A 56,330-nucleotide genomic window follows, 5' to 3' on the forward strand; every position below is an offset into this window, starting at 1 on the left:
GTTCAGGCCCAGCCCGGCCGCCATCGCGAACGGCACCTTGCCGATGATGCCCATGAGGATCGTCAGGATGCCTGCCACGAAAGCCGTACCGGCCGCGACGAGGGCCACGTTGGGCGTCGTGCCGTCGCCGATGACCTGGCCGGTCACGTCCGTGCCGGTGCCGATGATGATCGGGTTCAGCACCACGATGTAGGCCATGGTGAAGAACGTGGCCAGGCCGCCTCGTACCTCACGGGAGAAAGTTGAACCTCGTGCGGTGATTGCGAAGAAACGGTCTATTGAGTTGCGTATGTCGCTCACGACGCGAAGAGTGACAGTCGTCGTGAGCTGCGAAAAGTGCCAGTGATGAGATCGAGACCCTATTGGAAGCTAGGCTGGACACGTGAAGAAGCAGTGGCACCCCGACCCGGAGCCGATCAAGACCAATGACCTGGCCGCCGTCGGCGTGGGCACCGCACTGTGGGCCGTCGCGCTGGTCGTCCTGCTGATCTTCCGCCCCGCTCCCGAGAACACGTGGTGGATCTGGACCTGCGTGACCGGGGTCGGCTTCGGCCTGTTGGGCATGTGGATGGTCCGCCGGCCCAGAGGCAACTGACATTAGTCATCTCCAGGGCTTCCCCGAAGTCATCGGTAAGTGGTGTTTCCCCCCACTACGTCGGCACATGTCGTAGCGACCATGCTTGTTTGCATGAAGCAGACCATCGTGACATTCCTCCTGGGCGCGGCGGTCCTCGCCGGCTGCGGCACCACCGGCGAGCCGGCCGCCACGCCGGCGGCGAGCGCCGCCAAGGGGTCGGACGCGGTCTCGTGGGCCAAGTGCACCGGCCTGACCGGCCCTGACGGCAAGCCTGCCACCCCAGGCCCCGGAGTCGAGTGCGGTGCCATCAAGGTCCCCCTCGACCACGCCAAGCCCGACAGCGAGCAGATCGACCTGGCCCTGATCCGCGTCAAGGCCACCGGCGACCGCCTCGGCTCGCTGGTGTTCAACTTCGGCGGCCCCGGCGGGTCGGGCGTGGACACGCTGGCCATGGCCGCGCAGGCGTTCGGCAAACTGGGTGGCCGCTACGACCTGGTCAGCTTCGACCCGCGCGGCGTCGAGCGCAGCGCCGGCGTCAAGTGCGGAGGCCAGGTCGAGAAGCTGCTGGAGGCGGAGAGCGCGGCCGACGGCGACAGGCTGGCCAAGGAGTTCGCGGCGGCGTGCGAGCGGGACTCGGGCAAGATCCTGCCGTACGTCGGCACCGTCAATGCCGCCAAGGACCTCGACCTGATCAGGGCCGCGGTCGGCGACAAGCAGCTCAACTACTTCGGCCTGTCGTACGGGACCCACCTCGGCGCCGTCTACGCCACCCACTTCCCCAAGAACGTCGGCCGCTTCGTCCTGGACGCGGCCTTCGACCCGACGGTCACGTTCAAGGAGCGGGCGGTCGCCCAGGCGAGCGGGTTCGACCGGGCGTTCGAGGCGTTCGCCAAGGACTGCGTGGCGCAGAGCTGCGAGCTGGGCGCCGACCCGCCCGCCGTCGAGAATGCGGTGGAGAGGCTGCTGGAAGGGCTGAAGGACAAGCCGCTCAAGGTGGGCGACCGCGAGCTCACGTACGGGCTGGGCCAGCTCGCTGTGATCACCCCGCTGTACGCCAAGGTCAGTTGGCCGATGCTGGAGCAGGCCGCCGCGGCGGCGATCAAGGGGAACGGCGCCGCACTGCTCTCCCTGGCCGACACCTACACCGGCCGCAAGGCCGACGGGACGTACTCGACGGCGATGACGAGTCTGCAGGCGATCAACTGCGCTGACAACGCCGAGCGGCCGACCGCCGCCGAGACCGCCGAGATCAACGAGCAGATCGAGAAGATCTTTCCGATTTTGGCGACGGAGGCGTCGGGCGGCGTATGCGCGCACTGGCCGGTGAAGGGGGATGACGCGGCCAAGCGCATCGACGCCACGGGTTCGGCGCCCATCGTGGTGATCGGCGGCAAGGGGGACCCCGCCACGCCCTACCAGTGGGCCACGACGTTCACGGAGCAGCTGAAGACCGGCGTCCTGGTCACCTACGAGGGCGAGGGCCATGGCGCTTATCTGAGCGGTAACGGGTGCGTGATGGAGACGGTGGACGCGTACCTGCTGGAAGGCAAGGTCCCCGCCGCCGGCACCACCTGCGCGGCCTGACCCCGCCCCGGTTCGCCTCTGCCCCGGCCGGATCATCCACCCGGCCGGGGCGCCGGTTCAGAAGCCCGGCAGCGCCAGGTTGCCGGCGTGGGCCCGGTACGTGTAGTCGTCCAGCTTGCGGATGCGGCCGGTGTTGACGTCGATCGCGTACGTCGTCTCGCCCAGCGTCGGCACGCCGTCCTTCCAGCGGTACGTCGGATCGCCGTCGACCCTGCCGGTGATCACGACCTCGGTCGTGTTGAGCCAGCCGCCCATCCGCGAGGCGCGGAAGCCCTTCGGCACGTCCGTGAACTTCACCCTGGACCGGATGTCGCCGGTGGTGACGTCGACCGTGACGATCGTGTCGTCGTCGCGGACCCCTATGTGGTCTTTGAACACGGCGCCGTTGAAGTAGGCCAGGGTACGCCCGTCCGAGGACGGCTCGCTGAACGTCCGGACAGCGTCGTCCACCGGGGTGAGCGGGACCACCCGTCCGCCGTCCAGCACCCCGAGCCGGTTCTTGCCGTTCTCGACGATGATCGGCTTGCCGCCGTTGCCCACGCGCTGCACCCACCAGTTCGCCGGGATCTCGGTGACCTGCCCCGTCTCGATGTCCACGACGGCGTCCGGCTGACCGTGGCCGTTCAGGCTGAGGAAGCGCCCGTCGGGCGACAGCCGGAGCAGGCCGTCGCTCTTCACCATCGTCTCTCGCGTGATGGTCTGGGGCGTCAGCCAGATCCGGCCGTCGGCCAGGTCGCGGACCGCGAACTTCTGGTCCTTCTCGCTGTAGTACGCGACCCTCCGCCCGTCGGAGGAGATCACCAGGGGGCCGCCGGTGTTCATGTATTCGTCGGGAGACTGCTCGGTGTACACGCTGAGCGCTTGCGGCATCCTGAAGCTCTGGCCGCCTTGGGTCACCAGCCGCCACTGCGCGCATTCCCGGCCGGCGAAGGTATGGGTGTTCTTCCTGGGGTCCCATTGCCTGCCGCAGAAGTCGTAGTAGGCGTAGGCGGCCGGGTCCACGCCGGAGGCGGGCAACACGTCGGTGATCTCGGTGGTGGTCGCGGCGCCGCCGCCACCCGAGCCGCCCGTCAGGACGGCCGCGGTGAGCGCCAGCGCGATCAGCGACGCCGCCACGGAGCCGAACGCCGTCGCCTTCCACCTGCGGGCCCCGCGCACGGCGCGCTCGGCCAGATCGACGTCAGGCGCCTGGTCGGCGAGCAGTCGGAGCTCGTCACGGAACCTGGTCATCGGGGAACCTCCTCGGGATCGACGTCGCGGAGCAGGTCGGCCAGTTCGGGGGCGAGGACGCGCAGCCGGCCGAGCGCGTGATTGGTCTGGCTCTTGACCGTGCCCGGCGAGCAGCCGAGCAGGTCGGCGGTCTCGTCGATGCTGCGGTCCTCGTAGTAGCGCAGCACGAGCACCGCCCGCTGACGGCGGGTCAGGCGCATGAGCGCTCCCTGTAACGCCATGCGGTGCAGGCTCTCGTCTCCGGGGTCGGGACCAGACGGGGTTTCCGGCGGCCACGCGGTGGGCGTCTCCGGCCGGCCGCGCCGCCGCCAGGAAATGTGCTCGTTGATCAGTGCCCTCCGCACGTAGGCGTCGGGGTTGCCGCCGTCGGCCAGCCTCCCCCAATGCCTGGCCGTCCGCATGAGCACGGTCTGCAGCAAGTCTTCAGCCTGCGGGGCGTCGCCGGTGAGCAGGTACGCGGTCCGCATCAGCGCACGCTGGCGGCCTCGTACGAACTCCCGGAAGCCCTCATATGGGTCCATGCTTCTCCTTCCACCCGCTAACAACGTGGACGGGAGCGGCGGCGTTGGAAGGCGATGGGGTGGGGCATGATGACGGCGTGGGGGATGTGGTGGCCCGGGCACCGGGCGTCATGGGAAATGTCATGGTCAGGGCGGTCGCCGTCGCGGCGGCGGCCTTTTTGCTGCCCGCCGTCCCGGCTCATGCGGCAGCGGAGGACGAGGGCATGGAAAAGCTCTTCACCTTCAAGGATCCCAAGATCACGGAGTCCAGCGGCCTGGCCGTGTCGCCGACGCACGGCGACGTCTACTACACGCACAACGACAGCGCGGCCGCCCCGACCTTCTACGCCGTCGACGGGAGCGGGCGCACCAAGGCCACCTTCCAGGTGCGGGGCGCCCAGGCCAGGGACTGGGAGGCCATGGCCGCGACCAAGGACGCGGCGACGGGGCGAGGGGTCCTCTGGTTCGCCGACATCGGCGACAACCTGGACGGGGCCTGGCCGGACATCTCCATCTACAAGGTGATGGAGTCGCAGACTGTCAGTGACGCCACGCTGCCCGCGACCCGCTATCGCTTCCGTTACGCGGACGGCGGCCGCAACGCCGAGGGCATCATGATCAATCCGAAGACGGGCCGCCTCTACGTGGTCTCCAAGGAGTTCGCGGCCTCGGTCTACGCGGCACCGAAGAAACTCCGCACCGACCGCACCAACATCCTGCGCAAGGTCGCCGGCGCCCCCCTCATGGCCACGGACGCGGCCTACGCACCCGACGGCTCCTCGTACATCATCCGCACCTACTTCTCCGCCACCCTCTACAAGCCCTCCGGCGAGACGATCGCCAAGGTGACGATGCCGGAGCTGAGACAGGCCGAGTCGATCACCTACACGCCGGACGGCAAGGCCCTCCTGACGGGAACGGAGGGCCCGAAGAGCCCGGTATACCGGGTCCCCCTCCCGGCCGCCGCCCAGCCCGCGGCGACCCCCAGTCCGGCCAAGGCCGCGAACACGACCCAGCCGACCACGGAGCCGCAGGCCGGCGCGGACACCGGCACGGGCGGGTTAACGTTCAAGGACATCCTGATCTGGCTCGCGGCGGCGGTGACGGCGGTAGGCGTGATCACGTTCATAGCCCGCCGCACCCGGTAGAACCTCAGGGCTGAAGCGCAACAAGCTCACCCATGAGCACAAAGATCAAAGATCTTTTCTATGCCGAGGTCAAGGCCCGCGACGGTGTCCCCGACCGAGAGCGGAAACTACGCGAGGAGATCAAGGAACTTGAAAGAAGGGCTCGTCCATCAGGCCGCTCAGTCCCTCTAGCTGATCAAGCTCCCTGCTCGGAGATGACCATGTCGTACGTCATCGAAAGTTGCGCATGGTCGCCGTGAACATGTCACCGCGCAAGGCTTGCTCGACGACGGCGATGGAGCGGGCCAGGCGGACCAGGCGAGGACCCTCCTCGCGATAGACATCGAGCACCGCCTCGACAGCATGAGGAGGGAGATGGCCCTTGAGATCCACAGCTGCGCTTCGGTATCCCGCTCTTGCTGCTTCGACAGATGCATTCACGTGGTGGATAGCCATCCTCGCCAGGGCGATCGGATGGCGTTTCAAAACCTCGTAGGCCCTGTAGTCGGGGGGCACGGCGTCGAGCAACCAGGTCACGGCCGTGGTCTCCCAGTCGGGGACGCTGGGTGGGCGGACCTCGGGCGGCCACTCCGGCGGGAGATACATACGTCAATCGTACTTAGGTTCGATTAATTACGGGAGGGCGCTCCCGGCCAACGCGCCTGCCCGGCCGGTCCGTTTACGATCACCAGAAGCCGCAACCAAATGCTGCGATATATGCCCGAGCCGGTCGTGGAGGCCACCCTCGGTGCCCTCGGCGCACCATCCGCGGCCGAGCAGCGCGTCAGCCCAGATGTCGAGCGGCTCCTCGTCCGCCCGCCCCGCACCTTCGCCCAGTGGGCGGAGCGCAACATCGCGGCCTTCAAATAACGCGCCCGGGTGAAGGCGAAGTACTCGCACTGTCGGCCGCGAACACAACACGATGTCGGCCGGCCTGCAACACCTACTGGAGCAACATCACGATCGTCTTCGATCGTCGCTCCCGGCGGTCCTTGGCAGGCGCTCAGTGCGCGAGGCCACCCCCATGACGATCACGGGAGCGGCCTCGTGACTTGCCTGCCGGAGCAGGTTCAGCCAGGGATGTCGCTCAGACGACGCAGGCTGAACGGGGAGGCCATCGTACTCATGTTCGATTCGTCCAGATATGGCGGGGACGGCTGGTTAGTCGGAAAATCATCGTGTGACAGAAAAGATCGGCGTCGTCGGAGCGGGGATCGTCGGGCTGGCGGTGGCGCGCGAGCTGGCCGCCACCAGGGGCGCTGAGGTGACCGTGCTGGAGAAGGAGGGCCACGTCGGCGCCCACCAGACCGGGCACAACAGCGGCGTCGTGCACGCGGGCATCTACTACCCGCCGGGCTCGCTCAAGGCCAGGCTGTGCCGGGAGGGCGTGGCGCTGCTCAAGGAATACTGCGCCGCGTACGCGCTGCCGTACGACGAGGTCGGCAAGCTCGTCGTGGCGAGCACCGGCGCCGAGCGGCCGCGGCTCGGCGCGCTGGCCGAGCGGGCGCGGGCCAACGGGGTGCCGGGCATCGCCGAGCTGGACGGGCTGGCGCTGCGCGAGATCGAGCCGCACGCGGTCGGCGTCGGCGCGATCCACTCACCGCACACCGCGATCTGCGACTTCGCCGCCGTCGCGCGCCGGCTCGCGCTGGACGTGGCGGAGCTCGGCGGGTCCGTACGCCTCTCGCAACCGGTCCGGGCGATCAGGGAGCGTTCGGGAGGCGTGCAGGTGCTGGCGGGACGGCGGAGGTTGACCTTCGACCGGCTGGTGGTGTGCGGCGGGCTGGGGACGGACGCGGTGGCCAGGATGGCGGGGCATCCGGGTGATGTCAGGATCGTCCCGTTCCGCGGGGAGTTCTATGCGCTGCGGGGCGCGGCCAAGGGGCTCGTTCGCGGGCTGATCTATCCGGTGCCCGATCCGCGGTACCCGTTCCTGGGTGTCCACCTGACCCGGCAGACCGATGGCGGGGTGCTGGTGGGGCCGAATGCGGTACTGGCCCTGGCCTACGAAGGGTATAGGTGGCGAAATATTGGGAATTTTCGGGAAATTCTCGGCTGGCCGGGCACTTTGCGCATGGCCCGGCAGCATTGGCGTACCGGGCTCAAGGAGATCTACGGGTCCCTCGTCAAAGGCGCGTTCCTCAGGGGCGCCCAGCGTTACGTGCCCGAGCTCACCGCCGCCGACCTCGTACGCGCTCCCGGCGGCGTCCGCGCCCAGGCCGTGGCCAGGGACGGCCGGCTGCTCGACGACTTCGTGGTGGACGTCCACGGAAAGGTCGTCCTGGTACGCAACGCGCCCTCCCCGGCCGCCACGTCCAGCCTCGCCATTGCCAGGCACATTGCCGGAATTGTCCCAGCACTCGTCCAATGAGTGCATCCTTGGATGTGATGGAATCACGCCTGCTCATAGTCGAGGACGATCCGAACATCCTCGAACTCCTCGCCGCGAGCCTCAGGTTCGCGGGTTTCGACGTGACCACGGCCAAGAGCGGCCTCGACGCCGTCACCGCCGTGCAACGACACCGCCCTGACCTCGTCGTGCTCGACGTCATGCTGCCCGACCTGGACGGTTTCGAGATCGTCAAGAGGTTGCGCGGCGGCGGATTGCACACGCCGGTGGTGTTCCTGACCGCCCGTGACGAGACCGAGGACAAGATCCGCGGGCTCACGATCGGCGGCGACGACTACGTGACCAAGCCGTTCAGCCTGGAGGAGGTCGTTGCCAGGATCCACGCGGTGCTCCGCCGTACCAACGGGGAGGCGCAGGCGGCGCCGCCACGGCTGACGTTCGCCGACATCGAGCTGGACGAGGAGAGCCACGAAGTGTGGCGCGGGGGCAACGCGGTGGCGCTGTCGCCGACCGAGTTCAAGCTGCTGCGCTACTTCATGACGAACGCGGGGCGGGTCCTGTCCAAGCCGCAGATCCTCGACCACGTGTGGGACTACGACTTCAGGGGCGAGGTGGGCATCGTGGAGTCGTACGTCTCCGTACTGCGCCGCAAGATCGACAACCGCAGCCCGCGGCTCATCCACACCCTGCGGGGTGTCGGGTACGTCCTCCGCCTGCCACCGAGTCCCTAATGAGCCGCCTGCCGTTGCGGATCAAGCTCATCGCATCGATGCTGGCGCTGCTGGGCTTCGGCATGACCTTCATCGGCGTGATGAGCGTCTCGGTGCTGCACGGCTACCTCGTCGCCCGGGTGGACGGCCAGCTCAGTCTCCTCAGCGTGCGCATGCACAACAAGGTCGTGAACGACTGGAAGAAGGACAGGGAAACCTCCGACCGGCCCATCCTCATCGAGTCCGACGCCATCGTGCTGGTCAAGGAGCCGGGCGGCGAGTACGAGCCCATGCTGTCCGACCGCGACGTCGACATGAAGCCGAAACCGGTCCTGTCGCCCTCGCCGGGAACCGACCCCTACACCACGTCCGCGCTCAAAGGCCACGGCGAATGGCGGGTCCTGGAGAGCCAGGTCCGGCGGCGCACGGTCGTGGTCGCGGTGGACCTGGAGGAGGTCGACGCGATCACCCGGCGGCTGGTGCTCATCGAACTCCTGGGCGGCGGCGGCATCCTGCTCATTCTGGGCGTCGGAGGCGTCACGATCGTGCGGCGCAGTATGCGGCCGCTGGGCGAGATCGAGCGCACGGCCGAGGCCATCGCGGGCGGCGAGCTGGGCCGGCGGGTGCCGGACGGCGACCCCCGTACCGAAGTGGGCCGCCTCGCCAGGTCGCTGAACGGCATGCTGGCCCAGATCGAGGCCGCGTTCACGGCCAGGTCGGCGTCAGAGGCCGCGGCCCGCCGCTCCGAGGACCGCATGCGCGAATTCGTCGGCGACGCCTCGCACGAGCTGCGTACCCCGCTGACCTCCATCCGGGGCTTCGCCGAGTACGCCAGGCAGAACCCCGGCGCCGACCCCGCCGAGCTGATGCAGCGCGTGGAGAAGGCCGCCGGGCGGATGAGCCTGCTGGTGGACGACCTGTTGCTGCTGGCCAGGGTGGACCAGCAGCGGCCGCTGCAGATGCGGCCCGTGGACATGCTGGCGCTGGCCGCGGAGGCCGTACAGGATGCCAGGATCCTCGCGCCCGAACGGGTGATCAAGCTGGACGTGGTCGGCGGCGCCGCGCTGATCGTCTCCGGCGACGAGGTACGCCTGCGCCAGGTCATCAGCAACCTCGTCACCAACGCGATCGTCCACACGGAGCCGGGCTCGCCGATCATCGTGCGGGTCGGGGCCGGCATGGAAACGCTCTTCCTCGAAGTCATCGACAACGGCCCCGGACTCACTCCCCAGCAGGTCGAGCGGGTCTTCGAGCGCTTCTACCGCGCCGACTCCGCCAGGTCCCGCCGCCGCTCGGCCGAGGACCGGGGCAGCGGGCTCGGCCTGGCCATCGTGCGGGCGCTCGTGGAGGCCCACGGCGGCGCGGTGACGGTCGACAGTTCGCCGGAAGCCGGCTCCACGTTCCGGGTGGAGCTCCCGCTCGCCTTGGACTGACGGTCCCCGCCGAACTCCCACTCGCCTTGGAGTGAGCCTTCAGCTAACCCTCAGGTGCCTGAGTCACTCTAAGTAGGTGACGACACCCGAGGCGCTGATCATGGTGGTGGACGACGAGCCCAGCATCAGGGACCTGCTCTCCGCCAGCCTGCGCTTTTCCGGGTTCGAGGTGCTGACCGCCGCCGACGGCCAGGAGGCCGTGGAGGTGGCCAAGAGGGCCTCGCCCGACCTGGTCGTGCTCGATGTGATGCTGCCCGACCTGGACGGGTTCGAGGTGGCCAAGCAGATCGACGCACCCGTACTGTTCCTGACCGCCCGCGACGCCACCGAGGACAAGATCACTGGGTTGCGCGTGGGCGACGACTACGTGACCAAGCCGTTCAGCCTGGAGGAGGTCCAGGCCAGGATCCGGGCCGTGCTGCGGCGCACCCGCGGGGAGGGCGCGCCCGCCAGCAAGCTGAAGGTCGCCGACCTGGAGCTGGACGAGGACGCCCGCGAGGTGTGGCGGGGCGGGCGGCAGATACGCCTGTCACCGACCGAGTTCAAGCTGCTGCACTATTTCATGGTCAACGCCGGGCGCGTGCTGTCGAAGGCGCAGATCCTCGACCACGTGTGGAACTACGACTTCGGCGGCGACGCGGGCGTCGTCGAGTCCTACATCTCCTACCTCAGACGCAAGGTGGACGACGTCGAGCCGCGGCTCATCCACACCCTTCGCAGCGTCGGTTACGTGCTGAGGGAGCCGCACGGCGGATAGGCGCGAAATCCGCAGCCTGCGGTGGACCGGCTGAACGCGGCCCAACGGTAGCGTGGGCATATGGACCTCCTGGGCGCGCTCGAGGCGGTGCGCTGGCCGTTGGATCGCGAGCTGTTCCCGCTCGCGGTCGGCGAGGCGGCGGCCGACCGGCGTGCGCTGCGGGAGCTGACCGGGCAGCTCGACGACTACCTCCTCCCCAGGCTGCGCGCCCTCGACGCACCGCTGCTCGCAGTCGTCGGCGGGTCGACGGGGGCGGGCAAGTCCACGCTGGTCAACTCGCTGGTAGGGGCCGATGTGGCCGAGCCGGGCGTGCTGCGGCCCACCACGCTCGTGCCCACGCTCGTGGTCAGCCCGGCCGACCGCACCTGGTTCATGGGCCAGAACGTGCTGCCTGGCCTGTCCCGCGCCACCGGCGACGGCCCCGGCCGGCTACGCCTGGTGACCTCGCCCGCTCTGGGCGCCGGTCTCGCGCTGCTCGACGCGCCCGACATCGACTCGGTGGTGACCGCCAACCGGGAGCTCGCCGCTCAACTGCTGGCCGCCGCCGATCTGTGGTTGTTCGTCACGACCGCCTCCCGGTACGCCGACGAGGTGCCGTGGAGCTTCCTGCGCTCGGCCCGTGAACGCAGCACCGCGCTGGCCGTCGTACTCGATCGGGTGCCGCCGGAGGCCGTCGAACCGGTCTCCCGCGACCTCGCCCGCCTTCTCACCGAGAACGGCCTCGAAGGCACCCGCCTGTTCACCGTCACCGAAGCGGCGCTCCCCTCGGAGAAGGCCCGCCTGCCTCATGAACTGGTGCAGCCCATCACCTCCTGGCTCACGGGGCTCGCCGCCGACGCCGCGGAAAGATCCCGTGTCGTACGCCAGACGCTGTCGGGAGCGCTCGACAGCCTCGCCACCCGGGTGCCCGCGCTGGCCGGCGCCGTCTCGCGCCAGCAGGCCGCCTTCGACGGGCTGCGCTCCATCGTCTCGGCCGCGTACGCGGGCGGGCTGGCCGACTTCGACGCGGGCATGCGCGACGGGTCGCTGCTGCGGGGCGAAGTGCTGGCGCGCTGGCAGGACTTCATCGGCACCGGCGACCTCATGCGCTCCCTGGAGAGCCGGGTGGGCTGGCTGCGCGACCGGGTCGTCGGCTTCTTCACCGGGCGGGCACCAGAGGTCCAGCTCAAGCAGGCCCTGGAGAGCGGCGTCGAGACCCTGATCAAGGGAGCCGCCGACGCGGCCGCCGAGCGCGCGCTGGAGGGCTGGTCGGCGGCGCCCGGCGGGCCGGGACTCCTCGAACGGCTCGGCGCCATCGAGTCCGCCCGGCTCGGCCGCGCCTCACCCGAGCTCGGCAAACGGGCCGAGGCGGCGGTGCGGGGATGGCAGGAATACGTCCTGGACCTGGTACGGGACGAGGGGGCTGAGAAGCGGACGGCCGCCCGGGTGGCGTCGTTCGGCGTGAACGGGGCCGGACTGCTGCTCATGCTGGCCGTGTTCGCGTCCACCGGCGGGCTGACCGGGATCGAGGTGGGGATCGCGGGCGGGACGAGCGTGTTGTCGCAGAAGCTGCTGGAGGCGGTGTTCGGGGATCAGGCGGTGCGGACGCTGACGGTGCGGGCGCGGGAAGATCTGCGTGAGCGGGTGCGCGGGTTGCTGGAGGAGGAGGCCGCCCGGTTCACCGCCCGGCTCGAAGCCGTCGAGCCGCCCAAGGGGACGGCGGAGGTGCTGGTGGCGGCGGCGCGGGCAGTCCAGGAGCATCGGTCGGAGCTTCCGGCGGCGGCCCTTCCACCCCACCCGGCCACGGACCGCGATGCCGCGCGTGGTGATGGCACCCGTGGCGACGGCGCGCGAAGTGATGCCGCGCCCGGTGATGGCCTCCCGGGCGACGGCACGCGAAGTGATGCCGCGCCCGGTGATGGCTCGCGGGAGGGGGAGGGGCCGTGAAGCTGCTGCGTCGCAAGGAAGGGCCGTCACTCGACTCCCGGCTGGCAGCTCTGCGAGAGGCGGCCGCACTGGGTGAAGGGCGGCTGTCCGAGCAGGCGGTGTCCGGCGCGCGGGCGGTCGCCGAGCGAGCCGGCGCACGGCGTACGCTCTCCATCGACCACACCGTGGCGGCGCTGGCCGGGGCGACGGGCAGCGGCAAGTCATCCCTCTACAACGCGCTGGCAGGCGATGAGCTGGCGGCCGTCGGCGTCACCAGGCCCACGACCTCGACCGCCCAGGCGGCACTCTGGGACGGCGCCGGCGCGGGCCCGTTGCTGGACTGGCTGGAGATCCCGCAACGCCACACCACCACCCCAACCCCTGACTTCTCCGGACTTGTCCTCCTCGACCTCCCGGACCACGACTCCATCCGGCTCTCCCACCGCCTGGAGGTCGACCGCCTGGTCGAGCTGGTCGATCTGCTGGTGTGGGTGGTGGATCCGCAGAAGTACGCCGACGCCGCGCTCCACGACCGCTACCTGCGCCCGCTGGCCGGGCACCGCGACGTCATGCTGGTGGTCCTCAACCAGGTGGACCGCCTGCCTCCGCCCGCCGTGGACCGGTGCGTACGCGACCTGCGCCGCCTGCTGGACGACGACGGGCTGACGGGCGTACCGGTGCTCGCCGTCTCGGCCCGTACCGGCACCGGCCTGCCCGAGTTCCGCTCGCTCCTCGGGGACCGGGTCGCGGCGCGCACGTCCTGGTCCGCCCGCCTGGCCGCCGACATCACCGCCGCCGCCGACCTCCTCGCCGCCGCCGGCCCAGCCACGCCGTCTCCGGCCGATGGCACGGCGGATACCGCGACCGGCCGCGCACCAGAGGCGATCGGTGAACACCACCTCACCGCCCTCGTCGGCTCTGCGCACTCTCGGATGGCCACCGCAGCCGGGACGAACACGATGGTGACCGGGGATCCTGGGACGGGCGGGCGCGCCGGTGCGGCGACCAGCCGGGCGGTGGAGGCCGGCGCCGAGCGTACGGCGGGGTTGGACAAGGCGCTCACGGCCGCGCTCGCCAAGGCGGCCGGGGTGCCGCTGGTCGTGGAGGCGGTGGCCAAGGGGCACAGGCATCGCGCGATCGTCGCCACCGGATGGCCCGTCACCAGATGGATCCGCAGGTTCAGGCCCGACCCCCTCCGCAGGCTGCGCCTGGACACCATGGCCCCGCCAAAGGAAGGGCAGATCGTCGGCCGTACCTCAGTGCCTGCCGCGTCGGCCGTACAAAGGGCTCAGGTGGAGACGGCGATCAGGGACGTCGGCGAGGCGGCCGCAGCGGGACTGCCGGGCCCGTGGGCGGCGGCGGTGCGGCAGGCGGCGCGCTCCCGTTCCCATGACCTGGCGGACGCCGTGGACCGGGCGCTGGCCACGACGTCCGTCGGCGCCACCCGGCGCCCCAGGTGGTGGCGGGCCGTGAACGTCCTGCAGTGGCTGGTCTTCGCGGCCATGGTGGCCGGCGCCGGCTGGCTCGGCGTGCTGTTCGGGATGGACTACCTGCGCCTGCCGCAGCCGCCGCTCCCGACCGTGGGCGAGGTGCCGTGGCCGACCATGCTGCTGGCGGGCGGCGCGCTCGCGGGCGTGCTGATCGCGATGCTCTCGCGAGCGGCCGCCTGGGCGGGTGGCCGGCGCAGAGCCCGGCGTACGGCCAGAGCCCTGCGTACGGCCATCGGCCAGGTCAGCAGGGAGTACGTCCTGGACCCGGTGGAGGCGGAACTGGACCGGTACGCCCGCTTCACCCAAGCACTCGACCTGGCCCGAGCCCACGCCTGAGCCAAGTCTGAACGCAGCGAGTGATGTTTCACCCTGTCCCGAGCGAGGCCGCGACCGTGCGCAGCGCCGACAGGAGCGGGCTCAGGAGGGGGTGGGCGTCGGCGCCCCGGCGTACGGCGGCGAAGACGCGGCGCTCCGGCCCCGGCGTGTGGCGCACCACGACCCCTGCCAGCGCCATGTCCCGCAGCGCCAGCCGCGGCACCAGCGCCACCCCCGCCCCCGCGCCCACCAGGGCGACCACGGCGCGGAAGTCGTCGGAGCAGTGCGCGAGGTTCGGCGTGAAGCCCACCTGCTGGCACGCGAACGTGATCACATCGTGCACCGGATTGCCCGGATAAGGCCCGATCCAGGTCTCGGCGGCGAGCGACACCAGCGTGGCCGCCCCGGCCAGCGGATGGTCGTGGGGGAGCACCAGGTCGAACGGCTCGGCGTACAGCGGCAGGCGTGACAGCCGGCGGTCGGCGGCATCTGGCGCGCCCCGGTATTCGACCGCGACGGCCAGATCGGCCTCGGAGTCCAGCAGCATGGCCAGGCCGTGGTCGCCTTCGGCGTCGAGCACGCGTACTTGGACGCCGGGGGCGGCGGCGCGCAGGGCGATGATCGCGGGGGAGAGCACGGCGCTGATCGCGGTGGCGAAGCAGGCCACGGTGACCTCGCCGGCCTCACCCGTCGTGTACGCGGCCACGTCGGCTTCGGCGCGTTCGAGCTGGGCGAGGACCTCGTTGGCGTGGCCGAGCATGATCTTGCCGACGGCGGTGAGGCGGACGCCGCGCCCGTCACGGGTGAACAGGCGGTGGCCCACCTCGTGCTCCAGCGCGACGAGCTGCTGGGACACGGCCGAAGGGGTGAGGTGCAGGGCGGCCGCCGCGGCGGTGACCGTGCCATGGTCCGCCACCGCCCGCAGCGTACGCAACCGCCGCGTGTCTATCACTGTGCTCCCTGGCCTCACTCCGTTCGGCGGCTCGGTCGCCCTATGCCGCCGCCTTCCCCCGCTCTGGTCGCTTCGCTCCCGCCGCTCCTCCAGGCGACGGCACTCCCTCGCGGCTCCTTGGCCTCACTCCGTTCGGCGGCTCGGTCGCCATACGCCGCCGCCTTCCCCCGCTCTGGTCGCTTCGCTCCCGCCGCTCCTCCAGGCGACGGCACTCCCTCGCAGGAGAATACTGAGTGCTCAGCCCCGGGCCTGGATGAAGGCCGCCACCGCGCGGTCCACGTCCTCCTCCGTGTGGGCGGCCGAGAGCTGGACGCGGATCCTGGCCCGTCCGTGCGGCACGACAGGGTACGAAAAGCCGATCACGTAGATGCCCAGGTCGAGCAGGCGCTCGGCCATGGCGGCGGCCTCGGCGGCGTCGCCGATCATGACGGGCACGATCGGGTGGTCGCCGGGCAGGATGTCGAACCCCGCCTTGGTCATCTCGCTGCGGAAGCGCGCGGTGTTCGAGCGCAGCCGCTCGCGGGCCTCGTTCGAGGTCTCCAGCAGGTCGAGGATGCGCAGCGACGCCGAGGCGATGACGGGGGCAAGGGAGTTGGAGAACAGGTACGGGCGCGAGCGCTGGCGCAGCAGCTCGCAGATCTCCTTGCGGGCCGCGACATAACCACCGCTGGCCCCGCCGAGCGCCTTGCCCAGCGTGCCGGTGATGATGTCGATCCGGTCGGTGACGCCGTGCAGCTCGGGCGTGCCGCGGCCGGTCGGGCCGACGAAGCCGACGGCGTGGGAGTCGTCGACCATGACCATGGCGTCGTACTGCTCGGCCAGGTCGCAGATGTCCCGCAACGGCGCGACATAGCCGTCCATGGAGAACACGCCGTCGGTCACGATCAGCCGCCGCCGCGCCTCCGACGCCTCCTTCAGCCTGGCTTCCAGCTCGGCCATGTCGCGGTTGGCGTATCGGAGGCGCTGGGCCTTGGAGAGCCTGATGCCGTCGATGATGCTGGCGTGGTTGAGCGCGTCGGAGATGACCGCGTCCTGGGCGTCGAGCAGGGTCTCGAAGATGCCGCCGTTCGCGTCGAAGCACGAGCTGTAGAGGACGGTGTCCTCCATGCCGAGGAAGTCCGACAGGCGCGCTTCGAGCTCCTTGTGCACCTCCTGAGTGCCGCAGATGAACCGTACGGAGGCCATGCCGAACCCCCACTGGTCCAGCGCCTCCTTGGCCGCCTCGAGCACGGCCGGGTGGTCGGCCAGGCCCAGGTAGTTGTTGGCGCAGAAGTTCAGCACCTCGTGCCCGGCCACGCTCACCGCCGAGCTCTGCGGGGTGCTGATGACGCGCTCGGGCTTGTGCAGCCCGGCTTCGGCGATCTCGTCGAGCGTCGTACGCAGTTGCTCGCGCACGTTCGTGAACATCAGGCGCTCCAATCCAGGATGACCTTGCCCGTCCGGCCGCTGGCGGCCGTGTCGAAGGCGGCGTCGAAGTCGGTGTAAGGGAAACGGTCGGTGATCACCGGGGTGAGATCGAGGCCCTTCTCCAGCAGGACGGACATGTTGTACCAGGTCTCGAACATCTCCCGGCCGTACACGCCCTTGATCGTGAGCATCGACGTCACCACGGTCGCCCAGTCGATGGCGAACTCCTCGGCGGGCAGTCCCAGCATGGCGATCTTCCCGCCGTGCGTCATGTGCGCGATCATGTCGCGCACCGCCGCCGGGTTGCCGGACATCTCCAGCCCGACGTCGAAGCCCTCGCGCAGGTGCAGCTGTCGCATGCCCTCCTCGATCGAGGACCTGGAGACGTTCAGCGCCAGCGAGACGCCCAGCTTGCCCGCCAGGTCGAGCCGTTCGTCGCTGACGTCCGTGATCATCACGTTGCGCGCGCCCACGTGCGCGGCCACGGCCGCCGCCATCAGCCCGATCGGCCCCGCACCGGTGATCAGCACGTCCTCGCCGACCAGGGGGAACGACAGCGCGGTGTGTACGGCGTTCCCGAACGGATCGAAGATGGCCGCCACGTCGGGGTGGACCGGGACCCGGTGCACCCAGACGTTCGAGGCGGGCAGCGTGACGTATTCGGCGAACGCGCCGTCCCTGTTGACGCCGAGCCCCACCGTGTTGCGGCACAGGTGCCTGCGTCCCGCCATGCAGTTGCGGCACTTGCCGCAGACGAGGTGGCCCTCGCCGCTGACGAGGTCGCCGACGGAGACGTCCTCGACGCCCGGCGCCACCTCGACCACGTGGCCCGAGAACTCATGCCCGACGATGAGCGGAAGCGTCAAGGTGTGCCGCGCCCAGTCATCAAATTTCCGAATGTGCAGGTCGGTGCCGCAGATGCCGGTCCGCAGAACCCGGATCTTCACCTCGCCCGGCCCCACCTCCGGCTCCGGCACGTCAACCAGCGAGAGGCCAGGCTCGGCCCTCTCCTTGACCAGCGCTTTCATGTGGCTCCATCCCCCTAGGTCGAACCTAACGCACTGTGCCCGCTCCACTCCCGGCATGTCCATCGAGGGATTCTTAAGTGCCCCCACAGCTCTCCTTCACGCCCGCGCCGACGTGGCCGGATGGCGGCGCTGACCGGCCTGCGGGAGGTGATCTGGGGGCCAGGCGGGGATACGCTGAGAGAAGAGATGTCTCGGGAAGGGGTCAGTCGATGACCACCTTCGAGGATCTGCCGCCAGGGTCACGGGAATACGCCGAAACCGTCCTCCCGAAATCCCTCTGCGACCTACGCGGTCCCGCGCGCGGCATCCTGTCGCTGCCACGACGGGTCGCCTGGTCAGGCCGAGAAGACTATGACTTGTCGGTTTATGAGCAGCGTCTCGAGGCGTATGCCCGCGTGCTGGAGGCCGGCACCCGGGAAGACATCGTCGGCCTGCTCAATCACACGCTCCTCATCGGCCACTGGTTCGACTTGTGGTGGCGGCTCGATCCGATCTATCGGGCGATGTGGGAGCTCACCTTCCCCGAGCTTGGCGCGATCTCGGAACTCGCCGAAATCCGCCGCATCCCACGCCTGATGGCCTCCTGAGCATGCGGATTCCCGATTGGCATGCCAGGGCGATCGAAGACGTCGTCCCCTTCCTGAACTGTCACGGCCTGCTCCTGGTCGGCGGCTACAGCATGCAGGCCCATGGCATCGTCGAGCGTCCATCCACCGATCTCGACTTCGCCTACGCGGTGTCCGACATGCCGTGCGCGCGGCTGGCGTCCATGCTTGCGGCGGAATACGAGCGGCACGGATACGCGGCGAAAGTGTCGGCGGGTCCGCTCATTTCACGGTTGGAGGTCGCCGCCCGCTGGTTCCCCGAAGGCGAGACCCTTGACGTCGACGTCATCCAGCGTCCAAGCCACACGCTCGATCTCGCGGGGGCGCCGGTGGAGGTGGAGATCGGGCCGGGCAGCCGCGTCCACACGGTCTCGCGCGAAGACGCGGTCGGGCAGAAGATGGTCGCGATCCTTTCCCGCTTCGCGTCGCGCGACTACATCGACGTTCACGGTGTCGCCGATTCCTACTCTTTCGAGCCCGGGGTGGTCGCATTCTGGAAAAATGGTGTTGTGGTCTATTGGAATCGACTCGACCCGGATTACGGCACAGCCTTCGTTCCCAAAACGGGCCAATCGTATTGGGATAGCCTGTGATAACACGCCGATGGAGGTCTCCGAATGAAGGTACTGTCACGTCACGCGGATATTCTCACCCTCGAGCTGCCCGTCAAAGAGACGCGCATAATCATTGCGAGCCTGCGTGAAGCAGACCAAGAATTGGAAGACTGGGAGTTCCAGACAAGAACCGGATGCGAGCGAAGCGCGATGAGAGAGTTGCATAACGCCATCCACAACGCGCTGTATGGAGCTGAGGAATAGTCGAGACCTGTACGCGATTTGATCTGCGAAGTCAGTCGTGGTTTGTCTGCCGGCCGGCGGACTGGCGTGCAGAAATTCCTGGCAGCCGTGCTGATGACTCCGGCGTCTTCTGCTGCCGCGAGCAGCTGACTCGGGCCCTGGTCGCCGCGGTGGCCGGGCCGACTGACCGACGGCGGGTTGCTGCTGATGTCCAGGGCGCCGGGCAGGCAAGCCCCGCTGCTGCCGCCGGGCTGCTGCTGGCGCTGGCCCGGGGCACGATCGACAGCTCGGCGTGCTGGCCGCAGCTCGTGCCCATCCCCGGCGCCGGTGCCGAGCAGCAGCCCCCGGGCCAGCCAGCGTCACGGTGATGAGGCCGACGCAGGCGAGCTGCCGGACTCCCCCTCCCATGCACGAGGACCAACTGCCCGCCATGCAATCCATGGCGTCGCCCCAGACAAACTCATTGACACGCGCATGCACGACCTGCCGAGATCGCTGGCGGCGCTGCTGATCAGCGAGGCCTGCAACGTCGGCCTCACCCCGGTGATCAAGGACGGGGACGAGGCGCTCACGCGCGGCCGCCTGTCCCATGTCGACCAGAACTACGTGCGCGCTGAGACCCACGCCGCGGCCAACGCGATTCTCATCGAGGCCCAGCGCGGCGTGCCGATCGTGAAGTTGTGGGGCGGCGGGCTGCTGGCCTCGGTCGACGGGCTGCGCTTCGTCGTCCCGGTCCAAACCATCAACGCCGCCCCCTCGCCGAAGTACTTCGGCTACAAACGCGGCCTCACACTCCTCAACGCCGTAAACGATCAAGTGATGGGGATCGGGCAGGTGGTCGTGCCGGGCACGCCGCGCGACTCGCTGTACATCCTGGACTGCCTGATCAACATCGACGCCGGGCCGGAACCCGAGCTGGTCACGACGGATCAGGCCAGCGACAGCGACATGGTGTTCGGCATCTTCTCCATGCTCGGCTACCGGTTCGCACCGCGCTTCGCCGACCTGGGCGACCAAAGGTTCTGGCGCGCCGACCTGCCCGACGGCACGACACCGAAATACGGGCCGCTGGAAGCGATCGCCCGCAACAAGATCAACCGGCAGAAGATCCACACCCAGTGGTCGGACATGACCCGGGTCGCCGGATCCCTGGTGACCAACCAGGTGCGCGCCTACGACCTGCTGCGCATGTTCGCCCGCAACGGGCGCCCGACCCCGCTCGGGCAGGCGTTCGCCGAGTACGGCCGCGTCGACAAGACCCTGCACCTGCTGTCCATCCTGGACCCGATCGACGACACCTACCGGCGCAAGCTCAACAAACAGCTCACCGTGCAGGAATCCCGGCACCGGCTGGCCCGCAAGATCTGCCACGGCAATGGCGGGAAGATCCGGCAGGCCTACCGCGAAGGCCAAGAAGACCAACTAGCGGCTCTTGGTCTTGTCGTCAACGCGGTCGCGCTGTGGAACTCGAAGTACCTGTCGGCGGCGGTCGACCATCTGCGCGCCCACGGCATCCCGGTCAAAGACGAGGACGCCGCCCGGCTCAGCCCGCTTGGCCACGCCCACCTCAACGTCCTGGGCCGCTACGCCATCGCCTCCTCCGCCCCGGCCGAAGGGCTGCGGCGGCTCGGCGAGATCCCCGACGTGCCTGAGGGCGACGGCGGCGTGGACGAGGAGGGGGTGTAGCGGCCAGGATCGCGGCCAACGGCTGGCGTCCTTGTCCTGAGGCTTTTCCTTGAGCTGGACGGCGAATCGTCCGTCGTGCCCGGCCTGGCTGCGCGATCCTGTCCTTTTGGCCGCTCCTTCGAAGGACGCGTGGATGGCTGAGGCGATGCATCCAGCATGAGACGAGCCGCTCCAGCGGCGTCTGCAGGCAGATCCCGCCGGTCAGTGGGTGTCTGGTCTGGGGATATGGATGCCCGCGGCGCGGAGCTTGGCCTCTACGAGCGCGACCCCCCGGGCCGTGGCGGATCCCTGCTCTTCGCCGTAGTGGGCGATCAGGTGGTATCGGGCCGCGGCGTCGGTGCGGGCTTGCAGGCCGGTCACGATCTTCAGGTGTGCGGGGTTGGCGAGGAAGTGGTCGGCAATGGCGGTGGCGAGTTCGGCCAGGCGCGGGTCGTCCGGCTCCCATGCCGTGGCTTCGGTGGCGCGCTTGCTCAACGCGATGAAGCGGGGGTCGTCGAGGGCGTGCTCGACATGGGTGAGGTAGTCGTCGAAGCCCTCGGGGACCAGGGCCTTGGCCAGCACCCAGCCCTCCCGGGTGGCCGCCACCTCGTCCGCGGGGAGGCCGCGGCCAAGCATCCGCTCCAGCAGCGCCACAGCGCGGTCGGGCAGCAGGGCCCGGTCTCCGTCGGCGAGCCGGTGCAGCATGTCACGGCGCGCGGTCAGCTCCTCGATCCGTTCGGTGAGCTGCCGTTCGACGTCGGTGAGCGCGGCGGCGAACAGCGCGGCGTCGGCGTCGAGCAGGGGCCCGATCTCGGCCAGTGGCACCCCGGCGGCGGCCAGCGTCCGGACCTGCACCAGCCGCAGCAGCTCGGCCGATCCGTACCTGCGGTAGCCGGAGCTGTCGCGTTCCGGCTCCTTGACCAGGCCGAGCTTGTGGTAGTGGCGCACCGTCTTCACTGTGACGCCGACGAATGCCGCTGCCTGCCCGATCATGACTCCGTTCATCTGCGCAATCCTGCCTTGTGCTCGAGCTCGGCGACCAGGCAGACCACAGCCGAGCATGTGGACGGGCCACGCCGAGATCGACGAACTCGGCGTGGCCCCGTTCGGGTTTCTCCCTGGTGCACGACCGGAAGGGGTGCCTCTGGAGGCGTGCGGGTCGCAGGTGTTCAGCCCGACGGCTGAGCCGGATCGGCCTGCTCGCCGCAGAACACCTCGTTGACGAGCTTTTGCTGGGCGTTCTGGACCTTTGTTGCTACGGACAAGTCGGCGTCGTCCACCCAGTTCAGTACGGCGGTCAGGGTCTTGCTGCCGTCGGGTGTGCTGTACATCAGCGTCATGGAGCCGACCGTGCCGCCGTTGTGGGTGATGACGGTGCCGCCGCAGTCCGTTTTCTGGACGAACACTCCCAGCCCGTAGTCCATGTTCGGGATGCCCGTCGGGTGCGGGGTGCACATCTCGGCCAGCAGCGGGGCCGGCAGGAGCTTGCCGCCTACCAGCGCGGAGATGAACGTGGCCAGGTCCTGGCTGGTCGAGATCATGTCACCGCCGGTGGAGACCCAGGAGGGGTTGTGGCGGGTGATGTCGATCGTCTTCTGCTGGCTGGCTTCCTCGTAGCGGTAGTAAATGTGGGCGTGCGGCTCGGGGATCTCCGGCGAGGCGTCGGGCACCACCGTGCCCGACAGCCCGAGCGGCCCCAGGATCCGCTCCTGCATCTCCTCGGCCAGCGAGCGGCCGGTGACCTTCTCAATCAGGAGCCGGGCCAGCACGTAGTTGGTGTTGGAATAGCTCCAGCCCGTCCCCGGCTCGAACCGGGCCGGCTTGGACAGCGCCAGACGCACCAGTTCCTCGGGCCGGTAGGTGCGGAACCGGTTGTCCACCCACTCCTTGCCCGTGGTGCCGTAGGGCACGGGGATCCCGTGCACGATCGATCCGTCGTCGTAGACCTCGCCGGTGAAGTTAAACAGCCCGCTGGTGTGCTGCAGCAGCATCCGCACCGTGATCCGCCGGTCCAGCCCGAACGCGGGCAGGTAGTCGGCCGCCGGGGTGTCCAGCTCGATCTTGCCCTCGGCCACCAGTTGCAGCACCAGGGTCGCGGTGAAGGTCTTGGTGTTGCTGCCGATCCGGGCATGCCCGTTGACCGGCGGCTTGGCGGTCCCGCCCAGCTCGGCCACCCCGGCGCTGCCGGCCCACGCGCCCCGCTCATCGTGTACGCGCAGCGACACTGCGAGGAAGCCGGACTCGACGATCTCCTCGATCGCCTTCTGTAGCTCCGGGCGATCCTGCCCGGCCGCGGCTTCCGGCACGGCCTTGCTGTCCGCAGCGGCCGCCCTGGCGGCGTCGAGGGCTTCGGTGATCTTGCGGGCCATCTCGGCCGTGGCGGGGCTCGGCTGGCTCTGGTGCATCTGGGCGGTTTCGACAGCGACGAGGACGGTGCTGCGGAAGTTGTCGGCCTCGGCCGGATCCTGCTGCTTCAGGAGGTTCATGGCCGCGGTCAGGGCCGGCAGCACGCGGTCGGCGATCTCGGCCACGGACTTGCCGGTCAGGTCCTTGCCCACAGGGTAGTCAGCGAGCACATGCCCGATCAGGCCGGTGGCCGAGCCCAGCGCGATGCCACCGTTGGTGGCGATCTTGTGAGGCTTGCCGGCGGCACCGGCGGCGGCCATCAACGCCACGGCGCCGTAAGCGGCAATCCGCAGGGTGCTCTTGTCCTGGTCGGAAAGCGTGATCGTCATGATGGTTTGCCCTTCGAAGCTGTGATGTCCGGGTCGGCGTCGCGCCGCTGCGCCGAGCTTCCACCCTGACCCAAGGTCAACCTCAACCGTGATCTAGCTCACAGCCGCCATGGGGTTCGAGACAGCTTTGGGAGCCGGACGCCGCCCCCCGCCAGGTAACAGTCGCATCTCGCGCGGGAGGTCCGGTGGTGTTCCGTAAGGCGATCCCCCACCGGAACACCCGCCAGCCGAGACAGCGCCCCAGGTCAGGGTGTTCCGTATAGGTGTTCCGCGAACCGTTCCGGTCAAGGCCCCCTATCCGGAACACTTGAGGGCGTGAACGGAACCCGCGTCGGCTACGCCCGCTGCTCCACCGACGAACAAGACGTCATCATCCAGACCGAGCAGCTCCTGGCCCTCGGCGTCCCCGCCGACCGGATCTACATCGACCGCGGCTTCTCCGGCACCACCCGCCGCAACCGCGCCGGACTCGACCAGGCCCTCGCCGCCGTCTGGGACGGCACCGTCTTCACCGTGACCAAGTTCGACCGGTTCGCCCGCAACATGGCCGAGGCCAACGACATCCTCACCGGCCTGTCCGGCCGCGGCGTCCTGTTCGGGCTGGGCGCATCCGTCTACGACTGGAACGACCCGTTCGGGCGGCTGTTCCTGCAGACCCTCGCCATGGTCGCCGAGTTCGAGGCCAATGGTGGTGCGGATCTTCTTGCCTCGGCGGGCTCCTTGCAGGCCCAGGGCGCGCATCCGCCGCTCGACCGTGCACCGGGCCACCTGGTGGCCCTCGCGCAGCAGTTGCCGCCAGACTTTGCGGGCGCCGTAGACGCCGTAGTTGGTGGTGTGGATGCGCCTGATGTGATCGTCCAGCTCGGCGTCGCGGATCGCGCGGGCCGAGGGCGGCCGGGTTTTGGCGGCGTAGTAGGTGCTGGCAGAGACAGGCAGGCCGTGCTCGGTCAGCACACGGCAGATCGGCTCGACACCGAACAGCTCGCGGTGTTCGTCGATGAAGGTCATGAGTGCGTGTGTGGCCGGTCGAGCTCGGCCGCGAAGAAAGCCGAGGCGGCCTTCAGGATCTCGTTGGCCCGGCGCAGCTCGGCGTTCTCCCGCTTCAGCCGCTTCAACTCGGCCGATTCATCGGTGGTGGTGCCCGGGCGTGTGCCCTCGTCGATCTGGGCTTGGCGGACCCACTTGCGCAGCGTCTCGGCGGTGCCGATGCCGAGTTTGGCGGCGACCGCGTTGATCGCGGCCCACTCGGTCGGGTAGTCCGGGCGGACCTCGGCGACCATCCGCACCGCGCGCTTTCGCAGCTCGGCCGGGTAGGGGGACTTGGCTGCCATGACTCGATCCTCTCAAGAGAACGAGCCTACAGCGAAGTCGGGGCGCTTCACACTAGCGCGCTCCGAGTGGTCTGATTGGGACATACCTCCGCCATACCGCGTCTCCGTATGGTCTCACCTCGACGGGAAATCAACGGAGGGAACCATATGAAGATCATGCGTACCGCGGTCGTCGTCGGGGCCATGGGGGCCGTGGCCATGATGGGCGCGCCCGCGCCCGCGTCGGCGTCGGTGACCGCGTCCGCCTCGGCGTCCGCGCCGGCGGCGTCGGTGACCACGTCGGCAGCCAAGGCCCTCGTCGCGACCTGTTCGAAGGGGTCCTACAGGCTGAAGGTGACCGTCACCTACATCGACACGACGTATGGGCACCGCTTCAGCCGTGTCCACTGGACGGCCTCCGGAGGCCCCACCACGGTCAAGGTCAGCCTCGTCCAGGATCGGGGCGGCCTTCCGGACGCCGAGTTCCTGGCGACCGTGATCACGGGCAACTCCGGCAGCAGGGCGATCTCGGCGACCCGGCCGATGGCGCATCGGGTCTTCGTGAAGCTGGCCGGTAGGAACGGTGTCACGAGCTGTGTCGGGCAGAGCGGCGTCATCTGATCCGGACCGCTCGGCGCCCGCCGTCGCGAGAGACGGCGGGCGCCGGAGGTCAGGGCGAGGGGTGGGGGAGTTCGAGGTCGGCCACGATGGGGAAGTGGTCGGAGGCCTCGGTGCCGATGACGGCCACCGAGGTCGTTTTGATGTCGCGAGAGGTCATGACGTAGTCGATGCGCTGGTACGGCCTGCTCACGCTGTAGGTGAAGCCGTCGCCCGCACCGGCCACGTCCCAGGCGTCAAGCAGCCCCCGCCAGCCCAGAGGTCTGACAGCGTCCTCGGCCGCCGCCCTGCAAATGCCCCTCGCTCGTGGCCTGTCCGGCAAGGGTGCACCCCAACACCACACCCCCCAGCCTGCTCGAACGCCGTCCAGATAGGGTCCGCACCCGAGATTCTTGACGCCTGCCTGCTGGACTCTGAGAGCTCAAACTGACGGACCGAGCTGATCAAGACGGCCACCATCACGGCCAAATAGCTCGTAGTTCTCGGCCATTTATCGCGCTCTGTGATCGCTCCCCATCAAGTGCGCCAGAACCATTTACTGCCGGAACTTACAGCCAGTGCTTCCGCTCAGCTCTTCCGCTCACCCAGGACGCAGAACTCGTTGCCCTCCGGGTCGAGGAGGGTCACCCAGTGCTGCTCGTCCTGCACGGTGTCTACGCGCCGGGCACCGAGGGAGAGCAGCCGGGCGACCTCGGCCTCCTGGTCGTCGGGGCGGAAGTCGGGGTGGAGCCGGTTCTTCGACGTCTTGCCCTCGGCGACAGGCACGAAGAGCAGCCCCGGCATCCGGTCCGGCTCAGGCCGGATCTCGATGATCTCCTCAGATTCGTCGACCACAACCCAGCCGAGAGCCTTGGCCCACCAGCGCCCGAGAGCGACAGGGTCGGCGGAGTCGACGATGATCTGTTCCCATTCCAGTGCCATGGGCTTGAGCATAGACAGGACCGGCGGCCCGGCCCCGGAGGGGTCGAGCCGAGATACGAGCAGAAGCGGCCAACGGTCGATCATGTTCGTGATCTCGGAAGTACGGCTGGCCCCGAGTCGTACGGCGGAGCTCGAACCCCCTCGACGTTGCAGCAGGTCAGAGCGCTCAAGATCCACCCATGGCCGGAATTCCCGTTATCTCGGCTCGACCCGAAGGTCGCGCGTCGCCCCGCGGTAGCTACCCGGCCGGGAGACCGAGTGACAGGCATGGCGGGCATCCTTCCGGGGCTCACCTGTCGCCCGCGGAAGGATGCCCGAGCGGTGACCACCTCGCTATGCTGACTGCCGCCAGCAGATAATCACCTGTGTTGCGACGACCCCTCGAATGCGCCTGTTCAAGGGGGGCCGGGGGCTCTCGGGGCCAAGCTATGAGCTTTTGAGCAGGGGATACCCATCGGGCCCCGAACCCCTCCGCCTGAAGCCTGTCGATCACGTTTTGGACCTTGCCGGGATCACCGAACAGTTCGGCTTCTTCCACCGCGTTACCGGCGTGGTGCGGCGTGCAGTTCGGTGGACGTCATGTCGGGCTCCTTCAGTTCGATCATCACGGGCGTGCGTCGCGGTGGATCTCCCAGGAGAACTTGGTGGCGGCGACCAGTTCCACGACGGCTTGGTTGCGGGTTCGCCGCACGCCCGGGGTGCGCATGACCTCGGTGCCATTACGGCGGCGGGCCGGCCATCCATGGCGGGCTGGGCCGACGGTGCCCAGCAACTCACCGACGACGATGACGTGGTAGACGCCGTCACCGCAGCCGGTCGCCACGACCTGGACGGCGTCGAGCTCGGCGTCGGTGTACCAGCGCGTCCGCCGGGCCGGGTCAGCGTCGGAGGTCCACGGCCGCGTGTCGTCGGCAGGCCGGGGCGCCGGGCTCGGCGAGCTCGTTGTCGTGGCGGCCGGGACGGCGGGCTGGTCGTCGGCGTGGTCGACGGCGGCCGCCGCGGTGGTGCCGGCGGCTGAGCCAGGCGGGTCGTCGTCTTCCAGCGCCCGGTACAACGTCGACCGCCCGATGCCGAGCTCGCGAGCGATCTGCGTGACGGACTGGCCGCGCGCGCGGCGGGCCCGGGCGGCGGCGAGCACGTCCTCGGTCACCGCGGCCGGGCGGCCACCCGTGCGGCCGGCGGCGCGGGCGGCGGCCAGGCCCTCCAGGGTGCGCTCTTGGATCAGGTCGCGCTCCATCTCGGCGGCCATCGCGGCGACCAGGAACAGCATCTTGTCGGCGATCCTCTGCCCGTTCGGGCGATGGATGCCGGCGCAGATGCCGGTCAGGATGTGCAGGTTGATGCCGCGCGGCGCGAGCTCGTCTTCCAGGAAGACCAGCAGCTCCTTCATGCTGCGGGCGACCCGGTCGGGCTTGGTGATGACCAGCGTGTCGCCGGCCTTGAGGGACGCCACCGTCTTGGCCAGCTTGGGCCGGTCGGCGCGGCGGGTGGAGATGGTCTCCTCGACGATCTCGCGGCAGTCGGCCTCGTTCAGCAGCGCCAGTTGCGCCGCGTGGTCCTGAGCGCGGGTGGAGACCCGGGCGTAGCCGACGCGGATCGCGTTCGGGCCCATCTGATCAATCCCTTTCGTCGTAGGCGACTCCCAAAGATCGTCCCGAAATCCGTCCCGAAACTCAAGGACTCGGACAAGATCTTTGGGACGGGTTTCGGGACGATCGTTCCTGCGGAAACGCGACCAGGGCGCGGCCGCCGCCACCCGTCCCGCAAACGACCCATTTGCGGGACGGCCCTCACGCGCAGGTCAGGCAGGGGTTCCACAAATTCGACCGCGAATGAGGGGCCAACCGGGACGCCTGCCGGTGATCCACGATTGGAGACGCTCCTTTATCGGCGGGACGGCCCACTCAGCGTGGCAGGTCGAAATGCCAGGCCGACCTTCAGCCTGGAGCGTGCAGCACGGCAGGTTCCCGCAACTATGGCTACTCTGTAGTTGATTGTTTACTATGAGTGGCTAAACTGATGGAGGTGTGTATGTTCGCTCAGGCAAAAAGAATGGCCCGCGCCGGCGCTGCCCTGGCCGTGGCGGCCGTGGCGGTGGCCGCGATGGCGGTTCCTGCCCACGCCGCGAGAGGGACGTTGTGGATCAGCGGGACGCCGATCGTCGACCCGCCCCCCGGCTGCAGGGATGTCCCGGGCAGCGACGTCAGATATCTGCGGAACGACCTCGAGCGTTCGCATGTCGACGTGTACACCGATGACAACTGCGATCCGGCGCACCACATCGTCACCGTGTATCGCGGCAAGGACGCCTTCATCCGCGTCGGATCCGTCTTCGTCTACGACTTTTGAGCCTCGTCCGGCTCATCAAATGCACACCATCGAGGCCCGCGTCGCCGAACTCGAACGCACCGACGCCCGCTTCCAGCCCGGGCAGCAGCACACGCTGGACTGGGACCGGCTGGGCCGAACGCATCGAGCACCTCATCGGCGTCATCGCCGCCGGCGGCCCGGCCACCCGCCCCAGCATCGTCCTGGGCGCCCGCCAGCGCCTGGCCACCGCGCTCGCCAGGCCGCCACCATGCTCGGCAAGCTGGAGACCACCCCGCCGGCCGAAATCCCGACCGACGTCACCGGCTACACCGCCCGGGAGATCTGGACCGGCGCCGCGGGCATCATCGGCGGCCCGCTTGTGACCTCCTACGCCTCCCTGGCCAAGCAGCTGCACCGGAACCACGCGATCGCTGATTCGCAGACCGGCGGGTGACCACGCCGCCGTTTCCGGGACGCGGCTTCCCGCCCCGTACGTGGCCAGCTACAAACGATGTGTGAGGCATCTGTACTGGGACCTCGGAGAAACCGGGGCCGGCGCCATCTTCGAGGTGGTGGACTGGCGCGGCTCGACCGCCCGGGTCTGCCTCATGGACGCCGACGACTACCAGGCATATGTCGACGGTGACGCCTACGACTACTACGGCGCTCATCGTCGCCGGCACTCGCGACGGCCTGGCCGCCGCCAAGGCCCGCGGCCGTACTGGAGGCCGCCCCACCGTCATCACTCCCGAGTTGCTGCGCGCGGCGCGCGACATGCTGCCCAACCCGGAGAACTCGATCACCTCGATCGCCAAGTTGCTCGGTGTCAGCCCGGGGACGCTGTACAACCACATCCCCGACCTTCGCCAGTTCCGCGGAGGCGGCCACGCCAAAGAGCTGGCCAGCGGTCAGAGACCGCCAGCGTAAGACGATCACATCCGAGCGATCCGGCCCGCCTCGGGTTGTAGCGGCGGATTTGGCATCGCCGTGAACGTGCCCTCGCCAGAGGTGCTGAGCAGTCCTCGGTCGGCGCCATAGCGAATGGCCTCGTGAATCTCTTCTTCTGTGGCCAGCAACTGGCTCGAGAGCTCTCCTGGCGTCGCTGAGACGGTGCTGCCCGGGGTCCACACCGCCACGGCGGCCAGGTCGGCCGCGAAGGAGGTGTAGCGGTGAAATGCGTCCTGACGCCGAATCATGGCCACTTCCTCGTCCGGCAGGCGCAGCACCTCCTCGACATGCGGTGGGCTTGTGGAGAGGCCATAGCGGGTCACCTCGCCGGAGGTCTCAGCGATCACCAGGCCGGCCGCCACCAAGAGCCAGAGCAGCTCTCGCCGCGTGGTCGGTGCGGGCACCCCCAGCTGGGCGGCGTATTCCGACAGGTCCTCGGAAAGTGCGGAGCTCCACTCGCCTGAACTGCTGGACCAAGGCTGGTAGGCGGCGGCGATCCGTTCCCCGGTAGCTTCACCGGTGGCGGCGGCCAGTTGGACGGCGTAAAGCACCTCCTCGCACGCAAGCCCGAGGACGGCCCTCCAGCCGGTGCACGCAGGCGGCTGTACGGCGGGTCGGCTCCGGGCCAGCCACTGGGGAGGCTGAGGAGGTCCGGGAGTGGCCCAGAACTGCATCCGCCAAAGATCGCCCTGAGAGGCCTCGAAGCCGGGAATCTCCGGCGGGGTCCTGCGGCAGGAGATGCGGACCCGGTACATCCCTGGCATGCCGAGTTTGAGCGGCTTGTCGGCGTATTGGTTACTACTGAGCACGGTGGTGAGCATGATGGCCCCGGTGTTGGCGTGGTACGGAGTCTCAACCACGTCGTGCCAGGCGTCATCAAGCGGCGGGGGACCGTTTTGCGCTTCCAAGCGCACGTGATGGCGCGCGTCGCGAGCCGATGCCTGTAACCATCCGTCGCCCGCCTTGGCGATCGTGCCGCCGGGTTGGGCGTTCACCGCATGCTCGTCGAGAAGGGGCAGCCCCGGCAGCGATATGGATGCCGGATCGCTGCCATACGTGTCCCTGACGACGATCGTTCCGTACTCCGGCCAGTGATCCTCAACGGCGATGATCCTCATGCATTGACCGTAACGGCCGAGCGGTCCGCCCTCGCTGCATGTTCGCCGGTCTCGAACGCCTGCAGGCCGACTAAACATGATCATACGAGGTGCACGCCCTTAACGGATCGAAGCGTTCGTCCTATGCGAGTCGCCTGCAAGCCATCTCACCTGAGTCCCGTATACGACCGTTTTCAGGACGCTCCGTGTCTGGGGACCAGGCGGACGCTCAGGACCGCCTCCTGGAGGCAGGACGCCATGGGCCACGCCGACCCCCCGCACCACCCGCGCCTACGACCACGCCCGGCACAGCCTGGACCGCCACCCCGCCCCGCGCCTCCTGGCCTACCTCTCCGGACAGTAGCCGGGCGATCTTGGTCTTGGAGTGCGTATTGACCTCCCGTACCTCCAAGTCGCTACCGCAGACAAGCGCCAGAAGTCGTCCGGCCGGCGACGTGATCGCGCCATGTCTCCCTCAAGGCCACAAGGCGGTTCACCACGATGTCGCGGGTAGCTGGCCCGGGGCCATCGCGGAAAGCGCTCACTATCTGCGATAACGAACTCCGGCTCTCCAGGGCATGTGGGGTGGGGCGCTCATGTTGAGAGCCGCCCCGGCAGGACAGCACGGCGCCCTACGGCGCGGGTTGTTCGGCGGATTGTCCGGCCAAGAGCGGGGCGAGCGCACGTCAGGCCACGGTCGCTTCCCTGTACCAGGGCACTGACGTCTGGGAAGGGCAAGCCGCCCACCTAGGTTTCTTACCGGCACCCCTACAGGCACCGAACCCCCTAGCGTGCCCGCGCGCCGGCACAGGCATGACTGAGGACGTGAGCCACGTTCAGCCCGGTTCCACTCCCGCGCGGTCCACGATGAGCAGCGGTCGCTCGGTGACCCGCACCGTGTCCCGAGCGCCGACGGCTCGGGCGGTGCCGTCCAGATACTCGACCCGTTCCGCTTCGGCGCCCGCCGGGGTGTCCGCGGCGGCGGAGATGGCCCAACGAACGCGAGCCGTACGCCGCCGGCCGTCGTGCCCCTTGATGTGGAATTCGCACTGCCACACGTTCCTCGGCATGCCTATCGGCCAGCCGCGTCCGCAGGAGCGTAGGTCGGCGCCGGTCAGCCAGCGCTGGACCTGCTCCACCTGCCGTCCGGCCCGGGTGGGCGGCTGGTCCTCGGCCTGGAGCACGATGGGGATCGTGCCGTTGCCCCAGGCGTAGAAGTACATGCGCCGCAGGTTGAACTTGCGAGCGTACAGACCGGTCAAGTAGAAGCGGACTGCGTAGTCGGCCGCACGGTCCTGCTCAAGTGGGTCGTTCAGCGGCAGGGACTGCGTGGTGCCCGTGTTCCACACCGGCGGATGCAGGCCGGCACGGTGGAAGGTCCGGTCTACCTTCTCGATCGCCTCCAGCATTGTTTCCGGGGGATCCTGCACGCGGCGCTGGTAGAGCTTGACACCGGCCACGTCGCAATGTTGGTAGCCGCCGAGCTCGGCGAAGCGCCGTAGAAACTCGTGCGATTGTGCCTTCCACAGCTCGGTGACGGAAGGGCAGACCACGACGGCGTGCTTGTCGGCCCGGCGGATGATGTCCGTGGCGCGACGAGTCATCTCGACGAGGGTCTCGACGCTGCCGTTGTAGTGATGCCGATGGTTGGCCATGACCCAAAGCTCGTAGGCATCGATGCGGGAGCCTGCGTGCCGTACCAGGGCGCGGACGAAGGCGTCCCAGTCGTCGAGGTCGTCCGGTGGCGCCGCTCGGGACCCGTCGGGGTAGGCCGCCTTACGCGCCGCCGGGGCGGCCCAGGCCGGTGTGCCTCCGAAGACGAACAGCGTGGGCAGCCCCGCCCGTTCGGCACCGTCGAGCAGCCGGTCGAGCGTGGACCAGTCGAATCTGCCGCGTGCGGGTTCGAGCTGGGACCAGCGTGTCTCGCTGTCCCAGAACCGCAGTGCGCCGACACCGAATGTGGGCATGGCTCCGCTGTTGCTGTTCATGGTCACGCCGAACAACGCCGGGTCGATGGGGGCCGACGCCCCTGCCCACGGCGTCGAGCCCGCCGGCGAGTACGCGGCCCATCCGAGTTCCTCCGTCCCGCCGCCGACCGGGATGCTCGCGACTGCGGTCCATAAGAGGGTCAGCATGAGGAGGGTGACGAGGACGGTACGGCGCGCGCGCCGCGTTTCCGGGGTTTCAAGGGCGCGGGGAAGCAGACGTGGGAGCTCGTTCGGCGGGCCTTGCGGAGACTCCCGAGGGACGGCGTCCGGCGTGTCGGGCTCCGCGCCCTCACCGCGCGCAGCCTTCCAGCACTGCACGAGCCAGTTCATCTCGTCCGGCTGGGCTCCGCACTCCTTAGCGATCCGGGCGACGATGTCGTAGTCGCCGGGGGTTCCCTTGCCGTTGCAGTACCGGTGCAGGGTGGATCCGCTCGTGTAGACCCTTGCCGCGAGTTCCTGGTAGCTGAGACCGCTGCGCTGCTTCAGCTGGGCGAGTGCGGCGGCCAGTTCTTCGGCCCCCTCAGCCCTATCCAAGAGCGTCCTCCTGTATGGCCCGGCTTCTCCGGGCCATCCAATCTGTCTGAGAAATGGGACGTCAAGCGGGTGGTACGCGTCCCAAACCGTCATGGGATGCGGATGATCTTGCACGGTCGCGGCCTCCGCCGGAACAGTTGGCTGTGGTCGCGGCATGCTGCCTGCGGCCGGGGGAGAGCAACCGCCACCGGACGTGGTGTGTCGGGTCCGGCGGGAGGTGCGCTGGCGGTTCGGAGGATCGTGTTGCCGGGCCTGGTACTCCTGGCGGCGTGCGCCCCTCCGGCTGCGAACGTGACTCCGGCTCGTCGACACCACTGCCAACAGAGATCGAACAAAGGGAGACGCATGCGTCATATCGCCGTATCCATCGCTATCGCAGCCCTCGCCCTCACAGGGGTAGCTGCTCCGGCTCAAGCGAGCGTCTCACCCCCTGTTGAGCCAGCGGGCACGTGCGGTACACCGGGCTGTGGGGGGGAGGTGTTCAACGCTAACGGAAGCCTCTCCGTGCCCATCGCGAACTGCTGGTCGGGCGACTCCTGGTCCTACTCCGGCGACACTCTGCCGTGCGCGACGAACAGCTGGGGACTGGCCAAGAACTCCATGTGGTCGCTTCGCGTCGGCTACGCCTCGACGAATCTCCAGTACTACTACGACACCGACGCCATCGGGGCACGCGCCGGTTGCCTCCTGGAGGTGATCGACTCGGCTGGCGTACCCCACGCATGGGATCGCAGGGGTAAGTCCGCAATCTGGCTTAAGATCACAAACCTCACGTACTACACCGTGACCCGCTACATCTGCTAGCGGACGCGCCAGCCTGGCCCTTCCGCTATTGATGGCCCCTCCGCTCGAAACGCACGTGATCCTGGTTTTCGGGGTCGAGGAACGACGAGAAAGCCATTAGCGGTACGGGATGTTCAGGTGGGGCATGCCTGGCGCAGGTTTACGTGAGGGGCAGGTCTTTGCGGGTCTGTTCCAGGTCGGTGGCCCAGATCCACAGCCGGTGCGGGGGCGGCACCTGGTGGTAGCCGAACAGGCCGACCTCGGTCAGGGTGCGCAGGTCCACGCACACCCGCTGGTAGGCCCTCGGGAGTAGGGGAACGATCAGAGGCGCCAGCGTGTGCAGGGTCCTGCACACCATATGGCGGCCGGTGACATGATCCTTAGCGTGGATCGAGACGAGCTATGGGCGAAGGTAGGGCGGGAGCGACGGCTGCGGCGCCTGGGTCGTCAACGCCGACCGGCACTACGCCTGGCACTGGAGCATGGAAAAACAGCTCCGCCGCGCTCTCATCCGCGGGGTTGAGAGCACCGGCAGCTAGTGGCAGCCCGACCGGCCTGCGCCCCGCCACCGGACTCGTGCTTGTCGGTGAACCGGTGGCGGGGCGCAGCGCATGTAAGAAATAGTCTCTGGGTTCTCCAGCGCCTCTCCAGGTCATCCCACCCCAGGACCAGGGCGTTCTCCGTGTAGAGCATGTTCCTATCAACCCTGGAAAACCTGGTCCGGCTTCGTCACGACGATCCCCGCACCAACAGGTGTGGGGCTTGGCGCTGTGCAGGGGGCTGGCGGCCTCCGCGAGGTTACGCTGCTTCCTTTGCTCCCTTGCTTCGGGGTGCGGGTGAGGGTGGGTCAGGATGCGCCGGTCAGCGGAGCGTTCGGGTAGCTCTCGGCGATCTCGCCGAGCTTGGCCTTCTCGGCGGCGTCCACGCTGAGTTGCCACCGCCGTTTGACCGCCGTCCATTCGGCGACGTAGCGGGGTCGTGGTCATATTCCGACGAGACTTCTCGATAGGCGCTGAGCCGCAGGTCAGCGGGGTTCGTCTCGGGTGGTCCAGCCGTGTTTGGTGATGAGTTTGGCGAGGGCCTGGCGGAGTTGGTTGATGCGGGCGGCCGCGTCGGGTCCGCGGATGCCGATGGTGATGGTGGTCTCGGTGGCGTGGTAGACGGTCTGGCGTCCTTCCGCCGCGGTGCGGGCGGCGGCGTGGATGCGGCCGCGCAGCGCGATGAGCTTGCGTGGATCGCTGTGCTCAAGGCCGTCGATGGTGAGGTAGCACAGGAACGGGCCGCATTCGGTGAGCGGTCCTTCGGGCAGCCCGGCTTCGAGGGCTTTGCGGATCTTGGCCCTGTCGTCGCTGGTCATGGGACGTCGTCCGAGCCAGTCCGGCCAGCCGTCGGGCCGGACAGGCACGGTGTGGGTGCCGGGGCCTTGAGCTTGTTGATTCTGCTCGGCGGGTTTGGTGTCGTCTGGGTCGGTGGTCATCTCGCCCAAGTTGGCTAGCGGTCAACGGTGAGGTGGCGCAGGGCGGCCTGTTTGTCGTCGTCGGTGGGCTGGCTGTAGATGCGCAGCGTGTCGAGGCGGGAGTGGCCGGCCAGTTCGGCGACGGTGACGAGGTCTTCGCCGCCGCGAATCAGCTGGGTGACGAAGGTATGGCGGCCGATGTGGGCGGTGGTGGCGTCCTCCAAACCGGCGGCCTGGGCGATGGCGGTGAAGATGGCCGAGGCGGCGCGGGTGGACAGGCGCCCGCCGCGGCGGTTGAGGAACAGGGCTCGCTGGGTGGCGGCGTTCGTCCAGGTGCGGCGCTCATCCAGCCAGGCGAGCAGGTGGTGGCGCAGCTGGGGGTGGATGGGCACCTCGCGCACCTTGCCGCCCTTGCCGTACACGTGCAGCATCCCCTTTCGGGCGGAGATGCGCACGTCGGGCACGTCCAGGGCGACGGCGTCGCCGATGCGCAGCCCGGCATAGAACGGGAGTAGGGCCAGCGCGCGATCACGGGGACGGGGCCAGTCCTCGACGGCGCGCAGCCAGCGGATCTGCGCGTTGGCGTCCATCGCCTTCGGCGCGGTCTTGGGGATGTCCTCGCGGGCGATGGCGGCCTTGCCCAGGCCGCGCCGCAGGTGGAAGTCGTCGAGTGCGGCCAGGGCGTTGTTGACGTAGCGTACCGAGCGTTTGGGGTCGGCCTCGCGTAGCAGGTAGAGGCGGTAGTCGCGTACCGCCCAGTCCCGGGCACGGGCATCGATGAGCGGGTCACCGCCGGTGGCGGGCCGCTCGGTCAGCCACGCCAGGTACATCCGCACCCGGGAGGCGTAGGTGCGGCGGGTGTCGGCCGCCAGCGGCATCTCCTGCAGGGCAGCGGCGTAGCCGGCGAGGATCTCGGCGTAGTCCACCGGGAGAGGCGTGGGCCGGGCGCCTCGCCGCTTCGGCTCAACGGGGTCCGTGTTCTCGGAAGTCGTTAGCTGGGGTTGTGACCTGGCTGGGGCCGGATTCTCGGAAGTCACGTCGGGATTCTACTTCCGGGAAGACATCGTTCTCGGAAGTATCTGAAAACCGTCACGTTTGATCAGGTCGCCGGGCGGCGCCCGTGGACCCATGGCTGGCCGATGCCGCGGTATTCCTCGACCGGGATGGGCTGGAGGCCGTCGCGCATGCGGCTGGTGTAGAGGCGGCCGTCCAGGTGGTCGAGTTCGTGGGCGACCAGCCGGGCCAGCCCGTGGTCGAAGCGGGTGATCTTCTGCTGGCCGTCCAGGGTGGTGTGTTCGACCTCCAGGACCAGGGGGCGGGCGACGATGCCGCGCACGTCGAAGAAGGACCGGCAGCCCTCGTACTGTTCGTCGGTCTCGGTGGTGGCGTTCACGATGCGCGGGTTGAGCAGCACGATCGGCTCGGCTCGGCTCGGCGTCGGCGTCGGCGTCGGGTGGGATGATCAGGGCGGCGGCGCCCCCCAGGCCGATCTGGGGGGCGGCCAGTCCCATGCCCTTGCCCGAAGACATGGTGTTCGCGTACGCGCTGCAGGGCGGCGAATAGGGCGTCGATCACCTCGCGGGCTTGATCGGCTTCGCCGGGCAGGTCGAAGGGCGCGGCGGCCTGGTACAAGATCGCTTCGCCGCTTTGGATGATGCCGGCGGCCTTCATCCGGTCGCTGCTGGTGCGCAGGCTCGGAGGTCAGTACTGGCGGAGCGAAAACGTACGCTAAGCCTGTTTCCCCAGGTTGCCGCCAGTGATGACCCTCTCGAAGACGTTCGGTGAGTGCCCAACACTAGTGGTGGGGCAGATCGTCGTAGGCCGTCGCCTACCGCGATGTCGCACCCGTCTAGTCTGAGACGGGTTGGGGAAGGGGCGTGCATGCGGGTTGCGGTGCTTGGTCCGGTCCAGGTGTACGCCGACGACGGCACCCCGATCGACCTGGGCGGCCCCAGGCTCCGGCGCCTGCTCGCGCGCCTGGCCCTCTCGGCGGGGCAGGTCGTGCAGGCGGAGTCGCTGGTCGACGCCCTGTGGGGAGAGCACCCGCCCGCGGGGGCCCCCAACGCGCTGCGCGCCCTGGTGTACCGGCTGCGCAAGGCCCTGGGCAGCCTGGCGATCGAGTCCGTGGCCACCGGCTACCGGTTGCAGGCCAAGGACGTGGACGTCAACCGGTTCGAGGAGCTCGCCGTCCGCGCTCGCCGGGAGCTCGCCGCTGACCGTCCGGACGTGGCCGCCGCGCTCCTCGATGACGCGCTCGCGCTGTGGCAGGGCCCGGCGCTGGCGGACGTGCTCGACGCCCCCTTCGCCGCCACAGCCGCCACCCGGCTGGAGGAACTGCGCATCGCGGCGGCGCAGGACCGGTTCGAGGCCGGGCTGCGGCTGGGCCGGCACGCCGACATCCTCCCCGACCTGGAGGCGGTCTGCGCCGCGAACCCTCTGCGTGAACGACTGGCCGCCCTGCACATGCGCGCTCTCCACGCCGCAGGTCGGCAGTCGGACGCCCTGCGCGTGTTCGAGCGGATCCGGGGCACCCTCGCCGACCAGCTCGGCATCGACCCCTCCGAAGAGCTGCGGAGCGCCCATCTGGCGGTGCTGCGCGGTGAGCGCGAGGCGCCGAGGGCACGCGCGGAGCCGGAGCCCGGCTGGCTGCCCGCGCCGCTGACCAGCTTCGTCGGCCGCGACGACGAGCTCAAGACGCTCGGCGGGCTGCTGGAGAGCTCCCGCCTGGTGACCGTCGTCGGCCCAGGCGGCACCGGCAAGACCAGGCTCGCTGTGGAAACCGCCTCCCGTCACCGCAGCCACCGCCGTGGCCGCGTCTGGCTCGTTTCCCTATCCGGGACCGACGTATCCGGGACCGACGTCGTGGCCGAGGCCGTTCTGGGCGCGCTGAGCTCCCCGGGCGCGTGGCCGCTCGGCGGGGGGTCGGCGGATCCGGTGACTCGGGTGGCCGAGCTGCTCGGCGGCACCGAGGCCGTCCTGGTGCTGGACAACTGCGAGCATCTCGTGGCGGAGGCCGCCGAGTTCGCCGGCCGGTTGCTGGAGCGGCAGCCGTACCTGACGATTCTGTCGACCAGCAGGGAGCCCCTCGGCATCATCGGCGAGGCGCTCTACCGGCTCGGCCCGCTGCCTCAGCCGGCCGCCGTCCGGCTCTTCACCGACCGCGCGACGGCGGTACGGCCCGGCGTAGCGCTGGACGAGAAGACGGTCACCGACATCGTGCGGCGCCTCGACGGGCTGCCCCTCGCCCTGGAATTGGCCGCCGCCCGGCTGCGCACCATGGAGGCCGATCAGATCGCCCGGCGGCTTGACGACCGGTTCCGCCTCCTGGCTTCAGGTAATCGAAGCGCCCAGCCCCGTCAGCGAACCCTGCACGCCGTCATCGAATGGAGCTGGGATCTCCTGACCGACCAGGAAAGGACCCTCGCCCGCCGTATCGCGATATTTCCCGCACGAACGGGCGCCGCCGCCATCGAAGCGATCTGCTCAGACCAGACGTTGCCGCCGGGGGACATCGCCTATGTGCTCGACTCCCTGGTCGACAAGTCCATCGTGGAGCGGACCGGGAGCGGCTACCGGATGCTGGAGACCATCCGCGCCTACGCCGGGGGAAAGCTCGACCTCGCCGACGAACGGGACACGACGCGGGCTCGGTTCACGCGACACTTCGCCGACCTCGCCGAGGATCACGAACCGCTGCTGCGCTCCCACGAGCAGGAGGCGTCGCTGCGGGTGTTCGACACCGAATACGACAACATCGTCCACGCGCTGCGTACAGCCATCGACGAGGACGACGCCATGACCGCGGCGCGGATCCTCGCCGCGCTGTACTGGTACTGGACGATGGTGCGCTACGAACCGCGCAGCGAGGCGTTCGTCGCCCGGGTGCTGGAATTCGGCGACGTGCTTTCCCCTGACGCCCGCGCCGCCTTCGACATCATGCACGCGCTGGGGGACGACGCGCCGGACGTCACCCCCGACCGGGCGAAGGCACTCATCGAGGAGGGCGCGCGCACTGGCGCGCTGGAGCGCTATCCCACGGTGTTGCTGGCGACGCTCGTCATCGGACACCTCACCCGCCAGGACGACCTGGTCGAACGCGAGACGGCCAGGGCGCGCAGCCGCTCCGACTCTTGGGTCATCGCCTGCACCTTCTTCATGGAGGCGATGATCGGTCATGAGCGCGGCGACTGGGAAGCCGCCGCGACGGCGCTGGACATGGCGCACCACCTGCTGGAAAGGACCGGCGACCGGCTGTTGACGGCCATCGTCCTGACCCAGGTGGCACGAGCGCGCTCCGTTCGTGGTGACCACGACGGCGCGATCGCCCTCTACGAGCACAGCATCGCGCTGACCTCCCATCATGAGATCACTCATCGCATCGCCCTCGCGCAGGAACGGATGCGGGCGGGAGATCTGGCCGGTGCCAGGCGAGACCTCGAGATCGCCGAGCGGGCGGCCTGGGAGAAGGGGCGTCAGCCGCAGCAGATTGAGGTCATGGCCGCTCTGGTCGAGCTCTACCGGCGCTCCGGCGATGTGGAGCGGGCCGACCGAGAACTCGACCGCATCGAGCGGATCGCACAGGAGAGCCCTTTTCTCCCGACCGCCAACGCGCTCGACGGCTTCGTGCTCCCCGCCCGGATGGCGAACCGGCTGACGGCCCGAGACGCGAAGCGGGCCCGCGACCTCCTTCCCGACGTCGTCCGGACAGCGGCCGGGCAGCACGACCTGGCCGCCGCCGCTCAGCGGCTGGCCACGTTGCTCTCCCTCGAGGGAGACCCGGGCGGCGCCGCCACCACGCTCGGCATGAGCCAGGCGATCCGTGGCGCCTTCGACCACGGAGACCCCGAGGTCCGCGAGCTCGCCGCCGCCTTGAGCGTACGGCTCGGCCCGGCCGTGTACGACGCGGCGTACCAAAGGGGCACGCGGCTACCCCGGCAGGAAGCCATCGACCGGCTGGCAGGCGCGGTGACTTCGGCAGTTTGAAGGGGCGCCGGTTGCCGCTTACAGAACCAGCGCGGTCTGTCACGCGTCTATCACCCGTACGTCACGGGCGCACCCCATCGTGTGAAGCGAAATCCCGTCCACAAGGAGTGCACCATGACCGATTCCACGAACGCCAGGCGCGAAGACGTACAGAAGGCGCTGGAGCGTGCGGTGGCCGAGTACGGCACGCCCGGCGTCGTCGCCGAGATTCAGGACGAGAACGGAGCCTGGTTCGGCTCGGCCGGAGTGGCCGACCTGGGCACCGGCCGCCGCCGCGAACCCGGGGAGCAGTTCAACGTCGGCAGCGCCGCCAAGGCGTTCACCGCCGCCGCGATGCTGACGCTGGAGGCCGAGGGCAGGCTGAGCCTCGCCGACACCGTGGAGGAGTGGCTGCCCGGCGTGGTGCGAGGCAACGGCAACGACGGCCGTCAGATCACCATCGGGCAGCTGCTCACCCACACCAGCGGCCTGGGGATCACCGGGCTGAGTGCCGAGATCGCGCGCAAGTATCACACCCGGCCCGGGTTCGCCGCGCATCGCTACGACGTCTGGACCGTCGAGCAGCTGCTGAAGCTCCAGATGGCCATTCCGCCGTTGTACGCACCGGGTGCGGACTTCGCCTACAGCAACGGCGGCTACCACCTCGTCGGGGCGATCATCGAGAAGGCGACAGGGCGTAGCTACGAGGACGAGGTCGACAGAACGGTCGTCCAGCCGCTCGGACTGACCGGCACCTACGCGCGACCCTTCGCCGAGCAGCGGGTCCGGGGACCGCACGCCAGGATCTATACGAGACAGTTCTTCAAGGACGGCATCGACCCGGACAGCCTCACGCCCGACAACTACGAGTCACTCTTGGAAGGCCCCGATTCCGATCCGGTCGACGTCACCGACAGGACCATCTGGGGATGGGCCGCCGGCGGCGCCGTCTCGACCACCAGCGACATGCTCCGGTTCACCAACGCGATGATCACCGGCTCGCTATTGCCGCCCGCGCAGCATCGCACGATGTGGAGCACGGTCCCCACCAGGGACTGGATGCCCAACACCCGCTACGGCACCGGCGTGAGCCAATGGACGCTGGCCAACGGCCGCACCCTCCACATCGTGGCTGGCTTGGAGCTGGGCACCGCCAGTTTCACCATGGGCACCCCCGACGCCCGACGCCTGGTCTCCATGAACATCAACTGCGACTGGAACTGGTACCCGGTCTGCAACCAGGTCGCCGAGGCGGCGTTCGGCTCGCCCTTCCTCCCGCCTCAGTAGCGCCTGCTGACATCACCCGGACATGGCGGCGGCGCGCCGCCTGTCCGGGCGATCCGCCGGCGCACGCAGTATGGCCAGGCCGACGTCTGGGCACCGCCCAGCTCCCTCGCACCCGCGGGCTCCGCACTGACCATGCCCTGCACCGCGTCGGCGAACAACGCGTCGAACTCGGCCACGCGAAGCGGCTGCTCGGCAGTGGGCAAGGTGCAGGCGGAGGGGGCCGTCCCAGGTCAGGGGCGATGTCTTGTGTTATACCTCGACGGCAAACCTGTACCCAGGTACCGAATGCAACCTCACCCTGAAGCATCAAATTCCGGACCGAGCCTTCCCGGATGCCAACCGTCACACAGAGTTACTTACCCTGGTGACGTCGACCGAGAAGGGGGTCCTCGACACCGTCAGATGTCGAGTTGCGAGGGCAGGCTTAGCGTACGTTTTCGCTCCGCCGCACTCTGACCCCCGCGCCCCCGACGCCAGCGGCTCTCGCGATCTCCGGCATGCTACCTGTCGTCTTCTGCGGCGGCCGGGTTGTGAAGCTCGCGAAGTTCTCCGCCGACCTCGGGGCGGTTGAACGGGTAGAAGCCGTGGAAGTTGATGTGCTCGAACAGCAGAGGCAGCACATGGGCGCGGATCTCTGGGGTGACTTGCCCACCCTTGATGCCCAGCGCGCCGCTGTCCAGCTTTTTGACCGCCGCATCGATATAGAGCGAATTCCGCCAGATTATGGCGTTCAGCCCGAGGCCGAGCGCGCCCACCTGGTCCTCCATGCCGCGTTCATAGCCCCTGGTCAGGCGGCCGAGGTTGCCAAAGAAGACGCGGCGGGCCGGGGTGTGGCGGGACTCGCCGATGTTGAGCTGGGCTCCGATCACCCTGCGGTACTCCTCGACGTGGATGAGCTGAAGCAGGTGGAGCGATTTGAAGATCCGGCCGTAGTGGGCAAAGGCGTTCCCGAGACCGGTCAGGCGGCCGTCGGCCATCATCATCCGGATCAAGTCGTAGGCGCGGACCTGATTGGTGGCCAGCGAGCCGGCCACCCGCACCATGTCGTCCCAGTGCTGCACGATGGCCGGCAGCGACACCCGGCGCAGGCCCAGAGTGTTGAAGGCGCCCCACGCGTTGCCGGACCTGTGATCGCGGGTCAGGGTGCCCTCCAGCATCGCAGTGTCGACCCACCACAGCTGGGTGTCGGTGATGTCGGCGTGCCGCGGCGCGAACTGATAACCGCAGATCGCGAACAGGCCGTACACGACGTCGCTATAGCTGCCCTGATCGGTGGTGATCACCTCGGGGTGCTCGGCGGCGTCCAGGCGGTGAATGGCGTCCAGGATGAACAGCGAGTCGCGCAGCGTGCCGGGCACCAGCAACCCGCCGAGCCCCATCACCTTGTCCGAGACGGTGTTTAGCCAGGTCGAGCCGCGTGCGCGCTTGCCGATCCCCCAGTAGAGCGGCGAAGGCCGGGCGTGCAGGGAGCGGACCGGCACGACGAAGCGCATGCCGTCCACCGAGGCCACCAGCCCGCCGCCCCAGTCGGCGGTGATGTCGATGCCCGCCTGCTTGTCGACCAGGCAGGCCGAGGCCGCGGCGATGCCTTCGCCGTGAAAGTAGCCCTTCTCCACGCCCAGCAGCCGGTGCTCGGCCAGCGCCGGCATCCCCTCTTTGATCACCGGCACCAGGCCCACGTTGCAGGACCTGGCCACGGTGAGCGCGGCCAGGGTGATATCGAGGTCATCGCGGCGCAGGTGCGAGCCGGAGATGTGGCGCATGCGGTCGAACATGCCGGTCTTGGCGTGCGTCTCCACACACGCCGTACAGCGCCACCCAGTGACCGTCCTCGCGGTGTTCCTCCAGGCGCATAGACCGTGTGATCTCGTGGGGCTTGCCATGCCACTACAGCTCCCTCGGCGCGGCGCCGAGCCCGCGTCGTGAAGCTCCGGGCGGTAACGCACACAGGCAGCCGGGGGCACACTGGGCCAACAGTGGCCCCCTTGTTTAGAGGGCAGCAGCTCAAGTGTCGAATCAAGATCTTCGGGACGTGTTTCGGGACGGCTGTTCATGTGGAAACGCGATCACGGCGCAGGCCTGTGCAACCGTCCCGCAAAAGACCGATTTCGGGACGGTCGCTCGAGCAATTCCAGGGCAAGGGGGGCAGCTTCACGGATCCTGAACAAAACCTCAACAAGGCGAGGCCTAGCTTCACTCCTGCAACCCCCGCTCGGATACGAGCGGATTCACGAGCGAAGGAGACGACATGAAGGCCATCACCAAGATCAGCACCGTAGTCACGGCGGGTGCGTTCGCCCTGGTGCTCGCGGGCGGAACGGCGGAGGCGGCAACCCAGGCCATGACTCCGGCAATGACATCCAGCGCCGTCGTGTCCATGGACAGGACCCCCACCATCAAGTGGTTGTGCAACAAGCCGATCGTGAAGAGGTACATCCCCCAGTGCTCCAACGGCAAGAGATGGGAACCAAGGGTGGCCAAGCAGGCGCGATGCCTGCAAGGGCACGGGCCCTACCTGGGCTGGACGGGCCCTGCGAAGCTCACGTGGTGGGTGCACAAGTGCTTCGAGACCAGCGAGTGGGAGAAGTGGTAACTCCGGGGTCCCAACGCACATCGGCGCATGGAAGCCAGGACACCGCCGGACAGACGTTCCTGCACACCTTCGCCGCCGGGGACATCGTGACGCTCCATGCGTACCGCATAGGGCAGGCTGGCACCGCCGTCGTCGGCAGCAACACTGAGGGGCGTACCGGAGTAATGGCGCACTGGGTGGCCCCAGGGTTCTGAGCACCGGTACGCGCGGATGATACGAGCGGCTGGGTTCGTCACTGATGACCGCGTTTGTCAGTCGAAGCCAACAGCGCTCATGCTCTTTGCGGCACCGTCCCTGGGACGATGCCGCAAAGAGCACTGTATCGGCGTCGCCGATTACCCGTTTTCGGGACGGAGCTAAAGCGCAGCTCAGGCGAGGGTTCCAACAATCCGACCGCGAATGAGGAAGATCACTGCGCCGGGGCGGGGTGGACCTCCAGCCAGTCACGCGGGTTGAACGGGGCCACCTCGCCCTCGTAGCCGGGGTCAGTCCGGCGCAGCTGCAGGTACGGGTGGTAGGCGCGGGGGTCGGGGGCCGGCTGGTCGGGCAGGACGTACCCGGTGATGTTGTAGCTGGGGCCGATCAGGGTCACGTGCTGGCCTCGCAGGTATCCCCAGTCGATGCCCAGCCGGTAGGCCGGGAGCGGGCGGCAGTAGGGCGGGTTGTGCTTGTGGTGGTCGCCGATGCCGTCCGGGTAGGCCAGGCCGCACTCCGGGCAGCGGGTGTAGTCGGCGGACTTCTGGCGCTCGCGCTCGCAGAGTTCGCAGTCGGCCTGGTGCTGGTCGTGCTCCAGGTGCTCGTTCATCTCCCGCTCGTACTCGGCGTCCATGGCGTTCGTGTACGCGAGTTCGGCGCAGTAGCAGGCGTCACAGGTGGTGCAGACTCCGTAACCGCCGCACAACGCGCCCAGGTGATGGCCACACGCCGGGTTGACGTCGTGCAGCTCGTTGCCGTCCCAGGAGGAGACCCAGGGACGCCCGTTCCGGGTGAAGCCCGCGACGAACACCTCGGGCTCGGCGTCGGCCTGGCGCTCGTGGTCGAGGGCGCGGGCGGCCGCGTTGTACGCCTTGCCGGTCTTGGCCTGGCGGGCGCGGATCTCCTTCTTGCTTTTCTGGACTACCGGAGCAATCTCTTCGCCGTCGGCCTCGTCGACAGGGGCTCGGGCCTCACCAACGCGGCGGAGGGCTTGGGTGTAGGAGATCCCCTCGGCGGCCGCGAGAGTGCGGGCTTGCTCGCGGCGGGCGGCGCTGCTGTTCCTGGGCATGGTGTCGTCCTGTTCCGGCAGGGCCCCCACGCTGCCTTACCTTCGCGGATGCACATGCGATCAGCAGAAAGGAAGGCGAACTTCGCGGACCCGAGGGACCTTGGCCGGCGGTGCTCCCGCGTCGGCGTCGGCGTGGGCGGCGGTGGCAGCGGCGAGGAACGTGCGCGTCCTGACTCCCAGATAGAAACATAGCGCGTCGAACGCCGCTCGAACCAGCTTGCCCGTTTCGCTGAGCCCGCCGGCGCCCTGGCTGTAAGTTCCGGCGACTAAAAGGTCGGGAACCACGGAGGGCCGAGGCGGTAGCGGTGCTGATCAGCCGGAACGTCAGATTGAACTCTCAATATCCAGCGGACAGGCGTCAAGAAGCTCGGGCGAGGACCCTACATTGACGCCGTTCAAAGGAGGCCGGGGGTGTGGTGTTGGGGTACACCTCGCCTGACGGCCAAGGGCAGGTCGCGGCACAGCCGACGAGGGTTCTCTCAGCCTTCAGTTGCGGGTGGTTGCTTCATCATCCCATCGGGGACATCCTGGCCGGTGACCTCACGAAACTCCTCGCTCACCCCGTTGGGGTCCCCGGCGTATGTACGGCGTAGCAGATGGACGATGACGTCGATGATGCCTTGCGCGTACTCAGGCAACTGCTCCCCGGCGATGAACGCATCGGCCAAAGGAGCAACAGCCTCACGGAATCGGGCTCCTTCGACCAGCACATATCCAAGGACAGTGAGGCTCTGAATATAGGCGGGTAGGTGGGCGGCGCGGTTGAGCCCGGCCAGTTCCCGGCGCAGGCGGACGGCCTCCTCGCTGACCGGTATCGCCGCCTCCTGCTGCCCGCTCTTGGCCAGCCAGGCCGCGTGGTTGTTCAACGACATCGCCAGGTCGGGTAGGTAGGCGGCGCGGTTGAGCTTGACCAGTTCCCGGCGCAGGAGGATGGCCTCCTCGCTGACCGGCATCGCCGCCTCCTGCTGCCCGGTCTCGGCCAGCCGGTTCGCGTGGTTGTTCAACGAGGTGGCCAGGTCGGGTAGGTAGGCGGCGCGGTCGAGCCCGGCCAGTTCCCGGCGCAGGCGGACGGCCTCCTCGCTGACCGGCATCGCCGCCTCCTGCTGCCCGGTCCTGGCCAGCAGGACGGCGTGGTTGTTCAACGAGGTGGCCAGGTCGGGTAGGTAGGCGGCGCGGTTGAGCCCGGCCAGTTCCCGGCGCAGGCGGACGGCCTCCTCGCTGACCGGTATCGCCGCCTCCTGCTGCCCGGTCTCGGCCAGCCGGTTCGCGTGGTTGTTCAACGAGGTGGCCAGGTCGGGTAGGTAGGCGGCGCGGTCGAGCCCGGCCAGTTCCCGGCGCAGGCGGACGGCCTCCTCGCTGACCGGTATCGCCGCCTCCTGCTGCCCGGTCTCGGCCAGCCAGGCCGCGTGGTTGTTCAACGACATCGCCAGGCCGGGCAGGTAGGCATCCCGGTTAGCCCCAGCGAGATGGCGCCGGAGCTGGAGGGCCTGGCGGCTTTGTTCCAGAGCGAGGGGCTGTAGTCCGGCATAGGACAGACGGATGGCCACGTGGTCGTGGATATGGGCACGATCGGCGGGGTCGGCCTCGGTCAGCCGATGCTCGGCCAGCCGAACGACTACCGCGGCGATACCGATGTCCAGATCGATGTGTCGATGGTCGGGCAACACCGCCTCAATTCTCTCCAACAGCCCCGGGTCGATCCCGGGCAGGGTGGCCAGCGTGGTCAGCGCGGCACCTCCCGCGTGCAGTGCCAGGTCGGGGCGGACGGCCAGCAGCGGATACAGCTGGCTTTGGGCCAGGTGAGGCCAGCGCCGGGAGGCCTCGATCAAAGTGATCAGCCCATGGCGGATCCACACCGGCACGCCGCTGCTGTCGGCAACCTGCTCGCTCGCGTCACCGGGTGCGGTCAGGAGCCGGGCGGGGGCGGCTTCGGCCCACGGGTCGGCCGGGAAATCGTAGGCGTGGCCGGGCGTGGACAACGCGAGAAAGTCTTCCCCCAGCCGGTCGGGATACAGCGGCTCCAGCACCGTGACCTCGCCACCTCGCGCCGCCTCCAGCGCTAGGGGAGAGGTGCTGATGACCCTGGAGGGCGGGTAGCACACCGCGTGATCTTTCATGAGTTGCCCGGGATGTTCGCGCGATTCGATCGCGGCGCTTTCGAGGGCGGCCATGCCGTCGGCGTGCCCGAGGCGGCCGGTCACCGTGGCGGTGTAGACGAGCTGGCTCATCGCATCCGGCGAGGTCGCCAGCGGCCGCTCCCGTCGATCGTGTAGCGCCTCCCAGTGGTCGCGTTCGCGGGCCAGGAGCACCTGCGAGACCTGGACCGGATCGGCGGGCGGGTCCTGGCCGCTGCCCTCGGCCAGGACCGCGGCCAGGGCGGCCATCTGCACGCTCAGCACCAGCCGGTATGCCTCGTGACGCTCCAACGCCGCCGGCGGTGCGACCTGCCGTGCGGCAGGGCGTTGCAGCAGATCGGCGAACCGGTCGCGGGCGGCGGCGAACAAGCTCTGACGGGTGATGCCCGCCTCGCTCTCCAGCGGTTTCAGCTCACGCGAGGTCGCCGTCACGCCCAGGTCACGCTGGATACGGCCGTGCAGGCTCTGCCACCAGGTGCCTGACGGGCGGGCCAGCAGCAGCACCCGCACCGGCAGCCGCCCGCGGATCAGCGCGTCACCCAGCAAGGTCAGCAGATCGGCGGTGTCCCACCGCTCGGCGTAGTCCACCACCACCAACACCCCGCCCGCCCGCTCCAGATCCGGGACGGCAAAAGCCTTGGCGACAGAGCGGTCACGCCGGTGGTGGGCCGACAGCACCACCCACCCCTCGGCCTGCCATAGCTCGGCCAGCCGACCGGCCAGGCGGGTCTTGCCCTGCCCGCCCGGGCCGTGGATCAGCTCGACCGCAACCTCGTCCTGCCCGGTCGTCCCCGGCCCGGCCCCGTCCCGCCAGGCACGCAACTCCTCCAGGAGGGCAGTGCGGCCGGTGAAGTCGACCACCGCGCTGGCCGCTCGCAGTAACTCGCTCGGCTGCCTCCACGCCGTCCCCGGCTCCGCCTGGACAGCCGGAGCCGCCGGCGCGAGCCAGGACGCCCACCGGTACGGCTCCCCGCCCTCGTAGACGATCATGTCCCCGGCGGCCTGGAAGATCTGGGCCAGCCCCGTCGCGTGCGCGTGCTGGCGCGGCGTTCGCGGCCGCCAGGCCGCACTCACCGCCCGCTCCCATCACCGTCGGCGTCCGCGATGACGTCCCGGCCGCCCTGACGCACCTGACTCCCATCGTCGGCTCTGGCCTGCTGCCGCACAGGGCGCGAGACATCACGGTCCATGCCATCGGAGTCCAGGCCGCCGTCGCCCGCCCCCGGTTCGGGCCGCACCGACGGGCGTTGGATGAGATCGCGGCCAGCCTGGTACGTCCGGCTGTTCCCCCTGGCCTTGGCCACCTGCCGCACACCGCCGCCCCCGGCCCCGCCCCACAGCCCGAAGATCGCCACCCCGAGCCCCGCCGCCGCCACGAACAAGCCCAGCACGCTGGCCAACTGGTCGGCCTGCGCCAGCCCCACTTTCGCGAAGTAGACGCCCAGCGCCGCCAGCGCCGCCACCGCGACCACGGCCCCGCCCCATACCAGCCCACGCCTGCGCATACCGGCATCATCGATCCCGGGAAGGGTCCACACAATGCGATTGCCGGATCACGCGTCGAACATGCCCAAACGTCCGAAGGCGTACTCGCTGCCCCTCGGGGATGCCGACACGCTCCAGGTCGGCGGTCGGCAGCGGTGGCGAAGCCACCGTGGCGTTCCAAGTCATGCGCTACCGCCCCCTGGCACCATCGAGCACCCGTCAATCCCGGCACCGCATAGACGGGAAACCGAGGTCGGTATGCCCGCGTCGGTCAAGTGAGGCGAGCTTGGCTTTGGCTGCCTCCAAACTGGCACTGAGCCCGTGGGCTTCGCCGAGCCAGCCCCGTTCCTGAGCTTCGTCGATGCGCACCCGGAGATTGTCCACGATCTCCACCAGACGGGGACGTTCCCGAGCGTCCACCTGCAGCATCGGGCACCTGATGCAGGCGAATTCATGGTGACAAGGGGCCGCATAGGGGCGGCCGCAGTTGCCGAGCTCGACCCGGCGCAACAGGAAGTGCTGCTGGAACTCAGCCCACTCCTCATCGGTCGGCTCTCGGTATTCCTCCGAGGGGCGCATCGCCCGGCGCGCGCGGAGGAAACCCTGGTAAGCGCGCATCAGGTCCTCCTGGAACACCGCGAGGTAATGCTGCGTGGTCCCGAGGTGGTCGTCGCTGAGCACCCTCTCGTCGGCCTCGACGCCGACTCCTCGCTGCGCCGTTGGATCGAGAAACACCTGGGGGACCACGCTCCGGTGGTGCGTCACCGCACCACTGTCGCCGATCTGAATGTCCTCGTCTCCCTGGCCGCCGCAGGCGTCGGGCTCGCTGTCGTCCCGGGTCGCGCCATCGATCCCCGCCAGCCCGTCGACGTGTGCGAACTGCGGGAGCCCTGGGCTCGCCGCCACCATCTACTGACCTGGACGGTGAAGGACCACACTGGGTCGACGGCCACCGCGGCGCTTGCCGAACACCTGCGCCACGCGGCCGGGTCCGATCCGTCCGCCCGGCACGCGCCCGAAGACCCCGTCAGCCAGCAACCCTTTCACGACGGCTGATCGAACACCGAAGGGTATAAGTCTTCCTTGTCCTGTCAGAGCTGGATGGACTTCGTCTCAAGGAACTCGGCCAGGCCGTGCCGCCCCATCTCCCGACCGATGCCGGACCGCTTGTAGCCGCCGAACGGAGCGAGCGGATTGAAAGCGCCGCCGTTGACGTCGATCTGCCCGGTACGGACCTGACGCGCGAAGGCAATCGCGCGATCCTGGTCCGCGGACCAGACCGCGCCGTGCAGACCGAACGCGGAGTTGTTCGCGATTGCCAGTGCCTCGTCCTCGCCGTCGAACGGGATGACCGACAGGACGGGACCGAAGATCTCCTCCTGGGCGATCACCGAGTCCGGATCGACTCCGCCGAACACGGTCGGCCGCACGAAGTAGCCCCGCTCAAAGCCGTCAGGCGCCGTGTTCCCGCCGGTCACCAAGCGAGCGCCGCCTTCGATGCCTTGGCTGATGAATCCGTGCACCCGGTCGCGCTGGGCAGCGGACACCAGCGGCCCGAGCTTGGTTTTCGGATCGAGCGGATCTCCTGGCACGAAGCCCTCCGCAACACTCTTCGCCAGCTCCAGCGCCTCGTCGTGGCGCTGGACGGGAACGAGCATGCGGGTCCAAGCGGTACAGGTCTGCCCCCCGTTGAGGAAGGCATTGGCCACTCCCACCTTCACCGCAGTGCCGAGATCGGCGTCATCGAGGATGACGTTGGCGGACTTGCCGCCGAGTTCGAGAGTGACGCGCTTGACCGACCGTGCCGCGAGCTCGGCGACGCGGGCACCGCCGCGGCCCGAACCGGTGAACGAGACCACGTCCACCTCGGGGTGGGTCACCAGCGCCTCGCCCACACCCGACCCATAGCCGCTGATCAGGTTCACCACGCCGGGCGGGAACCCGGCTTCGTGGATGGCATCGAACAGCTGGTAGACGGCAAGAGGAGCGACCTCGCTCGGCTTCACCACCACCGTGCAGCCCGCGGCGAGCGCCGGAGCGATCTTGCAGGTGACCTGGTGCAGCGGGTAGTTCCACGGCGTGACCGCCGCGACCACGCCCGCGGGCTCCCTGAGGACCAGCGAGTTGCCGATCCGCTCCTCGGGCTCGTCCTCCTGCAGCAGTTCGACGTAGCTGGCGATGTCGGTCAGCGGGACCGCGGCCTGGACCCGGCTGGCGATGCGCATCGGCGTGCCGACGTCGGTGGCGATCGTCTCGGCGATCTCCGCCGATCGTTTGGCGAGACCGTCGTGCAACCTGCGCAGGCAGTTAGCCCGTTCAGTGCGGGACGCCGCTGCCCAGCCTGGGAACGCAGCACGTGCCGCCCGCACCGCTCGGTCCGCGTCAGCGGTCGTGCCGTCGGGAACCGTACCGATCACCTCCTCGGTGGCCGGGTTCTCGACGTCGATCGTTTCCGCCGCGCCCGGCGTCCACTTTCCGTCCACATAGGTCGCATTACGATCGATCAACGGTGTCCTCCTGGCCCGGTCCTCGTCTGTCTTCTTTGCTCGTGGTGTTCAGGCACGCGCCGGACGGTCACGAGCGAGCGGCGCCAACTCTTCTGCCAGATTCAGGCGGACACACTCATCCGGTCGAGGAATCGTTGCAGGCCGGTCCGCACGCCGTCGGTGGGCACGGTGGCGGCGAAGTTCGCCGCCTCGACCGCCAGGCCCTCGTCGATCGGCAGGTTGATACCGCGGGTCACCGCGCGCAGACACGCCGCGACGGCCGTCGGTGCGTGCCGGATGATCCGTGCGGCCAGGTCCCGTGCGGCGTCGAGGAGCTCGTCTGCCGGTACGACGGTGTTGACAATGCCCAGCTCGGCGGCTTGGGCGGCCGGGATCGGGTCACCGGTCAGAATCATCTCCAGGCCGCGCTTGCGACCGACGTGCCGCGGCAGGCGCTGGGAGCCGCCGAAGGGGGGCGGGAACCCGAGGGTGATCTCGGGTTTGGCGAAGGCGGCGTGCTCGGCTGCGATCGCCAGCGGAGCGGCCTCGGTGATCTCGCAGCCGCCGCCGTAAGCGAGACCGTTGACCGCGACGATCACGGGCTTGGGGAACTCCTCGATCCGCCGCGTCAGCCCGTGACCGCGGCGCACGATCTCGCGCAGCGCACGTTCGGGTCCTCCTGCGATGCTGGAGGCCAGCGAAGGGATGTCCGCGCCCGCGCTGAACGCCTTGCGCCCGGCGCCGGTCAGGATGACCGCCCGGATGCTGTCGTCGGAGTCGATGAGGTCGAGCTGCGCGAGCAGCGCGTCGATCGTCGGGTAGTCCAGGGCGTTGAGCTTCTGCTCTCGATCGATGGTGACTACCACTACCTGGTCTTCTCGCTCGATGCGCACGGTCATGCCGGGGTGCTCCGTTTCCTCTGGGTTCGACCTCCTGAGGCTACGAGCACCGTTCTAGGACGATCCAATAATCGTCCTAGATACAATGGGGCGGTCCCAACGGGTTCTGCAACGGGCAGCAGGTGTGCCATGCGACCGTCGTCCTACAAGGCCGTTGTTCACGAGTTCGCGTCAGCCATCCGCTCCGGGGCGCTCCCGGCTGGCGCCCGGCTCCCGACCCACCGGGCTCTCGCGCGCGAGCGGCGGATCGCGCTGGCCACGGCCACCCGGGTCTACGCCGAACTCGCCGCCCTGGGCCTGGTCGCGGGAGAGCCGGGCCGGGGAACGTTCGTCCGGGTGCGGTCCGGCTACGACGGGCTCGAACCGTCGCGCACTCTGCCGGTGCCCCGGGTGGCGGACCTGTCGTTCAACCAGCCCCTGGCCCCCGGGCAGGCCGACCTGCTGCGGCAGGCCCTGCGCACGATGGCGGTGTCGGGAGACGTCGAGGCGCTGCTGCGCCAGCACCCGCCGGGCGGACACCGCCACGACCGGGCGGTTGTGGCCACCTACTTGCTGGGGCGGGGGATCGACACGGTGCCGCGCAACGTCCTGCTGACGAGCGGGACCCAGCAGGCGCTCGACATCGTGCTGCACACCCTCACCCGGCCCGGCGACGTCCTCGCCATCGACGCGCTCAGCTACCCGGGAATCAAGCTCCTCGCCTCGGCACACGGCCTCGACCTGGCCCCCATCCCGGTCACGGCCACGGGACCGGACCTCGACGCGCTCGATCAGCTGTGCCGCGCCCGGCCCGTCCGCGCGATCTACACGATCCCCACCGTGCACAACCCGCTCGGCTGGGTGCTCGACCGGGAGCAGCGCGACCGGCTGGCCGCCCTCGCCCGCTCACACAAATGCCTGATCATCGAGGACGGCACCTACGCCTTCCTCGAAGCCTCCCCGCCACCACCGCTCCAGACCCTCGCGCCCGAACGCACCTGCTACGTCGCCGGCCTGTCCAAGAACGTGGCACCCGGCCTGCGCTTCGGCTTCGCGGTTTTGCCCGACCGCCATCTGGAGGCAGCCACGAGCGGTCTTCGTACCGCGGCCTGGGGAGCCCCGGGAGTCGTCACCGCACTCGCCACCCGCTGGATCACCGACGGAACCGTCACGCGCCTGGAGCAAGACCGCCGCGAGGACGCAGCCGCCCGGCAGGACATCGCCCGCGCCGCGCTCGCCGGCCTGGACCTCACGGCACACCCGGGCTCATACATCGTGTGGCTCGGCCTGGAGCCGCACCAGCGCCCCGATCACGTCGCGGCCGTGCTCGCGGAGAAAGGCATCCTGGTATCCACCGCGGACGCCTTCGCCACCGGCCCCCACCGTCCCCGAGCACTCCGGCTGGCACTGGCCACACCGCCCCGGGACGAGCTCGGGGCCGCGTTGCGCTGCCTGAAGGACGCACTCGAGACCATCCCCCCATGACACATGCCGACAGGACCCGCGCCCGGGCCGCCGGGCTCCGCGCCGGTACCGGCTCTGCGGACGCCCGCATTCTTGACCGATCTCAGGTGACGCGCCGACATCGGAACACCTTGCCGATCAATCCAGGCTGAGTGACGAGCCTCCGAGAAACCACGTCGCTCACCGGCCGCCACTCGGGCTCGCCCCAGCCGTCCCTGCCGCCACCGTCACCACGCGCCATGCCTCAGATCGTCCCAGACCGGCTCCAGCCGCCCGCCGCACCTTCACCACATCGAGACCCCGGCCCAGCACATTCGACAACGGCACCAACGCCTCGGTGATCAAGCGGCCAGCTCGACGTCGGCGAAGTCGACCTCCTTCAGCAGGGGATCGAACGGATCCGGCCGATGACGTAGCTCGTCGGTGGCGTACGCTCCGAAGCGGCTGATGTGGGCCCGCAGGTACGGGGCGATCTGGTCGGCAGTGATGCTCCAGCCCTCGGCGACCAACTGCCGCACGACGTCGGAGATGTCCAGCGCGTTGTGGAAGACGACCAGGTTAGCCAGCAACGTGTTGAACTTGATCAGTTTCTCCTGCTCTTCGGGGTCGTTGTCGGCCAGCACCCCGCCGAAGCCGAGCCACTTGGAGAACCCGTTGTAGGACTCGACCTTGTTGGTCGCCGCAGTTACCCGCGCCCGCAACCCCGGATCCTGTGTCGGCGGTGGATCTCCAGCGCCAGGGGGGTGAACGGATAGTCGCCGACCGTCAGCCAGGGCTCGAAGCCTAACTTTCGCAAGTCATCGCTGTCGCCGTCGGGGAAGGCGTTGATGACCTCGTCGTCGATTTCGCTCCACTCGCCGTTGGCGTAGTGCATGGCACGGTACGGGCCTGCGTTCACATGGTCCTCCCTCTCAAAAGACAGCAGCTCCAAGTCGGCTGGTCGGCGTCCTGCTTGGCTCCCCAACCAAACGGCTGCAACTAAACCTTGGCGACCGCCAGCTCGGCCGCCTCCAGCGCGGTGGCCAGGCGCTCGCGCTCGTCCGGATCCAGGCGTGTCTCGCCGAGTTGGTGGGCCAGCAGGAGTTGGAGGCTCTCGGCGCCGCGCGGCTCAAAGATCGCGACACTGCAGAGCTGCTGGATCTCCTGGCCGCGATCAGGCTGCCACGTGCGGCGAGCTCGCGACCGCAGATCTCGAACCTTACGGGCTGGGTGAGGCGGAGGCCGTCGAGTTGCGGAGCTGGATCGCCGCGTGGCGGGACGATCTCGGGCGCAGGCGCGGAATGTCCGACTAGACGGGAACCCTGGGGTTCAGCCGGACAGTAATCATATGTGGACATGTCATTACGGACCCGGATACGTGACGGGGACAAGGCGGCGTTCGGCGAACTCTTCGACGAATGTTCCAAAGCCGTCTATAACCACGCCTTCCGCCTGACCGCCAACTGGTCCACGGCAGAGGACGTGATGGCACTGACGTTCCTCGAAGCCTGGCGATTAAAGGGCCGGATCGACCCCGAGGGCGGCTCTTTGCGGCCGTGGCTGCTCGGCATCGCCACCAACGTGGCCCGCAACGTCCGCCGGGCTGCCCGCCGCCATGACGACGCCCTGGCCAGGCTGCCCAGGGGCGAGGAGGTGCCCGACTTCGCCGACGAGGTCGTGGGCCGCATCGACGACGCCGAACGGCTGGCCGGCGTCCGCCGCGCGTACGGGCGGCTGCGGCGCCAGGAGCAGGACGTGTTCGCGCTGTGCGTGTGGGCCGGGCTCGACTACGCGCAGGCGGCGGAGGCGCTCGGCATCCCGGTGGGCACGGTCAGGTCCCGGCTGTCGCGGGCGCGCAAGAAACTCGCGGCGGAGGGGGAACCGCCTCCGCCGGCCCGACAGGTAGTAGGTGACCCCGGCCCGGAAAAGGAGGAGATCAATGAACTGGCCGACTGAGCGTGATCTTCCCGAGGGCCGTCACCGACTGCTCAAGGAGTTCGTGATGACGGAGATCGACAACAAGCCGCCGCGCAAGCGGTTGCCGCGCCTGGCCATCCTGGCTCCCGTCCTCGGGCTCGCGGTCGCCGTCGCGGTGGCGGTGCCGCTGGTCGGCGGCACCCCCGCGTACGCCCTGAACAAGACCCCCGACGGCCTCATCAACATCACGATCAACGAGGTCAAGGATCCGAAGAAGCTCCAAGAGGACCTGCGGGCCATGGGGGCGAACGTGGTGGTGGACTACATCCCCAGGGGTAAGAAGTGCAGCCCGCAGCCCCGCAGCAGCCACTTCCTCAGCAGGGAGGAGGCGCCGCTGTCGGTCTTCCCGCGCCCCGCCGACGTCACGGAGCCGGGCTTCGTCATCGACCCGAAGGTCATCGGCCCGGGGCAGACGGGTGTGCTGGAGTTCAGCATCTCGAAAGTTGGCGACGAGACCGAGGGGACGGATTACGGCACCACGGGGGCGGACGGCTCTTTGATCGTTCGCGACGAGAAGGAGATCATTGTGGTGGGCAACTGGTTCCGCGTCGGCGAGGACCCGATCGCCGACTGCACGCTGGTGGACACCACGGACGCGCCTCTGTCCCACTGATCCGACGGCATGCCCTCATCCCGATGCCCGCCGCATTACTATGCGTGCGGGCATCGTCACGATTGCGGCCCCGGC

At 69.0% G+C, this 56,330-nt stretch carries 53 protein-coding genes and 4 pseudogenes (2 of these 57 running past the window's edge); 29 read left to right on the plus strand and 28 right to left on the minus strand.

The window, feature by feature from the left end; translation table 11 throughout:
- Positions 1-300, minus strand: partial view of an NCS2 family permease gene (locus ACTMTI_RS35675; RefSeq protein ID WP_441125090.1) — the 5' portion only. The gene continues 1,140 nt to the left of window position 1, outside the view; only the first 300 of its 1,440 coding nucleotides appear in the window; it begins with the start codon at positions 298-300; the stop codon falls past the left edge of the window.
- A gap of 82 nt (positions 301-382) precedes the next feature.
- On the opposite strand from ACTMTI_RS35675, the gene ACTMTI_RS35680 reads away from it, so the two are divergent.
- Both ACTMTI_RS35680 and ACTMTI_RS35685 read left to right on the plus strand, forming a co-directional pair.
- Entirely contained in the window at positions 383-595 is a 213-nt protein-coding gene (locus tag ACTMTI_RS35680; protein WP_441125091.1) for a DUF2530 domain-containing protein, read from the plus strand.
- A 93-nt stretch (positions 596-688) separates the two neighbouring features.
- Positions 689-2,161 (plus strand): alpha/beta hydrolase, encoded by a 1,473-nt coding sequence (locus ACTMTI_RS35685; protein WP_441125092.1) that lies wholly within the window; start codon positions 689-691, stop codon positions 2,159-2,161.
- A gap of 57 nt (positions 2,162-2,218) precedes the next feature.
- Here ACTMTI_RS35685 and ACTMTI_RS35690 read toward each other — a convergent pair whose 3' ends face one another.
- Entirely contained in the window at positions 2,219-3,391 is a 1,173-nt protein-coding gene (locus ACTMTI_RS35690) for a hypothetical protein (protein WP_441125093.1), read from the minus strand.
- A complete protein-coding gene (locus ACTMTI_RS35695; RefSeq protein ID WP_441125094.1) occupies positions 3,388-3,912 on the minus strand; it encodes a SigE family RNA polymerase sigma factor in 525 nt (174 codons plus the stop codon). Before ACTMTI_RS35695 ends, ACTMTI_RS35690 begins: the two co-directional genes overlap by 4 nt.
- Positions 3,913-3,989: 77 nt before the next feature.
- Between ACTMTI_RS35695 and ACTMTI_RS35700 the strand changes: the two genes are divergently transcribed.
- Positions 3,990-5,039: a hypothetical protein gene (locus ACTMTI_RS35700; protein WP_441125095.1), complete on the plus strand. Its 1,050-nt coding sequence runs from the start codon at positions 3,990-3,992 to the stop codon at positions 5,037-5,039.
- Between the two features lie 210 nt (positions 5,040-5,249).
- On the opposite strand, the gene ACTMTI_RS35705 is transcribed toward ACTMTI_RS35700, so the two are convergent.
- Complete coding sequence (locus tag ACTMTI_RS35705) at positions 5,250-5,555, minus strand: hypothetical protein (RefSeq protein ID WP_441125096.1); 306 nt, start codon at positions 5,553-5,555, stop codon at positions 5,250-5,252.
- A gap of 180 nt (positions 5,556-5,735) precedes the next feature.
- Between ACTMTI_RS35705 and ACTMTI_RS35710 the strand changes: the two genes are divergently transcribed.
- The 7 genes from ACTMTI_RS35710 to ACTMTI_RS35740 all read left to right on the plus strand — a co-directional run bounded on the left by ACTMTI_RS35710 (position 5,736) and on the right by ACTMTI_RS35740 (position 13,999).
- Entirely contained in the window at positions 5,736-5,888 is a 153-nt protein-coding gene (locus tag ACTMTI_RS35710) for a hypothetical protein (protein WP_441125097.1), read from the plus strand.
- 310 nt (positions 5,889-6,198) lie between these two features.
- Entirely contained in the window at positions 6,199-7,389 is a 1,191-nt protein-coding gene (gene lhgO, locus ACTMTI_RS35715) for an L-2-hydroxyglutarate oxidase (protein WP_441125098.1), read from the plus strand.
- 17 nt (positions 7,390-7,406) lie between these two features.
- Entirely contained in the window at positions 7,407-8,099 is a 693-nt protein-coding gene (locus ACTMTI_RS35720; protein WP_441125100.1) for a response regulator transcription factor, read from the plus strand.
- The gene (locus tag ACTMTI_RS35725; protein WP_441125101.1) at positions 8,099-9,511 is read left to right on the plus strand and encodes a sensor histidine kinase; all 1,413 of its coding nucleotides are present in this window, start codon (positions 8,099-8,101) and stop codon (positions 9,509-9,511) included. The genes ACTMTI_RS35720 and ACTMTI_RS35725 overlap by 1 nt, the downstream gene beginning before the upstream one ends.
- A gap of 100 nt (positions 9,512-9,611) precedes the next feature.
- The gene (locus ACTMTI_RS35730; protein ID WP_441125212.1) at positions 9,612-10,268 is read left to right on the plus strand and encodes a response regulator transcription factor; all 657 of its coding nucleotides are present in this window, start codon (positions 9,612-9,614) and stop codon (positions 10,266-10,268) included.
- 60 nt (positions 10,269-10,328) lie between these two features.
- The gene (locus ACTMTI_RS35735; RefSeq protein ID WP_441125102.1) at positions 10,329-12,194 is read left to right on the plus strand and encodes an ABC transporter; all 1,866 of its coding nucleotides are present in this window, start codon (positions 10,329-10,331) and stop codon (positions 12,192-12,194) included.
- On the plus strand, positions 12,191-13,999 hold the full coding sequence (locus ACTMTI_RS35740; protein ID WP_441125103.1) for a YfjP family GTPase: 1,809 nt from the start codon (positions 12,191-12,193) through the stop codon (positions 13,997-13,999). The genes ACTMTI_RS35735 and ACTMTI_RS35740 overlap by 4 nt, the downstream gene beginning before the upstream one ends.
- A 28-nt stretch (positions 14,000-14,027) precedes the next feature.
- Here the strand turns inward: ACTMTI_RS35740 and ACTMTI_RS35745 are convergent, their stop codons facing one another.
- The 3 genes from ACTMTI_RS35745 to tdh all read right to left on the minus strand — a co-directional run bounded on the left by ACTMTI_RS35745 (position 14,028) and on the right by tdh (position 17,365).
- A complete protein-coding gene (locus ACTMTI_RS35745; protein ID WP_441125104.1) occupies positions 14,028-14,930 on the minus strand; it encodes a LysR family transcriptional regulator in 903 nt (300 codons plus the stop codon).
- Positions 14,931-15,167: 237 nt separating this feature from the next.
- Positions 15,168-16,337, minus strand: a complete 1,170-nt coding sequence (locus ACTMTI_RS35750) for a glycine C-acetyltransferase (RefSeq protein WP_441125105.1) — start codon at positions 16,335-16,337, stop codon at positions 15,168-15,170.
- The gene (gene tdh / locus ACTMTI_RS35755; protein WP_441125106.1) at positions 16,337-17,365 is read right to left on the minus strand and encodes an L-threonine 3-dehydrogenase; all 1,029 of its coding nucleotides are present in this window, start codon (positions 17,363-17,365) and stop codon (positions 16,337-16,339) included. The genes ACTMTI_RS35750 and tdh overlap by 1 nt, the downstream gene beginning before the upstream one ends.
- Before the next feature lie 209 nt (positions 17,366-17,574).
- Between tdh and ACTMTI_RS35760 the strand changes: the two genes are divergently transcribed.
- From ACTMTI_RS35760 to ACTMTI_RS35775, 4 genes and pseudogenes are all read left to right on the plus strand, one after another.
- Positions 17,575-17,952 carry a hypothetical protein gene (locus ACTMTI_RS35760; protein ID WP_441125107.1) on the plus strand — a complete coding sequence of 126 codons (378 nt, stop codon included), beginning with the start codon at positions 17,575-17,577 and terminating at the stop codon, positions 17,950-17,952.
- Positions 17,953-17,954: 2 nt separating this feature from the next.
- The gene (locus tag ACTMTI_RS35765; RefSeq protein ID WP_441125108.1) at positions 17,955-18,563 is read left to right on the plus strand and encodes a nucleotidyl transferase AbiEii/AbiGii toxin family protein; all 609 of its coding nucleotides are present in this window, start codon (positions 17,955-17,957) and stop codon (positions 18,561-18,563) included.
- Between the two features lie 24 nt (positions 18,564-18,587).
- A complete protein-coding gene (locus ACTMTI_RS35770; protein WP_441125109.1) occupies positions 18,588-18,788 on the plus strand; it encodes a hypothetical protein in 201 nt (66 codons plus the stop codon).
- A 447-nt stretch (positions 18,789-19,235) separates the two neighbouring features.
- A pseudogene (locus ACTMTI_RS35775) lies at positions 19,236-20,453 on the plus strand (transposase); the annotation flags it as partial.
- 201 nt (positions 20,454-20,654) lie between these two features.
- On the opposite strand, the gene ACTMTI_RS35780 reads toward ACTMTI_RS35775, so the two are convergent.
- Together ACTMTI_RS35780 and ACTMTI_RS35785 are read right to left on the minus strand one after the other, a co-directional pair.
- Positions 20,655-21,437, minus strand: coding sequence for a MerR family transcriptional regulator (locus tag ACTMTI_RS35780; RefSeq protein WP_441125110.1), 783 nt, complete (start codon positions 21,435-21,437; stop codon positions 20,655-20,657).
- Between the two features lie 164 nt (positions 21,438-21,601).
- Positions 21,602-23,167: a serine hydrolase domain-containing protein gene (locus tag ACTMTI_RS35785; protein ID WP_441125111.1), complete on the minus strand. Its 1,566-nt coding sequence runs from the start codon at positions 23,165-23,167 to the stop codon at positions 21,602-21,604.
- 315 nt (positions 23,168-23,482) lie between these two features.
- On the opposite strand from ACTMTI_RS35785, the pseudogene ACTMTI_RS35790 reads away from it, so the two are divergent.
- Positions 23,483-23,794, plus strand: a pseudogene (locus ACTMTI_RS35790) (recombinase family protein); the annotation flags it as partial.
- Between the two features lie 57 nt (positions 23,795-23,851).
- On the opposite strand, the pseudogene ACTMTI_RS35795 reads toward ACTMTI_RS35790, so the two are convergent.
- A pseudogene (locus ACTMTI_RS35795) lies at positions 23,852-24,498 on the minus strand (IS3 family transposase); the annotation flags it as partial.
- Positions 24,499-24,645: 147 nt separating this feature from the next.
- On the opposite strand from ACTMTI_RS35795, the gene ACTMTI_RS35800 reads away from it, so the two are divergent.
- Positions 24,646-25,098 (plus strand): hypothetical protein, encoded by a 453-nt coding sequence (locus ACTMTI_RS35800; RefSeq protein WP_441125112.1) that lies wholly within the window; start codon positions 24,646-24,648, stop codon positions 25,096-25,098.
- Positions 25,099-25,147: 49 nt separating this feature from the next.
- Here the strand turns inward: ACTMTI_RS35800 and ACTMTI_RS35805 are convergent, their stop codons facing one another.
- The 3 genes from ACTMTI_RS35805 to ACTMTI_RS35815 all read right to left on the minus strand — a co-directional run bounded on the left by ACTMTI_RS35805 (position 25,148) and on the right by ACTMTI_RS35815 (position 27,628).
- The gene (locus tag ACTMTI_RS35805; RefSeq protein WP_441125113.1) at positions 25,148-25,417 is read right to left on the minus strand and encodes a hypothetical protein; all 270 of its coding nucleotides are present in this window, start codon (positions 25,415-25,417) and stop codon (positions 25,148-25,150) included.
- A gap of 245 nt (positions 25,418-25,662) precedes the next feature.
- Positions 25,663-26,016 carry a VOC family protein gene (locus tag ACTMTI_RS35810; RefSeq protein WP_441125115.1) on the minus strand — a complete coding sequence of 118 codons (354 nt, stop codon included), beginning with the start codon at positions 26,014-26,016 and terminating at the stop codon, positions 25,663-25,665.
- Between the two features lie 604 nt (positions 26,017-26,620).
- Positions 26,621-27,628: a recombinase family protein gene (locus tag ACTMTI_RS35815; RefSeq protein WP_441125116.1), complete on the minus strand. Its 1,008-nt coding sequence runs from the start codon at positions 27,626-27,628 to the stop codon at positions 26,621-26,623.
- Positions 27,629-28,047: 419 nt separating this feature from the next.
- Between ACTMTI_RS35815 and ACTMTI_RS35820 the strand changes: the two genes are divergently transcribed.
- The 3 genes from ACTMTI_RS35820 (at position 28,048) to ACTMTI_RS35830 (ending at position 29,253) form a co-directional block, all read left to right on the plus strand.
- Positions 28,048-28,365, plus strand: a complete 318-nt coding sequence (locus ACTMTI_RS35820) for a hypothetical protein (protein ID WP_441125117.1) — start codon at positions 28,048-28,050, stop codon at positions 28,363-28,365.
- Between the two features lie 19 nt (positions 28,366-28,384).
- The gene (locus ACTMTI_RS35825; protein ID WP_441125118.1) at positions 28,385-28,780 is read left to right on the plus strand and encodes a hypothetical protein; all 396 of its coding nucleotides are present in this window, start codon (positions 28,385-28,387) and stop codon (positions 28,778-28,780) included.
- A 179-nt stretch (positions 28,781-28,959) separates the two neighbouring features.
- Positions 28,960-29,253 (plus strand): helix-turn-helix domain-containing protein, encoded by a 294-nt coding sequence (locus ACTMTI_RS35830; protein WP_441125119.1) that lies wholly within the window; start codon positions 28,960-28,962, stop codon positions 29,251-29,253.
- Between the two features lie 5 nt (positions 29,254-29,258).
- Here ACTMTI_RS35830 and ACTMTI_RS35835 read toward each other — a convergent pair whose 3' ends face one another.
- Both ACTMTI_RS35835 and ACTMTI_RS35840 read right to left on the minus strand, forming a co-directional pair.
- Positions 29,259-30,392: a DUF6042 family protein gene (locus ACTMTI_RS35835; RefSeq protein ID WP_441125120.1), complete on the minus strand. Its 1,134-nt coding sequence runs from the start codon at positions 30,390-30,392 to the stop codon at positions 29,259-29,261.
- An 815-nt stretch (positions 30,393-31,207) separates the two neighbouring features.
- Positions 31,208-32,893, minus strand: a complete 1,686-nt coding sequence (locus ACTMTI_RS35840) for a helix-turn-helix domain-containing protein (RefSeq protein WP_441125121.1) — start codon at positions 32,891-32,893, stop codon at positions 31,208-31,210.
- Between the two features lie 504 nt (positions 32,894-33,397).
- Here ACTMTI_RS35840 and ACTMTI_RS35845 point away from each other — a divergent pair.
- The gene (locus ACTMTI_RS35845) at positions 33,398-33,697 is read left to right on the plus strand and encodes a hypothetical protein (RefSeq protein ID WP_441125122.1); all 300 of its coding nucleotides are present in this window, start codon (positions 33,398-33,400) and stop codon (positions 33,695-33,697) included.
- Positions 33,698-33,836: 139 nt separating this feature from the next.
- On the opposite strand, the gene ACTMTI_RS35850 is transcribed toward ACTMTI_RS35845, so the two are convergent.
- The 4 genes from ACTMTI_RS35850 to ACTMTI_RS35865 all read right to left on the minus strand — a co-directional run bounded on the left by ACTMTI_RS35850 (position 33,837) and on the right by ACTMTI_RS35865 (position 36,546).
- Positions 33,837-34,034: a hypothetical protein gene (locus tag ACTMTI_RS35850; RefSeq protein ID WP_441125123.1), complete on the minus strand. Its 198-nt coding sequence runs from the start codon at positions 34,032-34,034 to the stop codon at positions 33,837-33,839.
- Between the two features lie 666 nt (positions 34,035-34,700).
- A complete protein-coding gene (locus ACTMTI_RS35855) occupies positions 34,701-35,153 on the minus strand; it encodes a hypothetical protein (RefSeq protein ID WP_433014831.1) in 453 nt (150 codons plus the stop codon).
- A gap of 14 nt (positions 35,154-35,167) precedes the next feature.
- Complete coding sequence (locus ACTMTI_RS35860; protein ID WP_441125124.1) at positions 35,168-36,058, minus strand: tyrosine-type recombinase/integrase; 891 nt, start codon at positions 36,056-36,058, stop codon at positions 35,168-35,170.
- A 173-nt stretch (positions 36,059-36,231) separates the two neighbouring features.
- A complete protein-coding gene (locus tag ACTMTI_RS35865) occupies positions 36,232-36,546 on the minus strand; it encodes a peptide deformylase (protein WP_441125125.1) in 315 nt (104 codons plus the stop codon).
- 170 nt (positions 36,547-36,716) lie between these two features.
- On the opposite strand from ACTMTI_RS35865, the gene ACTMTI_RS35870 reads away from it, so the two are divergent.
- The 3 genes from ACTMTI_RS35870 (at position 36,717) to ACTMTI_RS35880 (ending at position 41,381) form a co-directional block, all read left to right on the plus strand.
- Positions 36,717-36,917, plus strand: a complete 201-nt coding sequence (locus ACTMTI_RS35870) for a hypothetical protein (RefSeq protein ID WP_441125126.1) — start codon at positions 36,717-36,719, stop codon at positions 36,915-36,917.
- Between the two features lie 96 nt (positions 36,918-37,013).
- Positions 37,014-40,115, plus strand: a complete 3,102-nt coding sequence (locus ACTMTI_RS35875; RefSeq protein WP_441125127.1) for a BTAD domain-containing putative transcriptional regulator — start codon at positions 37,014-37,016, stop codon at positions 40,113-40,115.
- Positions 40,116-40,229: 114 nt separating this feature from the next.
- Complete coding sequence (locus ACTMTI_RS35880; RefSeq protein WP_305923743.1) at positions 40,230-41,381, plus strand: serine hydrolase domain-containing protein; 1,152 nt, start codon at positions 40,230-40,232, stop codon at positions 41,379-41,381.
- Here the strand turns inward: ACTMTI_RS35880 and ACTMTI_RS35885 are convergent.
- Together ACTMTI_RS35885 and ACTMTI_RS35890 are read right to left on the minus strand one after the other, a co-directional pair.
- Positions 41,375-41,557, minus strand: a complete 183-nt coding sequence (locus ACTMTI_RS35885) for a hypothetical protein (protein ID WP_171074756.1) — start codon at positions 41,555-41,557, stop codon at positions 41,375-41,377. The genes ACTMTI_RS35880 and ACTMTI_RS35885 overlap by 7 nt on opposite strands.
- A gap of 324 nt (positions 41,558-41,881) precedes the next feature.
- Complete coding sequence (locus tag ACTMTI_RS35890) at positions 41,882-43,180, minus strand: Tn3 family transposase (protein WP_441125128.1); 1,299 nt, start codon at positions 43,178-43,180, stop codon at positions 41,882-41,884.
- A 449-nt stretch (positions 43,181-43,629) separates the two neighbouring features.
- Between ACTMTI_RS35890 and ACTMTI_RS35895 the strand changes: the two genes are divergently transcribed.
- Complete coding sequence (locus ACTMTI_RS35895; RefSeq protein ID WP_441125129.1) at positions 43,630-43,974, plus strand: hypothetical protein; 345 nt, start codon at positions 43,630-43,632, stop codon at positions 43,972-43,974.
- A gap of 409 nt (positions 43,975-44,383) precedes the next feature.
- On the opposite strand, the gene ACTMTI_RS35900 is transcribed toward ACTMTI_RS35895, so the two are convergent.
- The 3 genes from ACTMTI_RS35900 to ACTMTI_RS35910 form a co-directional block, all read right to left on the minus strand.
- Positions 44,384-45,268, minus strand: a complete 885-nt coding sequence (locus ACTMTI_RS35900; RefSeq protein ID WP_441125130.1) for a hypothetical protein — start codon at positions 45,266-45,268, stop codon at positions 44,384-44,386.
- 449 nt (positions 45,269-45,717) lie between these two features.
- Positions 45,718-48,447 carry a tetratricopeptide repeat protein gene (locus ACTMTI_RS35905; protein WP_441125131.1) on the minus strand — a complete coding sequence of 910 codons (2,730 nt, stop codon included), beginning with the start codon at positions 48,445-48,447 and terminating at the stop codon, positions 45,718-45,720.
- Positions 48,444-48,878, minus strand: coding sequence for a hypothetical protein (locus tag ACTMTI_RS35910; protein WP_441125132.1), 435 nt, complete (start codon positions 48,876-48,878; stop codon positions 48,444-48,446). The genes ACTMTI_RS35905 and ACTMTI_RS35910 overlap by 4 nt, the downstream gene beginning before the upstream one ends.
- Positions 48,879-49,179: 301 nt before the next feature.
- On the opposite strand from ACTMTI_RS35910, the gene ACTMTI_RS35915 reads away from it, so the two are divergent.
- The gene (locus ACTMTI_RS35915; protein ID WP_441125133.1) at positions 49,180-49,914 is read left to right on the plus strand and encodes a LysR substrate-binding domain-containing protein; all 735 of its coding nucleotides are present in this window, start codon (positions 49,180-49,182) and stop codon (positions 49,912-49,914) included.
- Positions 49,915-49,949: 35 nt separating this feature from the next.
- Here ACTMTI_RS35915 and ACTMTI_RS35920 read toward each other — a convergent pair whose 3' ends face one another.
- Complete coding sequence (locus ACTMTI_RS35920) at positions 49,950-51,365, minus strand: aldehyde dehydrogenase family protein (protein ID WP_441125134.1); 1,416 nt, start codon at positions 51,363-51,365, stop codon at positions 49,950-49,952.
- Positions 51,366-51,466: 101 nt separating this feature from the next.
- Positions 51,467-52,243: a crotonase/enoyl-CoA hydratase family protein gene (locus tag ACTMTI_RS35925; protein WP_441125135.1), complete on the minus strand. Its 777-nt coding sequence runs from the start codon at positions 52,241-52,243 to the stop codon at positions 51,467-51,469.
- A 129-nt stretch (positions 52,244-52,372) separates the two neighbouring features.
- Here ACTMTI_RS35925 and ACTMTI_RS35930 point away from each other — a divergent pair, with 129 nt between their 5' ends.
- A complete protein-coding gene (locus tag ACTMTI_RS35930) occupies positions 52,373-53,707 on the plus strand; it encodes a PLP-dependent aminotransferase family protein (RefSeq protein WP_441125136.1) in 1,335 nt (444 codons plus the stop codon).
- Positions 53,708-54,027: 320 nt separating this feature from the next.
- Here the strand turns inward: ACTMTI_RS35930 and ACTMTI_RS35935 are convergent.
- Positions 54,028-54,396, minus strand: a pseudogene (locus ACTMTI_RS35935) (Tn3 family transposase); the annotation flags it as partial.
- Positions 54,372-54,584 (minus strand): hypothetical protein, encoded by a 213-nt coding sequence (locus tag ACTMTI_RS35940; RefSeq protein WP_441125137.1) that lies wholly within the window; start codon positions 54,582-54,584, stop codon positions 54,372-54,374. The gene ACTMTI_RS35940 and the pseudogene ACTMTI_RS35935, both read right to left, overlap by 25 nt.
- A 437-nt stretch (positions 54,585-55,021) precedes the next feature.
- Here ACTMTI_RS35940 and ACTMTI_RS35945 point away from each other — a divergent pair, with 437 nt between their 5' ends.
- The 3 genes in view from ACTMTI_RS35945 to ACTMTI_RS35955 are tightly spaced (at most 9 nt apart) and all read left to right on the plus strand, a layout consistent with a single transcriptional unit that may run on beyond the window.
- Entirely contained in the window at positions 55,022-55,621 is a 600-nt protein-coding gene (locus ACTMTI_RS35945) for an RNA polymerase sigma factor (protein WP_441125138.1), read from the plus strand.
- Positions 55,605-56,255: a hypothetical protein gene (locus ACTMTI_RS35950; RefSeq protein ID WP_441125139.1), complete on the plus strand. Its 651-nt coding sequence runs from the start codon at positions 55,605-55,607 to the stop codon at positions 56,253-56,255. The genes ACTMTI_RS35945 and ACTMTI_RS35950 overlap by 17 nt, the downstream gene beginning before the upstream one ends.
- Before the next feature lie 9 nt (positions 56,256-56,264).
- A protein-coding gene (locus ACTMTI_RS35955; RefSeq protein WP_441125140.1) for a hypothetical protein crosses the window boundary here: on the plus strand, positions 56,265-56,330 show its start. Its footprint extends 210 nt past the window's final position; 66 of the gene's 276 nt are visible here — the first part of the coding sequence; the start codon lies at positions 56,265-56,267; the stop codon falls past the right edge of the window.

Source organism: Nonomuraea sp. H19 (genome assembly GCF_052068215.1).
GTDB lineage: Bacteria > Actinomycetota > Actinomycetes > Streptosporangiales > Streptosporangiaceae > Nonomuraea.

Coding starts and splice junctions, on each gene's coding strand:
- ACTMTI_RS35685 (WP_441125092.1), top strand. CDS start 689: ATGAAGCAGACCATCGTGACATTCCTCCTGGGCGCGGCGGTCCTCGCC.
- ACTMTI_RS35690 (WP_441125093.1), bottom strand. CDS start 3,391: ATGACCAGGTTCCGTGACGAGCTCCGACTGCTCGCCGACCAGGCGCCT.
- ACTMTI_RS35695 (WP_441125094.1), bottom strand. CDS start 3,912: ATGGACCCATATGAGGGCTTCCGGGAGTTCGTACGAGGCCGCCAGCGT.
- ACTMTI_RS35710 (WP_441125097.1), top strand. CDS start 5,736: ATGCCCGAGCCGGTCGTGGAGGCCACCCTCGGTGCCCTCGGCGCACCA.
- ACTMTI_RS35720 (WP_441125100.1), top strand. CDS start 7,407: ATGGAATCACGCCTGCTCATAGTCGAGGACGATCCGAACATCCTCGAA.
- ACTMTI_RS35725 (WP_441125101.1), top strand. CDS start 8,099: ATGAGCCGCCTGCCGTTGCGGATCAAGCTCATCGCATCGATGCTGGCG.
- ACTMTI_RS35730 (WP_441125212.1), top strand. CDS start 9,612: ATGGTGGTGGACGACGAGCCCAGCATCAGGGACCTGCTCTCCGCCAGC.
- ACTMTI_RS35735 (WP_441125102.1), top strand. CDS start 10,329: ATGGACCTCCTGGGCGCGCTCGAGGCGGTGCGCTGGCCGTTGGATCGC.
- ACTMTI_RS35750 (WP_441125105.1), bottom strand. CDS start 16,337: ATGTTCACGAACGTGCGCGAGCAACTGCGTACGACGCTCGACGAGATC.
- tdh (WP_441125106.1), bottom strand. CDS start 17,365: ATGAAAGCGCTGGTCAAGGAGAGGGCCGAGCCTGGCCTCTCGCTGGTT.
- ACTMTI_RS35760 (WP_441125107.1), top strand. CDS start 17,575: ATGACCACCTTCGAGGATCTGCCGCCAGGGTCACGGGAATACGCCGAA.
- ACTMTI_RS35765 (WP_441125108.1), top strand. CDS start 17,955: ATGCGGATTCCCGATTGGCATGCCAGGGCGATCGAAGACGTCGTCCCC.
- ACTMTI_RS35770 (WP_441125109.1), top strand. CDS start 18,588: ATGAAGGTACTGTCACGTCACGCGGATATTCTCACCCTCGAGCTGCCC.
- ACTMTI_RS35780 (WP_441125110.1), bottom strand. CDS start 21,437: ATGAACGGAGTCATGATCGGGCAGGCAGCGGCATTCGTCGGCGTCACA.
- ACTMTI_RS35785 (WP_441125111.1), bottom strand. CDS start 23,167: ATGACGATCACGCTTTCCGACCAGGACAAGAGCACCCTGCGGATTGCC.
- ACTMTI_RS35800 (WP_441125112.1), top strand. CDS start 24,646: ATGAAGATCATGCGTACCGCGGTCGTCGTCGGGGCCATGGGGGCCGTG.
- ACTMTI_RS35810 (WP_441125115.1), bottom strand. CDS start 26,016: ATGGCACTGGAATGGGAACAGATCATCGTCGACTCCGCCGACCCTGTC.
- ACTMTI_RS35815 (WP_441125116.1), bottom strand. CDS start 27,628: ATGGGCCCGAACGCGATCCGCGTCGGCTACGCCCGGGTCTCCACCCGC.
- ACTMTI_RS35820 (WP_441125117.1), top strand. CDS start 28,048: ATGTTCGCTCAGGCAAAAAGAATGGCCCGCGCCGGCGCTGCCCTGGCC.
- ACTMTI_RS35825 (WP_441125118.1), top strand. CDS start 28,385: ATGCACACCATCGAGGCCCGCGTCGCCGAACTCGAACGCACCGACGCC.
- ACTMTI_RS35830 (WP_441125119.1), top strand. CDS start 28,960: ATGTCGACGGTGACGCCTACGACTACTACGGCGCTCATCGTCGCCGGC.
- ACTMTI_RS35835 (WP_441125120.1), bottom strand. CDS start 30,392: ATGAGGATCATCGCCGTTGAGGATCACTGGCCGGAGTACGGAACGATC.
- ACTMTI_RS35850 (WP_441125123.1), bottom strand. CDS start 34,034: ATGGTGTGCAGGACCCTGCACACGCTGGCGCCTCTGATCGTTCCCCTA.
- ACTMTI_RS35855 (WP_433014831.1), bottom strand. CDS start 35,153: ATGACCACCGACCCAGACGACACCAAACCCGCCGAGCAGAATCAACAA.
- ACTMTI_RS35875 (WP_441125127.1), top strand. CDS start 37,014: ATGCGGGTTGCGGTGCTTGGTCCGGTCCAGGTGTACGCCGACGACGGC.
- ACTMTI_RS35880 (WP_305923743.1), top strand. CDS start 40,230: ATGACCGATTCCACGAACGCCAGGCGCGAAGACGTACAGAAGGCGCTG.
- ACTMTI_RS35895 (WP_441125129.1), top strand. CDS start 43,630: ATGAAGGCCATCACCAAGATCAGCACCGTAGTCACGGCGGGTGCGTTC.
- ACTMTI_RS35910 (WP_441125132.1), bottom strand. CDS start 48,878: ATGCGCAGGCGTGGGCTGGTATGGGGCGGGGCCGTGGTCGCGGTGGCG.
- ACTMTI_RS35925 (WP_441125135.1), bottom strand. CDS start 52,243: ATGACCGTGCGCATCGAGCGAGAAGACCAGGTAGTGGTAGTCACCATC.
- ACTMTI_RS35930 (WP_441125136.1), top strand. CDS start 52,373: ATGCGACCGTCGTCCTACAAGGCCGTTGTTCACGAGTTCGCGTCAGCC.
- ACTMTI_RS35945 (WP_441125138.1), top strand. CDS start 55,022: ATGTCATTACGGACCCGGATACGTGACGGGGACAAGGCGGCGTTCGGC.
- ACTMTI_RS35950 (WP_441125139.1), top strand. CDS start 55,605: ATGAACTGGCCGACTGAGCGTGATCTTCCCGAGGGCCGTCACCGACTG.